Raw genomic sequence first — 57671 nt, forward strand, 5'->3', positions numbered from 1 at the left:
CGGGGCATGAGGCTAGTAATTTGAATAATCTAAGTAACTTACCGCTGCTTGACCAACGATTAAAACGTTTGAAAATAGAGTTTGAATGACCAAAACAAGAAGGAATATCTCGCCACGGACAACCTGTCCTAATTCTATAGAGAATAGCTTCAATAAAATTGCGTAAATTTGAGTTGTGGTGAATGGATAAATTACGCAGAATAACTTTCAACTTTTGCCAGTGTTGATCTGTCAGCATGGTACGAGGCATAGCGAATAGTAAAATTGGGTTTGGCGATTTGATTTTACTACTTCGCTATTTTTTTAAGCTAAAAGTGTCAACACACCCTAATTAAAATGAGTTATTTAAGTCGATCCAATAATTCTGAGGTACTCATATAGCCACCGAGATAAAGTCCTTCAGAACTGTATACACCCGGGGTACCATTAACACCAATATTAAGACCCATTTGATATTGATCTTTCACAGGATTTTTACAAGTCGTTGGTGTGATAGATCCACCGGCAATGGCTTGATCGAAGGCTGCACGACGATCGGAATTACACCAGATGGCTTCCATGGCAGGCATATGCTGCTCGCCACGTGGCCAGGCAATATAGCGTACTTCGATGCCTTTGCTGTTCATTTCATCCATCTGTTCATGGAATTTGTGACAATACGGACAGCTGACATCGGTAAAGACATAGATCACATGCTTGGTTTTGCCTTTGGCTGGATAAATCAGCAGGTCTTCCGCTTTAAGGTTTGCAAAGATTTTCTTGTTGACGTCAGATTGCAAAGTTTCACTGACATTGTGCAGCTCTTTATCTCCAAGGCGAATGACATCGCCCTGAATCAGATATTTGCCATCATTTGTCACATAGACGGGTGCCATACCTTCCAGGCTGACCCATGACATGTTGGGTACTTCAGTGGTTTTAATACCCGTGATTTTTGCGTTAATTCCCGCTTTTTTGAAATGACCTTCGAGCGTTGAAATCAGGCGTTGCTGTGCATTACGTTCGCTAAGGTTAGAGGCTTCACCCGTCGCCGGTGCACTTGCTGTAAGCGTATCTTGCTTTTTATCTGAATTATTGGAATTGGAACATGCGCTCAGTCCCTGACCGGTAGCAAGCAGACAAGCGATAAAAATTTTGGTGCGGGCAAATGTCATAATAACCCTTTTTTTTCTTGGACTAAAAACAGAGCATTAGCATAGCAAAAAAAGATAGAGCTACGTCAAACTTCTCAGTTTATTCTATTCAAATCAGCTTTTAAGCCCGTGGATGATGGGTTGCATGCAGTTGCTGCATTCTAACTTGTGCCACATGGGTATAGATCTGTGTGGTGGATAAATCACTATGACCTAGCAACATTTGTACTACCCGTAAGTCAGCGCCATGATTAAGTAAATGCGTGGCGAAGGCATGGCGCAAAGTATGTGGAGACAGTTCAGCCTGAATTCCGGCTTGTAGTGCGTAGCGTTTAATGGCATACCAGAAATTCTGCCGGCTCATGATCCCACCATGCTGGGTGAGAAACAGATAATCAGTCGCTGTCTTATAAAGTTGCGGACGTGCTTCCTGTAAATATTTTTCTACCCATTCACAGGCCATCTGTCCCATCGGCACTAGACGTTCTTTATTGCCTTTACCGACAATACGCAAATAGCCCTGTTTTAAATTAATCAGATCCAGACGCAGATTAATCAGTTCCGTCACCCGTAAACCGCACGCATAAAGCACTTCAAACATGGCACGATCACGTAAACCAAGGGCAGTATTAATATCAGGTGCATGAATCAGCGCTTCGACATCAGCTTCAGACAGGTCTTTGGGCAGGGCACGGCCCAGTTTTGGTGTTTTATGGGCAGCGACCGGATTGTCACTCCGCAGTTTTTGTTCCCGCAGGAATTTATAAAAAGAACGTAAGGCGGACAAACATCGTGCAATTGAACGTGGACTTTTTTGCTGTTTGGTTAGTTCAATCAGCACATCGGAAATATCATCATGGTTCCATTCTGGTAAAGGTTTAACCAGACATTCAGCACACTGGATCAGATCAGACAAATAGGCATTTCGGGTATGAGGGCTCACTGTCTGGGCAATCAGATAATCACGAAAACCCTGTAAGTAACTGAAAGCTTCAGGAATCTGAACTGGACTAGGAATGCGAGGTTTTTTATTCAGCATGATGTTTAATGAAGATAATTTTTAAAAGCGAGAAGCCTGATTGCTATTCTCCACTCTAGTTTAATTTTACTGACATGTCGATGTGCTATACAGCCAAGAAGAAATGTAATTAATACTTATTTGTTAATTATTCTCATTTGTTTGTATACTGTACAAAAGTCTTAGGAATTTTCACGGTGCGTTTGTCTGATTTGAAAGCAAAACAAACTGCCATCATTCGAAAAGTTAATCGAACTACTGATGGTAAAGGCGCTTCCCACGATGTTGTGGCCAGTCGCTTGGAAACTTTAGGTTTTGTACCAGGGACTCAGGTACAAGTCATTACCAAAGGTATTTTTGGTGGGGATCCGATTCTTATTCAGGTAGGGTTTACGCGTTTTGCTTTACGAAAATCGGAAGCGGCCAAGATTGAAATTGAACAGGGAGCCGCGGCATGAGTGATACCTTACGTATTGCCCTTGTCGGTAACCCAAACTGCGGTAAAACTTCTTTATTTAACCATTTAACCGGATCTCGTCAAAAAGTCGGCAACTATGCCGGGGTTACGGTTGAACGTAAAGTCGGGAATTTTACGCTTCCTTCAGGCAAACCGGTACGCGTACTGGATCTGCCAGGAACTTATAGTCTGGATGCGACCAGCCCGGACGAAGAAATTACCCGTAATGTGGTTCAGGGTAAAATTGCAGAAGAAGGCCAGCAGGATACTTTCCTGTGCGTTGTAGATGCAACCAACCTAAAACTGCATCTGGGACTGGTACTGGAAATGATTCAGCTGGGTCGTCCAATGCTGGTGGTGCTAAACATGATGGATGAAGCGCGCCGTCGCGGGATGCAGATTAATACCCAGAAACTGTCTGAACGTCTGGGTGTGCCAGTGGTTGAGACCGTTGCCGTGCGTACTTCAGGCATTGAAAACCTGAAAAATGCACTGGATAAAAACAAATTTTCTGCCCCGCAAACTGAACTCAGCGGTTTGAGTGGCGATCACCATCATCAGATTGCCAGCATTCTGAAAGATGTGGTGAATTATGCCGATCAGGAAGATAAACGTACTGATTTCCTGGACAAGATATTCCTGCATCCAGTATTGGGCCTGCTTAGCCTAGCCATCATGATGTTTGTGGTGTTTCAGGCGGTCTTTGCCTGGGCTGCGCCATTTATGGACGGAATTGAAACTTTCTTCGGCTGGCTGGGCGAGTATATGGGTGGACTGATCGCTCATCCTTTATTAAACAGCTTGGTAGTTGACGGGATTATTGCCGGTGCGGGTGGGGTCGTGGTCTTCCTGCCGCAGATTCTGATTCTGTTCTTCTTTATTCTGGTACTAGAAGAGTCCGGCTATTTACCACGTGCCGCCTTCCTGCTGGATAAATTGATGTTTAAAGCGGGTCTTTCGGGCCGAGCCTTTATTCCATTATTGTCCAGCTTTGCCTGTGCCGTACCGGGAATTATGGCTTCAAGAACGATTAGTGACCCACGTGACCGTCTGACCACGATTTTTGTGGCGCCACTGATGACCTGTTCGGCACGTCTGCCAGTATATGCTTTGCTGATTGCAGCCTTCATTCCTGAGCAAACCGTGTGGGGCTTCATGAATCTGCAAGGTTTGGTGTTATTTGGTCTGTATATGGCCGGTATTCTAAGTGCACTGATTGTTTCCTTTATCCTGAAATTTTTCCATAAGGACAAGTCACAGCATATGCTGTTGATGGAGCTGCCAAGTTACCGTTTCCCGGATGTGAAAAACGTCTGGATTGGCCTACTGGATCGCGGCAAAATTTTCTTGAAGCGTGTCGGCGGCATCATCTTTGCATTATCTATTCTGCTATGGTTCCTGTGTACGTTCCCGCAGCCACCAGAAGGTGCAACTTTACCGGATATCGATTATTCCTTTGCCGGGATGCTGGGCCATGTGATGCAACCTATTTTTGCACCATTGGGCTTTAACTGGCAGATCTGTATTGCACTGATTCCGGCGATGGCAGCGCGTGAAGTTGTCGTGGCAGCACTAGGTACGGTTTATGCCTTGTCTGCAGTCGATGAAGATGCCATGTCTGAGGGTCTGGCGGCACTGATTAGTGGCGGCGGTGATTTGGGCTGGTCGATCGCGACCGGCTTGTCTCTACTGGTATGGTTTATTTATGCACCACATTGTCTGGCGACCTTAGCCACTGTGAAGCGTGAAACCGGTTCATGGAAAACGGTCAGCTTTATGACCTTCTACCTGTTTGGTTTGGCATATTTCATGTCATTCCTGACTTATCAAATTGCATCACATTATTTGGGTTAAACTGGCTGAAGGGAAACCTTGGCTCGATCTGACTGATCATGTGAATGGGAGATTGAGATGATTGAAATTCTGATTGTAGCGGTACTGGTTGTCTGGAGTGCGCTCGTGGTATTTAAAAAGGTATTTCCGAATACCTCACGCTCAGTCTTCCAGAAGCTGTCTGATACCTGTGCAGCCAAAGGCTGGCATACGCTGGCGAAATGGTTAAAACCGGCTATGGCCAGTGGCTGTGGTGGTAACTGTGCCTGTCCGGCATCGGAACAAAGCTCAAGTACAAAACCTAAAGCTCAGGCAGTGAAATGGAAGTAAACTTTCATTCTGTTTAAGAATAAAAACTGAGCATGCAAATGAGTAGGGAGCTTAGAAATAAGCTCCCTAATTTTTTATTTTTTAAAAACTTATTAATTTATCTAGGTGAAAAGAATCCACTATTTTTCTATATGATGAATGGAAGCGTTATCTGATTTTCCTTTCAAGTTATGGATAGCATAGTCTTAACTTTTATTCCCATGATGGCTCCAATAAAAATTTATTAATTATTAAACCGATTAAAGATGAAGATTTAACGATATTTTTTTACGCCCTGACACAAAAAATGCCAGAGAAAGTCAAAACAGAAAAAGCATTCAAAACAGCAAAGTGCTACCATTTCGTCAGTTTTAAAATAGACCAGAAAATGGGGCGAAAATGTTAATACAACGTGGTGGATTAAAAGTCGTTGCAGGACTCGGGATTTCAGGTGTTGCAGCGGTCAACTTCTTACATGACCAGGGCTACCGCGTTGCAGTAACGGACTCAAGAGCTACCCCACCAGGACATGACCAGATTCCTGCGGAAGTACAGACTAGTTTTGGCAAGTTTGACCAGAATCTGTTGCTCTCTGCCGAAGAAATTATCATCAGCCCGGGACTCGATCCAAAACTGCCTGAAATCCAGGCAGCACTAGATCAAGGTATTCCTGTGGTAAGTGAAATCCAGATTTTACGTCGTGCGACTGATAAGCCGATTGTGGCGATTACCGGTTCCAATGCCAAAAGTACCGTAACTACTTTAATCGGTCTGATGGCAGCGAATGCGGGTAAAAAAGTGGCGGTTGGGGGGAATCTTGGTCGTCCAGCACTGGATCTGACCAAAGATGATCCTGAACTGTATATTTTGGAGTTGTCGAGCTTCCAGTTAGAAACCACATCAAACTTGCAGGCTGAAGTGGCTGTTGTTCTGAATATGAGTGAAGACCATCTGGATCGTCATGGCGACATGATGGGTTATCACACCGCCAAACACCGTATTTTCCAAGGCGTGAAAAAAGTGGTGTTTAACCGTGATGATTCACTGACCCGTCCACTGGTTCCAGATGCAACACCGATGCAGAGCTTTGGTTTGAATGCACCGGACATCAACCAGTACGGTATTCTCAAAGATAAGGATGGCACGATCTGGCTGGCACGTGGTCGTGAACGTCTGCTCAAAAGTTCTGACATGTACATTCAAGGTACCCATAATGTGGCGAATGCCTTGGCTTGTCTGGCTCTAGGTGAAGCAATTGGCCTGCCAATGGACGTTATGCTGGATACGTTAAAAACCTTCAAAGGTTTGGAACATCGCTGCGAATTTGTTAAAGAAGTCAATGGGGTACGTTATTATAATGACTCCAAAGGAACCAATATTGGTGCAACACTGGCAGCACTTGATGGCTTGGGCATGGCAATCGAAGCTCAAGGTGGTAAAGTTGCCATTATTCTTGGCGGTCAGGGTAAAGGTCAGGACTTTACTGCTTTACGTGACTCATTATCTAAGTATGCAAAAATAGCTGTATTAATTGGTGTGGACCGTCCAATTATTGAAAAAGCCATTGCGGGTACAACTGAGCTGGTGCATGCAGAAAGCCTGCAGGAAGCAGTAGAAATTTGTCAGAAGCGCACTCAGGCACATGATGTCGTGTTATTGTCTCCTGCATGTGCAAGTTTTGACATGTTCTCCGGTTATCCGGAACGTGGTCGCAAGTTTGTGGCCTATGTGAATGAACTCAATTAAGAATAACAAGGATTCGTGATATGGCTGAGTTTGCTCAGACTGCGATCAATAAAATTAATCAATTTTATCAGCAGTGGGTACCTAAGTTACCCGCTGAAGTTAATCCGCGTAATGTGCTGATTTTTTGTGTGCTGGCTTTGCTGTGCATCGGTTCGATCATGGTGGCATCGGCTTCGATGCCTTATGCGGAACGGATGCATGAGAATGCTTTCCATTATGTGACCCGACATGCGATCTCGATTCTGGTTGCGGCGGGTGCAGCCTTTTTAGCCTATAAAGTTCCATTAAAAGTCTGGTTCAATAACACTTTCTTTTTATGGATTATTACCATTGTTTTGCTGGTCGCCGTACTCTTTGTCGGGACTGAAGTAAACGGCTCCAAGCGCTGGATTCGGGTAGCCGGTTTTACCTTGCAGGCTTCCGAAGTCGCTAAGGTCATGATGGCGATTTTTACCGCTGACTATGTAGTCCGTCGTGCTGAAGAGGTTCGTAATAATATCAAAGGCTTGGTACGATTAAGTGCCATCATGGGTGCAACCGTTGGCCTGATTATTCTTGAGCCTGACTTAGGGGCAACAGTGGTAATCACCCTGACCATGCTCGGTGTATTCTTCCTGGCTGGTGCACCCTGGATTCAGTTCGGTGTCGCTTTTATTACTTTATTGGGTGCATTTGCTGCTGCGATTGCTCTGGAACCTTATCGTTTACAACGTTTATTGTCTTTCTCGAATCCTTGGGAAGATCCGCTCGGTACCGGTTATCAGCTTTCTAATGCCTTGATGGCGTTTGGTCGTGGTGAATGGACCGGAGTAGGGCTAGGCCATAGTATCCAGAAAATGTCATATCTGCCGGAAGCGCATACTGACTTTATGTTGGCGATCTTAGGGGAAGAATTTGGTTTCTTGGGTATTTCTACCATTCTGATTCTGTCCTTTACCGTGATGGTCTGCTGTATCCGGATTGGACATCGTGCCTTGCAGCATCAATACTTGCGCGCAGGTTATCTGGCTTATGGGATCAGTATCATTTTCCTGTTACAGATTCTGGTAAACGCCGGGATGAATATGGGTCTATTGCCAACCAAAGGTTTGACCCTGCCATTTATTAGTTATGGTGGTTCATCACTCATTGTCTGTGCAGTGATGATCAGTTTGATTCTGAAAATTGACTCAACTACTCAACAAGTTAATCCAAGTCGGGAAGAATCAAGCTTCTAGATTAGACGGACGCTGTGGATCGGGCTGAGCATGGTTAAGCACTGTGCTCGGCATGACAGTTCCACAGTTCAGGCAACGCACAAAAGTACTTTTTGCCTTAGAAAGTGGAACTAGCGGAATAAAAAATAAAGAAAAATAATTACGCTGCTGTTTGAGTTCATACCCAGAACGGGTTCGGCAGACTGGACAAAGAAACTGACTTTTCTCAATGACCTTGGTTTTCGGTCCTACACCAAAAATAAAAAACATTTTTATGACCCTCACTCGCCTGTGTTATTGCTTTTAGCTTAAGTGAAAACCCGTTTTTATAAATAGTGACCTTGTAGCTCAGTTGTATGCGGGATTCGGGAGATATCCCATTGTGCGACGGCTTGTTCGAGCATACGAGCAGGGCGATCCAGTTCTACGGGCGCCTGACAGAGGGCTTGAAGTGCCTGTTGCAAGAGCAGGGGAACTTGATCAAGATCCAGTGCTTGCGCCAGATTTTGCTTGGACAGTTTCTGGCCCTGATCATTCATTGCCAGTGGTAAATGCATATAGCTTAAACGCGGATAACCCAACAATTGACCCAGATAAATCTGACGTTCCGTGTTGTCCAAAAGGTCTGCACCACGGACTACATGGGTCATGCCTTGCAGATAGTCATCGACCACAACTGCCAACTGATAATTCATGATGCCATCACGGCGTTTTAAGACAAAATCGCCCAAGTCCTTTTTCAGTTGTGAGCAGTGTCGGCCTTGCAGACGGTCTTCAAAACAGATTTCAACATCTTCAACCTTGACCCGAATTGCCTGATGTTCAAAAGGCAAACCTAAGTCACGACAGGTGTCCTGATAAATATGATTGGAACCCAGCATTTTACGGGTACATTGACAGGCATAGACCAGACCCTGCTGGCGCAGTTGCTGGATCACATTTTCGTAAATATCCAGACGATCTTTCTGATAAATGATTTCACCATCTGGCTCGAATTCAAAAGCATCCAAGGCACGCAAAATATGTTCTTCGCTGCCGGGATAAATTCGCGGGATGTCGGTATCTTCAATGCGGACTAGCCAGCGCCCCTGATGGGCTTTGGCATCGCAGTAACTAGCGACTGCGGTAATGAGGGAACCAAAATGCAAAGGGCCGGTTGGCGATGGCGCGAACCGGCCCACGTAATTCTCTTCAGCTTTCCCTTCCTTTGATAAAGGGAGGGTCAGGGAGGGATTACTTAAAGACATGCTTAACCGTTATTTTGCTTCTCTTTGATCTCTGCCAAAGTTTTGCAGTCGATACATAAAGTTGCAGTTGGACGTGCTTCTAGACGGCGCAGACCAATTTCGATACCACAAGTTTCACAGAAACCGTAGTCATCGTTTTTAATCGCTTCGATAGATTGCTCGATTTTGCGGATCAGTTTACGTTCACGGTCACGAGTACGAAGTTCGATGGCAAATTCTTCTTCCTGAGTCGCACGGTCGTTTACATCAGGGAGTGCAGTGTTTTCGTCTTGCATCGTATTTAAAGTACGATCAACTTCTGACATCAGTTCAGCTTTCCATGCCATCAAGATTTGGCGGAAGTGTTCAAGCTGCCCTTCAGACATGTATTCTTCATTTTTTTTAGGTTGATAAGGTTCAATACCAAATAAGCTAGCAGTAGAACCACCCTCAGTCGTTTTCGGCTTAGATTTGCGCACACGTTTTGTAGGTTTTTCCTCTACAACATCAGTTTGTTCGTCTAAGACTTGATTTTGGTTGTCATTCGCCATTTAGGGCATTCCTCATCATATGCGTATGTTAATACGCAAAAAATATGGTGATATGCAATTTTTATCCACCCTGTAGAAAGATTATCCTCCTACGGGGGTCGTCATCATATAGACTTTTTATGCTTTTTGATAGTCTTTGATGTCTGGATTATAGATATCACATTTCCTTTGGTTGCAATAAAGTAATTCAAAAAAAATAAAATGCAAAGTTAATAACCTGAAATTTCGGTATTAATATTTTGCTGGCTTAAGGTCACACGTTCGATATGTGTATCGAACTCCCCATTTTGTTTCAAATGTAATACACGATAGCCAGGTGCCGCCTGGTCTAGCGCGAATTCATCACTCTTGGGTTTGAACTGTACGCTGGTCGATGGCGTCGATAAAAACTGGATACCGTGCCATTCATTGCAGGAATCCTGATGCACATGACCAAACAGAACCAGCTTCACATTCTGGTGCCGGGCCAGTACATCTTTTAGATCTTCGGCATTCTTTAGCCGGTGCTGGTCAATCCAGTGCGACTTCATCGCAAAAGGATGATGATGGCAAGCCACAACCACATGCTGATTACGATATTCAAGCAATAATTGGTCTAGCTGTTCCAGTTGAGCCTGCTCTACCCAACCATCTATCCGATCCTGGACTGCACTATTTAGTAAAATCAGGGTCCAGTTGCCAAAATGAATCGCATGAGCCTGATCTCGATCCTGATAAAAAGGAAAGACCTTGATGTCATCATGATTGCCCGGAATCTGGTAATAGGGCACTTGACAGGACTGGATATATTTTAAATAACGCGTATAGGTTTCTGCGATCGGCACCTGTGCCAGATCACCCGTATGTACGAGTGCATCCATTCCTGGAAAATTATACTGAATATGCTGCATGACTTCATGGAAGCTCTGCTCGGGATTCATATTCGCGAATTCCAGATTGGGCTGATCCATCAAGTGGGTATCAGAAATCTGGATAATGGTCCATTCTTGCGGCGATGCAGGACTGAATTGTTCCGATGTCATGTCTGCCCCCTTAAACCTGATGGGACAGCCTGTTGATGCTGTTGTAGCCATTGTAAGGCCATAATCACAGGTGCATTTCTCAAGCGACCATTATTCAGCAGGGTCGGAATATCGGCATAATCCAGAATGTGCAGCTGGATATTTTCCCCTTCATCCGGCATACCAAAAACACCGCCTTCTTCAGGCAGTTCAGTCTGGGCGACATAAAGATGAAACAGTTCCGAGCAGGCACCGGCAGAAGGGTAGAAACTGAAAAGATGCTGTAAGGAATCAACAGTGCAGCCTGACTCTTCGAAAGCTTCGCGGCGAATACAGGTCTCAGGCGTTTCATCGCCATCCAGTACACCGGCAATGACTTCTAGTTGCCATGGCGTATCCTGATCATCCAGCCCGCCAATACGGAACTGTTCAATCAAGCCGAATTTTTGCTGTTGATCGTTATACAGCAGTACCCCAGCGGCTTCAGGACGATGGATGAGCTCACGCTGCAATGCAGGTGTATAAGATTCCTGATGGAAGACACGATGACGTAACGTGACTTTTTCCACCTGAATAAATCCCCGATATAAAAACTCACGGGCCTCTATCCTAAAATCTTTTTTATTATAAGAGGCTTGTTTAATAATATTCATAACTCAGAAAAGGATGAAATAACTTATTTTTTTCATCCTATCTGAGATTTTTATGAAAACAACTGTTTTTTTTACGGTTTTACACCTTGTGGTACAATTTTTGACCAGAGCTGTGGAAATCGTTTTTCATCTGGTTGAGGCCGGCTTCAATCTCTGCCTGCGTTACAGCCGGGGTTTCATCAGCAGATAACTGGCTGGCATAATCCCGCACATTCTGGGTGATTTTCATTGAACAGAACTTTGGTCCGCACATTGAGCAGAAGTGAGCCGATTTATGTGCCGCTTTGGGCATGGTTTCATCATGCATGCTGCGTGCTGTGTCCGGATCTAGACTCAAGTTAAACTGATCTTCCCAACGGAATTCAAAGCGGGCTTTGGACAGGGCATTGTCACGCGCTTGTGCTCCCGGATGGCCTTTGGCCAGATCAGCAGCATGTGCAGCAATCTTGTAGGTAATGATGCCATCTTTGACATCTTTCTTGTTCGGCAAGCCTAAATGTTCTTTCGGTGTCACGTAGCAAAGCATTGCCGTACCGTACCAGCCAATCATCGCGGCACCAATCGCCGAAGTAATGTGGTCATAACCCGGTGCGATATCTGTGGTTAATGGCCCAAGTGTATAGAAAGGTGCTTCCTTACAGACTTCCAGCTGCAGATCCATATTTTCCTTGATCATATGCATCGGTACATGCCCCGGACCTTCGATCATCACCTGAACATCATGTTCCCAGGCACGATGCGTTAGTTCACCCAAAGTGCGCAGTTCAGCAAATTGTGCTTCGTCATTGGCATCCTGAATACAGCCCGGACGTAAGCCATCCCCGAGGCTGAAAGACACATCATAGGCTTTCATGATTTCGCAGATTTCATCGAAATGGGTATAGAGGAAGTTTTCCTGATGATGGGCCAGACACCACTGTGCCATGATCGAACCACCACGTGACACAATACCAGTCAGACGATTCGCGGTCAGCGGTACATAACGCAATAACACACCGGCATGAATCGTGAAGTAATCCACGCCCTGTTCAGCCTGTTCAATTAAAGTATCTTTAAAAATTTCCCAAGTCAGGTCTTCGGCTACACCGTTAACTTTTTCTAGTGCCTGATAAATTGGTACGGTACCAATTGGCACTGGTGAGTTGCGAATAATCCATTCACGAGTTTCATGGATATTTTGACCAGTCGACAGATCCATAATGGTGTCGGCACCCCAGCGGGTGGCCCAGGTCATTTTTGACACTTCTTCTTCAATACTTGAACCTAGTGCGGAGTTCCCGATATTGGCATTGATTTTCACCAGGAAATTGCGCCCGATGATCATTGGTTCCAGTTCAGGGTGATTGATATTGGCAGGAATAATGGCACGGCCTGCAGCGACTTCCTGACGGACAAATTCAGGGGTGATTTCCTGTAAATTTTTGGCACCAAAATTCTGTCCCGGATGCTGGCGCATATCGGTACCTTCCAGCTGACGCAGGTTTTCCCGAATCGCAATATATTCCATTTCCGGCGTAATAATGCCCTGTTTGGCATAGTGCATCTGGGTCACATTCTGGCCAAGTTTAGCCCGGCGTGGTTTCTGGATATGGGCAAAGCGGATATTGGCAGTACGGATATCGCGCAGACGTTGGCGACCAAACTCAGAACTTAAATCATCTAGCATCTCTGTGTCATTACGCTGTTCAATCCAGCCTTCACGCAGATTTGGCAGGCCTTTATTCAGATCAATTTCAACGTTTGGATCGGTATAAACCCCTGAAGTGTCATAGACCATCAACGGTGCATTATATTCACCGCCCAGACCAGTCGGGGTTTCGCTGAGAGAAATTTCCCGCATCGGCACCTGAATATCAGGACGTGAGCCTTGTAGATAGACTTTACGGGAAGCAGGCAGAATGCGGGTCAGATCACGCGCTTCCTGTTCGTGTGGAGTAAGGGGTGTTTCAGAAGAAAGATTCGTTAACTGGCTCATTGCAATGATCCTTATGAATGACATCAACGAATCAAGCACGACCAAAAACGTGGACAGAATTATCTGAGTAGATAAAATAAGGGTAGTCGTTTTTAGATGGCTTGATTCCTACGCAGGTATTAACCTGATCAGGTTCAACGGTACTCACTATCAAATGGCCGATAAGGCTGATTTAAGTGATCTCAGCGAGTTATTACTCGCGCTCCGTCAAGCGAAGTTAAATCTTAGCTTAGTTGGTATTTAAAAAGTAGCTTTAAATTGGGAGGGGTTGCTGATTTTCGGCTATCTCATCGATTTTTAAGAAAAGATTGTTTTAAAGACAGATCGCATCCTTAAAGCAGTCTTTACCATAGTTCTGTGAGGGTGGGGTGACTTGAGCATAATATAAAATCTGTTCAGTGCTGGAACGGTCACGATATTCCGCAGCTAAGGCACGCTGACGCTGTTCAGGATTCATGTCCAGAAACTCTAAAAATAATTGCGCCTGTGTCGATAACTTGGATTTCTGACCACGCGCTAGACCAATAATAGTTTCCAGATGGCTGGTTTCTACTGAATAACGGTCACGATAATCCTCAGAGATTGGCGATTGCTCGCTGCCTCTGAACAGGAAATAAGTATATTGTTTCAGCAGATATTCGGCATCACGCTGATAACTGCTTTTTGGATAGGTTTGCAGATAATCTTCCCAGAATAGAGCGCGAGCGGCAATATTGGCAGCTTCAAGCTGTAAGCGTTTTTCGACCAAGACCGGTTCCATATTCTGCTCAGCCAGATTTTCAATAAATACCTTTTCGGCAGCTGGTAAATACGGCGCAAAGATACGTACCAGATATTCCGGACTACGACGATATTGTAGCGTGCCATTGCCCTGATCCAGCAGTTCTACATAGGCCTGACCTTTATGCTTCAATAAATACTGGTCGCGTGTGGTCAACTGTTCAAAGTGGCTTTGCTGAATAGTAGGATGCTGAGCCATATCTAAGGCATATTGCTCGAAAGCACGCTGCTGAAATTCGGTACGTTCCACATGCAGGAAGCGTTGATACATTTCGGTAGAACGCTGCATCAGGTGTTTCTGCTCGGCCAGTTCCATGAGCGGCAGACACACTTTAAGGTCCTGATTAATCTGTTCCAGCGCAAAAGTGGTGCGCTGTTCATTAATCTGGGACATGTTTTTTTCAATATTTTCACACATGAGGGTGAAATCGTTCGCGGGAGATTGAACGGTTTTAACCTCGGCCTGTTCCATTTCAACTTGCGGTTCTGAGGATTGCTGGCATCCGCCTACGAACAGCAAGCTGCTGAAAACAAAACAAACTTTGAACATCGAATGAATTCGCGTTAACACTATGCTTCAGGACTCTATATAGATGAAATCAGAAATAACTGCCTTACTGGGAGCTATATTGTATAGATCTAATTCAAGTTCTATGTGTAGTATTGTGAATGGCTTTGTTAAGCTAGGATGCGGGATGGGGAAAATAGGAGGAATATTGAATAAAATCGTGGATCTATAAGAGAAAATTAATAAAAGTCATACGTAAAAAATCAAAAGAAATCTTTAGTATTGCTGGGTTTAAAGCGCCTTAATCTGATGATTTAAATGGCTGTAGGGGTGAAAACTATAAAATGAAATTAAAACTCATCGTCAGTGCCTGTTTATTGGGTGTCAGTCCGACACTGTTTGCACTGGATCTGCTTGAAGCTTATCAGCGTGCCCAGCAGAATGATCCGAACTGGCAGGCGAATCTGTTGCAATACCAGTCGGACCAGCTCAATCTGGGCATTGCCAGCGGAAATTTATTGCCGACTGTGACTTTATCTGGAAATGTAACCCGTAAAAACCAGTCTGCTGATAATTCATCGATAGAAGGTTTGCCTGCCGAATTTGGGGAACTACAAGGTTCGAGTACGACCACGCGTCAGATTGCAGTCACTGCACGTCAGCCTTTATTCCGCTGGGATGCCTGGCAGGGTTATAAGCAGGTCAAAACCTCGGTAGAACTCAGCGAAGTTAATCTGCGTCTGCAAAAGCAGCAGCATATTTTACAAGTGGCAGAAGCCTATTTTAATGTTTTACGTCAGCAGTCTTTAACCACAGCTTATTTACAGGAAGAGCAGGCTTTATCAGAACAGTTAAGGATGATGAATGCCAAACTTCGAGAAGGGCTCGTGGCGAGAAGTGATGTCAGTGAAGCCAATGCCCAATACCAAAGTGCACAAGCTAACCGGATTTCTACACAGGTACAACTGGTGCTGGCACAGGAACAATTGGCTCAGTTGATTGGACCCTATCAGGAAAATCTGGCGGTTCTGCGTGAGGATTTCCAGTTTCAGAAACCTGTTCCGAGTAATATCGGTTCCTGGACCGAACTGGCACAAAACCAGAATCTGGAAATTCTACAGGCACGTTTGCAGAAACGCTATTCTGAAGATGCCAAACGGGTGGAGCAGGCTGCTCTCTATCCTCAGGTTGAAGCCGTTGGAACCTATGGCTATTTGAAGCAGACCCCTGAAACAGTGTTATCAACCAATGGGGATTTTGACCAGATTGGTGTCGAAGTTAACTGGAACCTGTTTACCGGGGGCCGAACCCAAAAAAGTATTCGTCAGGCCGGCGTAAATGTGCAGCGAAGTGAAGCCCAACTGGATGCTGCCATTCGCAAAGCCAACACCGATGTCAAACAGTCTTATCTGCAGGTAGAAACGGATGAGGCCAAGCTGAATGCACGTAAAGCAGCGATGCAGTCTTCAGATATCGTTTCTCAAGCTTCCAGAGCTCAATATCAGGAAGGTTTAAAAACCATGGTGGATGTATTACTGGCCCAGCGCAATGCTTTCTCTGCCAAGACCGATTATCTGAATGCCAAATATGATTATTTGCTGCATGTACTACAATTACAGGCTTCGGTAGGACAATTGACAGAAAAGGAACTGGCAGAGATGAATGCCTGGCTCATTGAATATGACCGCTCTTAAAAAAGGCTAACAAGTTGTCATCAAACTTTCATGATGGTCATGCTTTAATCACAGTTCATGATGTATTTTTGCCTTTTCCTGTTCAGGAGTAGATTTCCTTGAGTCCCAATAATCCTGTGCTCAGTCATCACATTTCTTCGCAATTCAATGAAGAATTGCAGGATGTAAATACCAAGTTCATGACCATGGGCGGCATGGTAGAACAGCAGGTGGCTAATGCCATTCATGCGCTGCTGGATACAGATGCTGCAATGGCGGTTGAGGTGCAGTTTCAGGACAACACCGTGAACCGCCTGGAAGGTGAAATTGATGAGGCGCTCACCCTGATTTTGGCTCGCCGTCATCCCGCTGCCATTGATCTGCGTATGGTGCTTGCCATGTCCAAGGCCAATACCGATCTGGAACGGATTGGAGATGAAGCATCGAAAATTGCCCGTATTGCCCAGACTTTGTGTGAAGAGGGTGGTTCACCACGCGGTTATATGGAAACCCGACATATTGGTAACCAGGTTCGAGTGATGATTCATGATGCATTGGATGCCTTTGCTCGTCTGGATATAGACCAAGCGCTGCGCGTGATGCAGGCCGATGCCGATATTGACCGGGAATATCAGTCCGCTACCCGTACCTTAATGACTTATATGATTGAAGATCCACGGCATATTAGCCGAGTGATCAATGTGCTTTGGGTGCTACGCTCACTGGAACGCATTGGAGACCATGCACGTAATATTTCGGAACAGGTCATTTATATGGTCAAGGGCCTGGATGTACGGCATAGCAGTGTCGAAGAAATTGAGCAAAAATTTCAGCGTTAAGCAAACCTAAATAATGATAAAAAGCCTGCATTGTGCAGGCTTTTTTTATTTCAAAAATATATTCTTGATATTGTGAAAGCTAGATAGGATAGGCGTTCCTTAATATTACTATGAGAAAAATCACATAAATAACAATTACTAATAATCGTTATAAATTTAATTAAAAGAAATGTGAACTATTTATCAAAAAACATACAAAAGTTGTATATAATTTAGCAAAATGCGGGTTGATTTATGAAAATGGAATTATTTTCAGAAAGTGAAAAGATTTTTTCATGTGCTCATCAAACCTATAGATAAGAAAGAAAAACGAAGCTCTTTTGTTATCAGTCACATACTTCTGGTCTAAACCTAACCCTGCATTAATTTACTCAGTGAAATTATATATTTAAGAGAAAATTCATGATCATTGATGAAAGTCAAAGAGAAGCTTCCCGAATTTACTTTTCTGTGCAGTTAAAGTTTGTGATCGCGTTAATGGGTGCGTGTTTTTGGACCGTATTTTCTATCTGGATTGCCCAGGACTGGATGCATGATTTGAGCAGCTATATCGGTTATTTTTGGGCTATTTTTCTGATTTATGGTATTGCCATTATTCCAGGATTTATGAACTCATTTGCGGCATTAAGCCTGATGATGGACAGACGCCCTAAACGCCAGCCATTAGCAGTTTATCCAGGGATTACCATGTTGGTGGCTGCTTACAATGAAGCCGCGTCAATTGAAGACACTTTGGTCAGTATTAACCAGCAAAAATATCCGGGAAAATTACAGGTTATTGTGATCAATGATGGCTCTCAGGATGAAACCGCAGAGATTGTTCGCAAAGCAGAATCAAGATTTCCCTAGCTGACTTTACTGGATTTAAAGCAAAATGCAGGGAAGGCGCACGCCTTAAACGAAGGTCTGAAACTTGCGGAACATGATCTAGTAATTACCGTCGATGCGGATTCCTATCTCCATCGTGTTGCCCTCATCAATATTGTTGAGCGCTATGTGGCAGATCCTCCAAATACACGTGCGGTTGCGGGTAAAATTCTGGTACGTAACTCACGTACCAATCTGCTGACCAAAACTCAGGAATGGGACTATTTTTTGGGGATCTCGGCGACCAAACGCCTGCAATCTCTCTATCAGGGAACTCTGGTAGCACAAGGTGCTTTTTCTATTTATGACCGTAATGCCCTGATTGAAGTCGGTGGCTGGCCTAAATGTGTAGGTGAAGATATTGTGCTGACCTGGGCTTTATTAAATGCAGGTTATCGGATTGGACATTGTGAGGATACCTGCCTGTTTACCAATGCACCGACGACGCTTAAAGTGTTTGTTAAACAGCGTCAGCGTTGGGCTCGTGGCATGATTGAGGCATTCATTAAACATCCCAGTATTTTAATGTGGGTAGAGAGTACTTCAACCCAGAAGATTATCAAGAATCGATGCTCGCTCTCGGTTGGCGTCAGCGTTTTGCTGGCTGGTCCGCAGGCTTAACGGCAGGCTTTGGCCGAGAAAAAATCAATCAGGATCCGAGCCAGTCTACCCGGCTATTTGAGCTTAATGTACAAAGTTCTGTTCGTGGCTCGCAATTTCTGCGGATGAATGCCGGCTATAACCGCAGTGCTTCTTTCTATGGCCCGAATTACGATTATCGTTATATCAAAGGTGAATGGATTATGCGTTTTTAATACTGGACGATAAATCTTGATTTTAAGCGGTCTTTAAAGACCGCTTTTATTTTTTAGGGATAGTCTAATGAAGAGCTAACTATGCGTTTCTTCCTCTGCATCATCTTCAAAAGTCTTGGCAATTTTTTCAATATTCAGGCTCTTGGCCATTGCATCGAAAATTTCCTTATATACGCCGTCCTGATGATAAAGCGCGTCATGTTCACCGTGTTCGGCAATACAACCTTCTTTCATCACATAGGTATAGTCCGCATCAATAATTTGAGACAGGCTATGTGAAATGATAATCACGGTACGGCCTTGCTTGATCTGATCCAGACTTTGTTTGATCTGTTCTGTCGCAATGGCATCCAGACTCGCCGTCGGCTCGTCCAGAAAAATAATCGGCGGGTTTTTCAGGAACATCCGTGCGATGGCAATTCGCTGTTGCTGACCGCCGGACAGTTGCAGGGCATCGGAATCATAACCATCCGGTAGCTGTAAAATCTGTTCATGAATTGAGGCTTTTTGAGCAGCTGCAATCACCTCATCCATACTGGCATTGGTTTTGCCATAACGGATATTGTCAAAAATTGTGCCCTGGAAAATATGGTTTTTCTGTAGTACCAATCCGATATGATCACGTAAATATTGAGTGTCATAATCTTTTAAATCAATCCCATCCAGCTTGATCTGGCCTTCCTGTGGTTCATAAAATTTATCTAGCAGACTGATCAAGGTTGATTTTCCGGCTCCCGATAATCCTACCAGTGCGGTAATGGTATTGGGGCGGATTTCCATATTGATATCTTTTAAAGCATGATGCCCATTCGGATAATAAAAATTCACGCCACTTAGCTCAAATCGGCCTTGGACAGGTGGTTTTTGCTGGCCACTCTGTTCAATTTCAGCATCCGCTTCCAGAATATTAAAGAAGCTTTCTGAATAGATCATGGCATCATTCACTTCATCATAAATCCGGTGCAACGAGCGAATCGGGGCAGAGACGTTATTAAAGAGCAGCACATGGTACATGATCATGCCGATACTCATCTGGCCATCCAGTACAAAATAGGAGGTCAGAATAATAATCAGGACTATGCCGATCTGTTCAATAAAGGTTTTTAAGCCATCAAACAGGAAGCTGGTTTGCCGGGTTTTCATCTGGTTATCGGTCAGTTCACGCTGCAAGCTCAGCTGCTTGTCTGATTCAATTGATTCCCGGTTAAAGGATTTGATGACTGTAATTGAATTGATGATACTGAGAATCCCTTGGCTCTTTTTTTCCCGGCCATCTCTCAGACTACGGCGCCATCCACCAAGTTTTTGTGCCTGTTTATAGGTGAGCCAGAAGTAGATCGGTACAATCGCTGTGGCGACCAGCCCGACATAAAAATTGGCATAGTACATCAATCCGAGCGCGACAATTGCACTGGTAAATAGAGGAAAAATATCAATGAAAAAGATCTGGACCAGTCGGGTGAGGGAGCCAATTCCGCGGTCGATCCGGGTCTGCAATTTTCCGGCCTGATTATTATCCTGATTAAAAAATGCCAGCCGATACTTTAAAAACTTTTCAATAATGCCTTGAGCCAGATCTTGGGAAATAAAAATCCGCAGCTTTTCTCCATAAAACTTCTGCCCAAACTGTACCAGCGCATTCACCACTTCCTTACCGAGTAAAATGGCAGAGATAGTGATCAGGATATGCCAGCCTTCATCTAGCCCTTGTCCTTGTTCCAGCAAAGCATTGATACTGTCGACTGCATATTGCAGGGTCAGTGCATTGACCTGAGCAGTAAAGGAACCGATCAGGGTCAGAATGAGGGTCGCAATCACCAGGAGCCGATAAGGGCTGACAAAGGGACGAAGTTTTAAAAACAGCTGCCATAAATTCATAAGCAATTATTTTTATTGTCAAAGTTGAATTTAGTCTAGGCAGGAATAGAGGTACTCACAAGAGTAAATGTTGTATTTATTTGTGAAATTAGATTGTAATTTTTCCGGTTAAGTCTCAATCTTTTCAGCAAGATATCGTAAATTTTAGACTGATTTTAAAATGACTTTGGACCTGTTTGCGCCAGAATCTCAAGTGAATTTATTACCCTTTGATGGGGTGGTAGAGGATTATGGCCAGATTTTAAATGAGCAGCAGAGCCAGCAATATTTACAGCATTTTCTAGCTCATCTGGCCTGGCAAGCGGATGAAGTCACTTTATTTGGCAAGCATTATATTACTGGACGAAAAGTCGTCTGGTATGGTGATGAACACTATCAATATCATTATTCCGGAAGTTTTAAACAAGCTCATATCTGGACACCAAGACTATTTCGGTTAAAGCAGCATATTGAAAAATTGGTCGGTCATTCCTTTAATTCCTGTCTGGCGAATCTATATGAAGATGGTTCACAAGGTCTGGGCTGGCATAGTGATGATGAAGCTGCTCTATATCAAGGAACATCTCAAGAAAATGTGATTGCGTCCCTCAGTCTGGGTGCAACCCGCAAGATGAGTTTTAAACATAAAACGGAAAATAAAACAGTAGATCTGCTTTTACAAAGTGGACAGTTGATTGTGATGCGTGGACAGACTCAACACTACTGGAAACATTGTATCCGGAAAACGACTCGGGTTCTGGAGCCTAGAATTAACCTGACTTTTCGTTATTTTTTTCCTTAATTAAATTATCTTTGATAAAACAAAAAATACTAGTTCATTAGTATTTAAAATTCCTTCTCTCAGGGAGAAAGTGAGGATGAGGGAGTTCCTTTGCTCATTGTTGAATGATTAAAAAATGATTGATGAAGGCACTCTATTGTTTTTAGATTGAAAGTATCCCAATGAGCTAAAAAAGGGATTCTTTAATTCAAAAAAATAGCATCTCGAAAGATGCTATTACTGATATTTAAAAAATTTAAGGTTGCAGTCCAGCCGGATACCTATACCAGCTTTCAATCAAGAGGGCAGCAGCAATACTGTCCGCAGACAATTTTTTGCCACGACCTTGAGCCTGATAATGATCCAGTTCATCCCGTGCTTCACGAGTGGTCAGGCGTTCATCCACCATCAAGGTTTCAATATTGGTCTGATGACGTAAACGGCGGGCAAATTTTCGTGCCCGTGTCGACAGTTCAGATTCACTATCATCCATATTCAGTGGAAGTCCCACTAAAAATAGGCTTGGCTGATGGTTTTTTACAATTTTCAGTAATTCGTCCCAGTTCGGAATCCCGTCTTTCATAGGAAATAAAGGGAGGGGGGTGGCACTTTCAATCAGGGATTGGCCGACTGCCATTCCCATTTTCTGTGTACCAAAATCAAACGCCATAATAGTGTTTGGCGCGTTTACATCAGGCATGTCCAATCTCGGAAGATAACCAGGTTCGGTCTACGCCCATTTTTTTATAGGCAGCATCCCAGCGGTCGTTATAAGGTAAGTTAAAAATCAGGTCCATATCGGATTCACAGATTAGCCAGTCACCCCGGGCAATCTCTTCTTCAAGCTGATGTTTGCCCCAGCTCGCATAACCCAATGCGATCTGATAGCGGCCTACACCTTCATTATGCGCAATCGCATCCAGAATATCTTTAGATGTGGTAATACAAACATTTTCACCCACAGCAATAGAGGAATGCCAGGTCGGCTGACCGGTATGCAGGACAAAACCAGCCTCTGGTCGCAAAGGTCCACCTTGCAACACTTCATGGGGATTGACATTATCCGCCTCAATATCCAGATCATTCAGCAATTCTTTAATTTGAATGCCAGCAGGGCGGTTAATAATGATCCCTTGAGCGCCATCTTCATCATGACGGGCCAGATAAATGACCGTATGCGCAAAAAAATCGTCACTTGCATGGGGTGGCGCAATCAGACAACGATGAGTCAGATATTGTTTAGTCACCTGAGCGGCTCTCCAAAAGTCTATATCGTTTATGATTGTGGTAAATGATTTATCAGGGCAAAAGACTGGATTTTCAATTCTGCAAATTGTCTATTCCTTTATTTACTTATCCCACAAAAATGCACCACTGACAACTTAGCTTTGTAGATACTGAGTATAAAAAAACTACAAATAGGCATTTTTTTTATTTTTTCAATAAATTAATAAAATCAGTTTTATTTTATTGAATGGTAAATTCTAGAGCTCATTTATTATTGACTAAGAATATAAAATAAATTCAATGAGGAATAAGTTTATATATTTTTAATTGTTTAATAATCAAACTAAATAATTAAATAGAAGAAAATATTAAATTTTATATTTTAAGCGAAGTGCTTTATTTTTTATTAATTTTTTATAAGTTATTTTATTAATGAATAGATGTAATTAATTAAACTTATATAGCAATAATAGAAAAGATTTTTCATACTTAAAAACGATCATAATTTGTAAAGTTTATTTAATATTGTTTAATTTAGGTAAATATAATGCGTTTGTTTAGAGTTAAATTTTACGTAATATATACATAAACTACATATTGAAACAATCAGGCTTTGTTTGTAAGATGCGCCGATTTTTAATCTTCTATTATTTTAACGGATCGTTATGCATCATTTTTTTAAAGGGACTTTAATTTCTACTCTATGTTCAGCATCTATTATTTCCCATGCGGAAGTATTCAAAACATATAATGAAGAAGGTAATTTTTTTCTTAGTCATTTAAATGCAGAACTGTCTGAAAATTTAATTACAGATTTCAAGAATAAAACTAATTCAAAAGATGGAGTTTTATATCTGTTAGAACAAGCCCGTTTATTACAGGTTAATCATCAATATGATCAAAGCCAAGAATATTATAAACAGGCTTTTACTTTGCTGGATAAACAGCAAAATCGTGCGAAAGTCAGTGTATCCCGTGTGGGCTTTAAAGCTCTGGCTTTGATGAGTAATGATTCAATCGTTCCTTATCTGGTGCCACCACATGAACAGGTACTGGCACATATTTCTCAGGCAAAAAACTATATTTTTCTCAAAGATTTAGAAGCTGCATCCGTAGAAATGCGGGTCGCGCAAGGCCTACAGCGTGAAATTGAACTGGCTCACCAGAAAGAGCTGGAAAGAAAAAAAGATAAAGTTAAAAAACCGGCTACTGAAGGAAATCCGCTTAGCGCACTGGATGAAGCGTTTATAGGTTTGGACCCTATTGCCGGCAAGATTAAAAACAGCTACCAGAATGCGTATGCGTTCTACATGGCTGCCAATTTATGGGAAACCTTGGGTGAATATAATGATGCCTTGGTAGATTATAAAAAGGCCTATGAATTACAACCAGATGCGCAGATTGCCCAAGATGTAAAACGCCTGAATCAGTTAGTAGCAAAACCAAAAAGTGGCAGTGTGCCGGTGATTGTCTTTATCGAGCAAGGCATTGTGCCACAAAAGGTTGAAAACAAGATTGATGTGCCAACACCAGGCGGTCTGGTCAATATCGCTTTTGCGACTTATGAACCAAGCACCTATGTGGCACCGAAAAGCTTAAAAGTCAAAGTTAACAATAAGCCTATGCAAGACAGCTACGTGATTAGTGATATTGGCGCTCTGGCAGTTAAAGATCTGAAAGAAAAAGTAGTAGGCAATCTGACCAGTCAAATCATGCGTGCAAGCGCCAAATATGCGGCACAAAAACAGTTGGGCAATCAGCTGGGTATTTTGGGTCAGGTGGCCGGCAATGTGCTTAATATGTCAACTGAACGTGCCGACTTGCGTGGCTGGAGTACCTTACCAAGTAATGCTCAGATTGCTCGTTTAAATCTCGCCCCAGGCAATCATAAATTACAGCTCTCTAGCGGCAGCCTTTCCAGTTCGGCTGTCAATCTGGATGTTAAAGCCAATCAAACTGTCTTTGTCTATGCACATCACGTCAATGACAAGATTACTGCCAGCGTAAGCACCATCCCACATTAATAAAACCTAAGAGAACGATATGAAACATCAATTCAGCTTTGCAGTACTTGGTTTAGGGGCACTGTTAATGGTGGGGTGTACTGCACCGAATGCCTTGTCGACCCAGACCAACTCAACTAATGAAATCAGCATCCGTACGATCACCAATAACCCGATCCTGAGTACGGAAGTATTTGTAGAACGCGTAAATATGAGTGCGGCAGGGGATTTGAAGCGCGCATCAATTGCAATCAAAAACCGTCGTTTTAATAACAAAGATTTTAGCTACAAGATCGTGTGGGTAGATGCGCAAGGTGCGGAAGTGAATCCTGAAGGTGCCATCTGGAAGCCGATTCAGTTAACTGGCCGTGAAACCAAAGGCGTGCAATCCCTGGCGCCAAATCCATCTGCTGTCGATGTTGTTGTGTACTTGAAAAAATAAGAGAGATTAAACATGAATGCAAAATTGATTTTCGCTGTATTGGCAGCAACGACTCTGGTTAGTGGCTGTGCGTCTACTGGTGCAGTGAGTTATGGCGATGCGCAAGCAGTTGAAACTTTGACGACTGACTTCGGTTCGACTGACCTGCAAATGATCGCAGCGAAAATGGTGGATGACATGCTGATGTTCCCGCCGATCGTGCAGATGACACAAAACCGTCGCCCGGTGATTGTAGTAGATCGTATTCACAATAAAACTCAGGAACATATTGATACTGAATCCATTACTGACAGCATTCAGAACAAGCTGATCAACTCTGGAAAATTCCGGTTTGTGGATATGAAGTCTGTGAATGCGATGGCGCAACAACTGGCCTATCAAAAACAGAGTGGCATGGTGAATCAGGCAACCGCTGTACGGAGCGGTGGTCATATCGGTGCTGAATATATGCTAAATGGCAACTTGTCGAGCATTGTAAAAAATGCGGGCAGCAAGAGCGATGTGTATTACAAGTTCACCTTTAAATTGCAAAACCTGCAGACTGGAATTGTCGAGTGGACTGGCGAGAAAGAAATCCGTAAAGCAGGCAAGCGTTCGACTTTCGGCCTGTAATTTAAATTAAGGTTGCTGTGCTTTGGCACAGTGACCGCAGAAGAATTCATTATGAAAAAAATATTACTTGCAGGCTTATTGTCCGGATTGCTCAGTTCACCTGCTTTTGCAGCAATTAAGGAAGTGATCAAAGAAGCCAGCGGCAGTGGTTCTACACAGCATCAGGCCATTTCTGAAGCGTTATTGGTAGCGGTACAGTCAGTAAATGGTGCTTCGGTTTCTTCGCAGATGGATTATGAAGAAACCGTTTCTTTATCAGTGAACCATCAAGGCTGGACCTATACCGGCAAGGTATCTCCGGTCTTTAGCGTAGCTAATCAGGGTTCGGGTTCAGTCACTAAATTCCAGGTACTTAGTGTTTCTGGAGCGAAGAATAATTATCGGGCCAAAGTCCGTGCTCATGTGGTCAAGTTTGAATCTGCTGTGCAGGATCAGCATTTACACCGGATCGCTGTTTTACCATTCCAGATGGCGGAAAAAAATAATCGACTGGCTGGAAGGGGATCTGCCCGTCAATTTAGTCAGGAATTATCCGATACACTGGGCACTTATCTAACCCAAAGCGGACAATTAAGTGTGGTTGATCGTCACTATATTGAGGAAATGCAGTCTGAAACCGGTTTCCTGTATTGGGATGGCGCACCACAGGAACTGGCACGTATCGGTCAGAAAGTTGGCGCAGATTATTTGCTGGTTGGTCAGATTAAAGATTTATCTAGCGCCAGTGATCGGCAGATGTATGGTCTGAATGCTGGTGCGGCTCAGGTGCGTCTGAGCTGGCGCGTGATTGAAGCTGCGACCAGTAAAGTCGTTGCAGCTGGAATCTTTAACCGTACCTTGTCTAATTTAATGACGCAGAATATTTTGACGAACAGTTTAAATGACAGTACTGCAGACAAAATTGCTCAAGGTCTTAATTCAGAGATTTTACAAGGTTTGAAATTGCAGCCTGTACAAACTCGTCAAGCTTATGACCAGTCACCCGGTTATGGAATGACGCCAGGTTCTAGTGATCAACCAGTCAAATGGTAATTTTTGGCTTTAACTAAGAGCTGTTCATAAAAAAATCCCTGCAATAGTCAGGGATTTTTATTAAGCATGATTTATGCTTGCTGAAACTTTAACTGTCTTAACTGACGTGCATGCTGCAAGGTGGTTTCATTAATTTCCACGCCACCCGTCATACGTGCAAGTTCCTGTACAATTTCACTTTCTTCCAAATTAATAATGGTACTGCTGGCCGGATCAGTCTGGCGTTTTTTCACTAATAAATGCTGGTCGGACTGTGCAGCCACCTGCGCCTGATGGGTAATACAAAGAATTTGTACATGCTGTGCCAGATCAGCCAATAAGCGACCCACGATTTCCGCAGTTCCGCCACTGATCCCGACGTCGATTTCATCAAAGACCAATACTTCAGCTTCGGTTTTTTCTGCATTCATCACCTGCATCACCAAGGCGATACGGGATAATTCACCGCCTGAAGCCACGCGTGCCAGAGGTTGTGCTGGTATGCCCTTGTTGGCAGTAAACAGAAGCTGAATAAAACTCAAACCTTCACTTGATGGATGTTCCAAAGGCTCAAATTTAAATTCAAAATGCGCTTCAGGTAGGGCAAGCTGTTTCACCTGTTCGGTCAGTTTTTTCGCCAGCGGTTCGGCTGCATCACGGCGAATCTGGTCCAGATGTTGAGCTTTGCTTAGAAACTCCTGATAAGAGACCTCGACCTGTTCAGCCAGAGTTTCCGGGTCTTCTAGCTGATGCAATTGTTCAAGTTCAGTCTGCCAGGCCTCATATTCTTCTTTCAGCAATTCTGGCTGGGTGCGGTATTTGCGTGCTAAACGGTGAAACACTTCCAGTTTGGAATTCAGTTCTTCCATACGTTCCGGATCAAAGCTTTGCCGATCCATAAACTGACGTAAGGTTGCCGTTGCATCTTCGAGTTCGCTTTGGGCATTCAGTAAAGAGGTATAAATCTGGGAAAGCTGTTCGCTACGACCGGCATGCGATTCCATGCGGCGCAAGATTGAAGCCAGTTCCTGCGAAATATTCTGTTCACCTTCATCCAGGCCATTCAGGCTATAAACACAATCCTGCATGATGGCTTCATGATGTGAAAGGCGGTCAAATTCCTGCTCAATTTCCTGATAATCCGTCTGGACGACTTCTTCCAGTTCTTCAAGTTGCAGCTCCAGAGTTTCCATACGTTGCTTACGGGTTGCTTGTGCATCCAGCGCGGCCTGATGCTGGCGAATATTTTTATGCCAGGTGCTATAAGCGTCACGTACTTCCTGAGCTGGTGCATAAAAATTGCTATAGCGATCCAGCCAGTGTTTGGGATAAGGTGGTTCTAGAAGTTGCTGCTGACTATGCTGGCTATAAAGCTGAACCAGTAGTCGGCCAATTTCTTTCAGTTCAGACAGACTACTGGGACGACCATTGATCCAGGCCTTACTGCGGCCAGTGGCAAAGATCACCCGGCGTAAATGAATCTCCCCCGACTCATCATCCAGTTCATGCTCTTTTAACCAGCTCGCTTCAGGGCTGTCTTCCTGATAACTAAAGGTTGCTGTTACATCCGCTTTTTCGGTGCCATAACGCACATAATTGGTATCGGTTCGCTCCCCCAGACAGGCAGACAGAGCATCCAGTAACAGGGATTTACCTGCACCGGTTTCACCAGTAAGAACGTTAAAACCTTTATCAATATCAATAGCAAGATGCTCGGCCAAAGCAAAATTGATCAGAGTTAAATGTGTCAGCATAAACGCATCCGGGCTGCGAAAAGTTTGAATGAAATAGCATGTCAGTTGCTTCAGTCTAGCAACGCGGCTGTTATTATAAATCAGGATAAATCGATTTCATTCTATCTTAAATTTCATGGATTAATACACGCTTATTTGAATGTTGTGTCACAGGAACCAAGATCAGGCCACTGAAGTTACAAAAGATATTTTCATTTTTCTGACATGCTTGAAAGTTAAATTAAATCAGGTCGGAATATATTTTGCTTATAAATGGCGGGAAAAATCACGGCATTTTCCAGGATCTGCCGAAATCATTCAAACAGGCTGGAATCAAGGCAAGCAGGGGGCACCAATAATTTCATTCAAGTCCGATAAACTTCGATTGATTAGTTGCGGGTGCACATTTAAACTACAGCAATCAAAATATTACAAAATGCTTTATCTGGAGAAATGGCATGTCAGCTCAGTTTGATCATGTATCAGTACTTAAAAAATCGAATGTGTATTTTGGCGGGTTATGCATCAGCCATGTGGTGCAATTTGAAGATGGCACTAAAAAAACCTTAGGGGTAATTTTACCTTCAGAAAATGCATTAACTTTTGAAACACATGTGCCTGAGCGTATGGAAATCATCTCAGGTGAATGCCGTGTACAAATCGCTGACAGCGAAGAGAAAGAACTGTTCCGTGCGGGTCAGTCGTTCTATGTGCCAGGCAATAGCCGTTTCAAAATTGAAACTGATGACGTGCTGGACTATGTTTGCCATTTTGAAGGCTAAACAGACCTACAGATGAGCTGTAACCGATCAAGAAATTTTGTTCTGAATCGGTTAAACTAAGCTTGATACAGAATCCTGTGAAGTTGGCTTTGCAGGATTTTTCTTTTGCTGCCTATTTCCCCATTTATTTTCGAGGTCGTTCATGGCTAAACCTGAGTATTATTATGGCGTCCATTCAGTAGAATCACTGCTGGAGCTTGAGCCTGAACGTGTCTTGACTCTTTTTACCCTGAAAGGTCGTGATGATCAGCGCCTGAAACGTGTGTTGGAACTGGCTGAGCCTTTCGGCATTAGTGTCCAGCAGGCTAGTCGTGACAAGTTAGAAAAACTGGCCGGTTTGCCTTTTCACCAAGGCGTTGTGGCGGCAGTTCGTCCGCATCCAACCTTAAATGAAAAGGATCTGGAAGATCTATTGAAACAAGATTCTCAAGTACTTCTATTAGCACTCGATCAGGTAACGGATCCACATAACCTGGGTGCTTGTATTCGTACTGCCGCAGCGATGGGTGTAGCGGCTGTGATTGTACCGCGTGACCGTTCAGCATGCCTGACGCCGACTGCACGTAAAGTGGCAGCAGGTGGTGCAGAAAAAGTGAAGTTTATTCAGGTGACCAATCTGGCGCGTACTTTGGGTCAAATCAAAGATGAATTTAATGTACGTGTGGTTGGTACGATGCTGGATGAAAAAGCTTTACCTATCCAGAAATTTGATTTTACTGGTACAGGTGTATGCGTGGTGATGGGTGCGGAAGATACCGGTTTGCGTCCAATTACCCAAAGCCAATGTGATCAGACGGTTTATATTCCGATGGCAGGAAATCTGCAAAGTCTGAATGTGAGCGTGGCAACAGGGATGGCTCTTTATGAAGCCTGTCGTCAGCGTCAAGCTTAAGTCCTTTTTATTATTTACCTAAATACTGTTAAAGAAGAAGTCTATGTCTCCCCGAACGCAAGGTTATGCCTTTGTCTTAATTACCATGTGTATTTGGGGAGGTTTTACCTTAAGCACGCGCTTAAGTGCCCAGTGGGGGATTAGTGCCTGGGATCTGGTGGGATTACGTTTTCTATTGGCTTTTCTGATTCTGATGCCAGTCCTGATTTATAAAAAGGACACAGCCTTTTTGTGGAGTAAGGAATCCTTTCTCTTAGCCATGATTGGCGGGGTAGGGTATTGTCTGACTGCTTATACTGCTTTCCATTATGCACCTGCAGCTCATGCTGCCGTATTTCTAAATGGCTGTATTCCACTTTGTACCGCAGTGGCTGCTTTTGTGTTATTTAAACAGGGATTTGACCGACATACTTGGATCAGTATGGCGATTATGCTGCTTGCGATTGGCAGTATGAGTTGGCTGATGTTCCGGGAGTCCGGTGTGGCCTTGGGATTAGGCGATCTGCTATTTTTCATCAGTGCAATGTGGTGGGGTGTATTCACTGTACTGCTACGTCAATGGAAGCTATCTGCCTGGCATTCTATGGCCAGTGTAGCGATCTGGTCAGCCATCGTTTATGTGCCAATTTATCTGCTATTCTTCCCCAAACATCTGGATGCTGCTGAACCTTGGCAAATGGCTTCCCAGGTACTCTTTCACGGTGTTTTTGTGGTGATTGTAGCGACACTAACTTATGTGGGAGCGATTAAGCGTTTAGGTGCATTTAAAGCGGGCAGTATCGTGACTCTCGCACCATTTATTGCTGCCATACTGGCTGTGCCGCTTCTAGATGAACCTTTAAGTCTCGCGATTGTTTCTGGTTTGGTAGGTATGGCAATTGGTGCCATACAACCTTGGCGCTGGCTGATGCATCAAGATAGCCTGAGTCAGAAACTGGAACAACAAAAAAAGCAGTCCTAAAAGGACTGCTTTTTATTTGGAGACTGACTGAGTTCGGGTTAATGATTTTGAGCAGCCATCTGAAGATACTTTTCATGTAATGGTGTGAGATGAGCATAGAGATGTTCTAGCTCACCATCATTCAGTACAATATCATCAGCCATGGCACACTTTTGTTCACGCGGCATTTGTGCGGCAATGATCTTCTGAATTTGCTCTACATTTTGTCCATCGCGCTGTGAAGCCCGTTGAATTTGCAGTTCAATAGCAGCATCAATTAATAACGTATGTTGTGTTAGTTCATGCTGATTTGTTTCAAACAATAAAGGAGAAACTAAAATCGCATAAGGACTTTGTGCTGCATGTAACTGTTGAATAATTGAATTGCGAATAGCAGGGTGGGTGATATTTTCCAGCATTTTTCGTGCTTCTGGAGACTGGAAAATATGTTCGCGCAAAACACGGCGATTCAATGAACCATCCTTGAGTAAAACCCAATCGCCGAAAGCTTCCCGAATTTGCTGTAGGGCTGGTTGACCGATATCAACGACTTCACGGGCGACAATATCCGCATCTACGACAGCAATCCCTTGAGCTTCAAACCATTGGCTGGCAGCAGACTTGCCACTACCAATTCCACCAGTTAAACCGAGTACAAATTTCACTTTACTGACCTAAATAGATTTTCATGATCTGCTCACCCCATAAAAAGGCAATCCAGCCGGCAATGGCAATATAAGGGCCAAAGGCAAAGGGCTGATTTTCTTTACGGACTTTAAGCAGGATAATCCCAATAATCGCGCCCACCAATGATGACAATAATACAATGAGTGGTAGGAGCATAGGCCCCATCCAGGCACCTAAGGCAGCTAGTAATTTGAAATCTCCATAGCCCATACCTTCCTTGCCGGTCACCAGCTTAAACAGATAGTACACCACCCACAAGCATAAGAAGCCAATGATATAGCCCCAGATGGCAGAATCAGGGGTAGTATAAATCGCATAACTATTAATGCCCAGGCCGAGTGCAGCCAGCGGCAGGGTATAGCGATCGGGTAATAACTGGGTATCGAAATCAATAAAGGTGAGGGCAATCAGGACATAGGTAAAAACCAGACCAAACAGCATCTGTATGGTAGGCCCGAATACTGCCACCACTATCAGTGCACAAGCAGCTGTCAAAAGCTCAATAAATGGATAGCGGATACTTATAGGATTTTGACAGTTACCACATTTACCACGTAATAAGATCCAGCTAATCACCGGAATGTTCTGATACCAGCGAATAGGAGTCTGACATTTCGGGCAGGTGGAAACTGGTTTGCTTAAAGTAATTTTGTTCTCATCAATGATGGGCTGGTCTGGATGCAAAAACAGCTGGCAATCTGTACGCCATTCCTGTTCCATCATTTTAGGGGTACGGTAAATGACAACGTTTAAAAAGCTACCAATACAAAGACTAAAAAGCCCAACTGCGAGATAAAGCGCAGTTGGGTTTTGACTGAAATATGAAATAAAATCTTGCATTAAACCACGGAGCCCATTTGGAAGATTGGAAGGTACATGGCCACCACCAGGCCACCGACAAGGACACCGAGAATTGCCATAATCAAGGGTTCCATCATCGAGGTTAAACCGTCGACCGCATTGTCGACTTCGTTTTCATAATGGGTTGCAACTTTATCCAGCATGGCATCCAATGCACCTGATTCTTCACCAATTGCAACCATTTGTACGGCCATAGAGGGGAATTTATCGGTGACACGCATGGCAAATTGAAGCTGTTGACCTGTCGCAACATCTTCCTTGATTTTTAATACCGCCTCCTCATAGACCACGTTATTGGTTGCACCAGCAGTCGATTCAAGCGCATCAATTAATGGCACACCGGCAGCAAAAGTGGTGGCGAGAGTGCGGCTATAACGGGCAATGATCGCTTTATAGACCAGATCACCAAAGATGGGTGCTTTGAGCGCGGCCTTATCCAGTAAATCACGGAATTTTTTGCTACGTTTTTTTGCTTCAAGAAAGGCTGTAATCACTACGCCAATTCCAATAATCAAAAGGAACCAATATTTTTGCATCCATTCGGACATATTGACTACCATTTTAGTAAATGCAGGTAAGTCTGCACCGAATGAAGAGAATAAGTCCTGGAATACAGGAACTACTTTCACCATCAGGATAATTGTGACGATCACAGCTACTACAATTACTGTAGCTGGGTATTTCATGGCTTTTTTAATTTTTTGCTTTAACAGCTCACTTTTTTCTTTATAAATCGCGACACGATCCAGCATGGTTTCCAGAGCACCAGATTGCTCGCCAGATTCGACCAAAGAACAGAATAGGTTGTCAAAATATTGTGGGTATTTTCGTAATGCTCCCGCAAAAGTATTCCCCCCTTCAACTTCACCTTTGATTCCCAGTACAACCTCGCGCATAGATGGATTTTCTAAACCTTCTGCAACGATTTCAAAGCCTTGTACTAAAGGCACCCCCGCTTTCATCATGGTGGCTAACTGACGGGTGAAGATGGTGATATCCAAGGTGGAAACTTTTTTCTTCATCAAACCTTCGAGAATATTTTTTTTCTTTTCCCGGATGGTTTTGATCGTAATGCCTTGTTTGCGCAAGTTCACTTTTGCCAAGGCCATATTTCGTGCCGGCAATTCCCCCTTGATCTTGGCGCCTTTGCGATCAACCCCTTCATAACTGAAGATCGGTGTCATCTGGCCTTTTTTTACTGCTGCCATAGCTTTATCCTTATTTTATATTCAGCACGATCATTCGCTGGTTACACGATTGACTTCCTGTAAAGAAGTCACCCCCTGCATAACCTTCACTAACCCTGATCGGCGTAAATTGTTAAATCCTGCACGTGCGGAAGCTTCAGCAATTTCAATGGCATTGCCATCTTCCATAATAATTCTTGAAATCTCAGGTGTTACCTTCATAACTTCATAAATACCGACCCGGCCCTTATAACCTTCACGACATTCATTACAGCCGACTGGCTCATAAATCTGAAATTCAGGGCTTTGTAAATCTGCTTCGGTAAAGCCCATCTCCAGTAAGCTTTGCTTTGGAATGTCAGCCGGTTTTTTACATTGTGAACACAAGCGACGGGCCAGACGCTGCGCAATCACCAGATTGACTGAAGTCGCGATATTGAAAGAAGGTACGCCCATATTACGTAAACGGGTCAAAGTTTCCGGAGCACTGTTGGTGTGCAGAGTTGACATCACCATATGACCTGTTTGCGCTGCTTTGATTGCAATTTCAGCTGTTTCCAGATCACGGATCTCACCGACCATGACAATATCAGGATCCTGACGCAGAAAGGATTTTAAAGCAGCTGCAAACGTCAGGCCAACTTTATTATTGACGTTCACCTGATTAATCCCTTGCAGGTTAATCTCGACTGGGTCTTCCGCAGTAGAAATATTGGTATCTTCACGATTTAAGATGTTTAAGCCCGTATAAAGGGATACGGTTTTACCGGAACCGGTAGGACCGGTAATCAGTAACATCCCTTGCGGTTTATCTAAGGCTTCCATGAATAACTCTTTCTGCTCAGGTTCATAACCTAAAGCATCAATTCCCAGCATGGCACTAGACGGATCTAAAATACGTAGAACCAGTTTTTCGCCAAACAGGGTAGGGAGCGAGTTAACACGGAAGTCGATGGCTTTGTTTTTTGAGAGCTTTAATTTAATACGGCCGTCTTGAGGCACGCGTTTCTCAGAAATGTCCATCTGCGACATGACTTTCAAACGCGACGCCAAACGGTTTGCCAGTTGTAGGGGCGGGGTTGCAATCTGACGTAAAACCCCATCGACACGATAGCGCACCCGATACATTTTTTCATAAGGTTCAAAATGGAGATCCGAAGCGCCCATACGAATGGCATCAATCAGTAACTTATTAATATATTTAACAATAGGGGCTTCTTCACCCTTGTCTTTTTCGTCTTCTTCTTGAGTCGGATCGGCTGTATCGACATTTACATCCAGATCGAAATCATCATCAAAATCGAAAGTACTTTCTTCAGTAAAGTTTTGCTCAATCAGTTTTTCGAGTTTATTGTGTTCAACAATAACAGTTTCAATATTCAGTTTGGTTGCAAAGCGGATGGCATCCGTTGCTTCGATATTGGTCGGATTGCTCGTGGCGACATAAAGAATATTGGCGTTTTTATAAATTGGCAGAATTCGATGCTTGGTGATCAGCTTTTCATCAATATCTTCACGCAGGATTTGTCCCGGATCATAAGCACCAATATCAAATAGAGGCTCACCAAATTCTACTGAGATCGTTTCAGCAATGGTAGTAGGGGAAAGATTATGATGACTGACCAAATAGGCCACGATATCTGTTTTTTCCTGTTTGGCATTGGCTAAAGCAGTCCGCATATCTTCAGCTGATAATACCCCTTCATCGACCAGGCGACGAATAAACCCCGTAAATCTTGGTGACCCCTGCAATGCTGTCATGCTTCAAATGCCTATCAATTCAATTTTTTTAATTTGCTATTCTAAAATTATACGTTTGTTATACAAAAATACCATAGCTGAGAATGCTGCAATCTTCGTGATATTCAGTAAAAGCTTGAACTGGTCGGAAGAACCGGGCATTTTTTTCAGTGATAACAAAAAATAACCATTTTGAATAGTCTAAACTGAGAAATAGGATGAATAAAACTATTCTTTAAATTTTACAATTCCGTGTAGAATGTGCCCAATTCAAGATATGTCAGTGAAATAGGTTATTTATGTCGGTTTCGACGATTACCCCTTGGGTGGTGGGCAACTGGAAAATGAATCCAATGCAGGCAGATGCCCAAGCTTTGGTTCAGAATTTAAAAGACTTGCTTGAGTCTGCACCAGTTTCAACAGAGAAATGTCATTTGGGTGTGGCGCCGACAACCCTTGCCTTAACTCAAATTCAAACTGCATTTGCTTCTGCTAATCGCCCTGTATATACCGTAGCACAAGATGTATCACGTATTGCAGGGACAGGCGCTTATACTGGGGAAGTGAGTGCTGAATTATTGGCTGATAGCCAGATTCACTATGTATTGATTGGGCACTCTGAACGTCGTGAAATTTTTGCTGAAAGTTCACAGATTTTAAATACTAAAATCAAGAATGCCTTAAATGCCGGTTTAACCGTAATTTACTGTGTGGGCGAAAGTCTGGAACAGCGTGAAGCAGGGCAGGCAGAAGCGGTGGTTCTCCAACAGATTTGCGATATCGCGACTGTGGTAGAAGATGAACAGTGGAAAAATATTGTGATTGCTTATGAGCCAATCTGGGCCATTGGTACCGGTAAAACAGCTTCTCCAGAAGATGCGCAGGCCATGCATGCCCAGATCCGTCAGGGTTTGAGCCAGATTACAGGTTATGCTGCGACTATGGCGATTTTATATGGTGGTAGTGTAAAACCGGAAAATGCAGTAGAGTTAGCAGCCTGCCCTGACATTAACGGGGCATTGGTGGGTGGTGCATCACTCAATGCTGAGTCGTTCCATCAAATTGCTCAAGCATTTGCAAATACACAATAATTAGGAGTTCAGCATGCAAACTTTTGTGCTGGTAGTACATATTATCTTAGCGATTTTGATGATTGTCTTGATTTTAGTTCAGCATGGTAAAGGTGCGGATGCAGGTGCATCATTTGGCGGCGGCGGTGCGGCAACGATCTTTGGTGCCTCAGGTTCGGGTAATTTCATGACCCGTTTGACGGCAGTTTTTACCGCATTGTTCTTTGTGACCAGTATTACTTTGGCGATTCTTGCCAAGAAACAAACCACGAATGCGTACAGTTTATCGTCAATTCAATCAGCACCAACTGCGCCTGCGCAACCGGTTGAAACTTCACCAACTGCACCACAAACGACCGAATAATTTTAATTAAACCTTTCTTTTTTTCAGTGATGCGACTAGAATGCGTCACAGCTGCGGTGGTGGTGGAATTGGTAGACACGCTACCTTGAGGTGGTAGTGCTTTCGGGCGTGGGGGTTCAAGTCCCCCCTTCCGCACCAACTTATAATCCAGAATATAAGTTGGTGTATCCAGCTAAAAAAACTTCTGTTGATGCGGGATGGAGCAGTCTGGTAGCTCGTCGGGCTCATAACCCGAAGGTCGTTGGTTCAAATCCAGCTCCCGCTACCAATCAATCCTTTTTTAAAGACGCAAACTTTTAAAAGGCAGCTTAAATCTGATTTAAGTTGAGAAGAATTATTTGCATGTTGTTGCGGGGTGGAGCAGTCTGGTAGCTCGTCGGGCTCATAACCCGAAGGTCGTTGGTTCAAATCCAGCCCCCGCTACCAATCCTTTAAAGCTGCAAACTTTAAAGGCAGTTTAGTGTAAAATATTAAGCTGAATGTTATTTGTATGCTGATGCGGGATGGAGCAGTCTGGTAGCTCGTCGGGCTCATAACCCGAAGGTCGTTGGTTCAAATCCAGCTCCCGCTACCAATTTTTCAGTAACAGATAACAAATATGCAGAATGATGTGGTTGTGATTGAAAAGTTCGCATCTTTTGTATATAATTTTTGCACGTTGATGCGGGATGGAGCAGTCTGGTAGCTCGTCGGGCTCATAACCCGAAGGTCGTTGGTTCAAATCCAGCTCCCGCTACCAAGTTTCTTAAAAGAGGCTCACAACTATGGTGGGCCTTTTTGCACAGTGGGATTTGAAAAAAGTTCAAATTGTGCATTAATTGGGGCGATTTACGCCCTTTTTTATTGGCTATCGTGTAGTGTCGACAATATTTGGTCAAATCTCCATGTTTCACTACTACTATAGTTTGTATTGGTTTGTAGTGGTCAAATAGATCATAAAATCGCACCAGATGACGAGAGTAAATGAAGCTATCAAATAAAACTCAAGCACTTCAGGACTTGATTGCACCAGCAGTTGAAGCCTGTGATGTAAATCTGTGGGGGATTGAATTCCTGCCACAAGGCAAACGTTCATTATTACGGATCTATATCGACAAACCGGTCGATGAAAATGCAGCACCTGTTGTCAATGAAGATGGCGAAGAAGAGCAGGGTCGTGGTATTGGGGTTCAGGACTGTGTACGTGTCACACAGCAAGTCGGCGCGATCCTGGATGTACATGATCCAATCTCAGGTGAATATTCGCTTGAAGTGTCTTCACCAGGTTGGGATCGTCCATTCTTCCAGCTGGAGCAGATGGCTCATTATATCGGACAAACGGTTGCGCTGCGTTTGATCAGTGCCGTCGATAACCGTCGTAAATTCCAGGCAAAACTGGTTGCAGTCGACCTTGAAAATGAAATGATTCAAGTTGAAGTAGAAAAGCAACAGATTTTGGATATCGACAGTCACAATATCGATAAAGCAAACTTGGTCTATCAAGATTAATTCAATTAATAAGAATCTGAACGAATAGGTGACTTATGGCACGTGAAATTCTTACCGTCGTTGAAACGGTTAGTAACGAAAAAGGTGTAAGTCGTGAAGCAATTTTTGAAGCGCTAGAACAAGCTTTGGTTGCAGCGACTAAGAAGAAATTCTACGAGGGGACTCACTCGGAAGAAGCTCGTCTTCGTGTAGAAATTGACCGTAAAACTGGTGATTATCGTACTTTCCGTCAATGGGAAGTAGTGGCTGATGAAGATCATGAAATGCCTGCTTGTCAGGATGCGATCTCTGATGTTGATCCGGCACAATGGTCGATTGGCGATATCCGTGAACTGGAAGTAGAATCAATCGATTTCGGTCGTATTGCTGCCCAGATCGCGAAACAGGTGATTGTACAGAAGATCCGTGAAGCAGAACGTGCACTGGTTGCTGATGCTTATGAATCTAAAGTCGGTGAGCTGATCTATGGTGAAGTGAAAAAACAAACCAAAGATGGCTTTATCATTGACTTGGGTGACAACGCAGAAGCGTATCTGGCACGTGAAGAGATGATTCCGAAGGAAATCCTTCGTCCGAAACAACGCGTAAATGCGATTCTATATAGCGTTAACCGTGAAGGCCGTGGTGCACAGTTATTGTTGTCACGTGCTAAACCGGAAATGCTGATTGCATTGATGAAAAAAGAAATTCCTGAAATTTCTGAAGAAATCATTGAAATTAAGGCCGCAGCTCGTCAACCGGGTGTTCGTGCTAAAATTGCAGTGAAAACCAACGACCACCGTATTGACCCGGTGGGTGCTTGTATTGGTATGCGTGGTACACGTATCCAGGCTGTACAGCAAGAGCTCAATGGCGAGCGTATTGATGTGGTGGTTTGGTCGGATGATCCTGCGCAATATATCGCAAGTGCATTAGAACCAGCAGATGTATCTAGTATTGTCATCGATGAAGATGCACGTACTGCAGACATCATTTTCGCGACTAGTGATCAGCTAGCTCGCGCAATTGGTTCACAAGGTCAAAACGTTCGTCTGGCATCTGAACTGACTGGCTATAAGCTGGACATGATGCTGGAAGAAGAGTACTACGCACGTCAGCAAAGCGAAGCACAAAAATATCTGGACATGTTTGTTACACGTCTGGATATTGCTGAAGATTTGGCGATGGCGTTAGTAGAAATGGGCTTCACCTCGCTTGAAGAAATTGCTTACGTACCGCCAGAAACGTTTGATGAAATCGAACTGGATGCGGAACTGGTTGAACTACTGCAAAGCCGTGCGAAAGAAATTGCACTTGCTGATGCATTACAACAGCAAGAAAACGTACAAGCGCCAAGTGAAGAACTTGTTGCAATGGAAGGCATGACAGCAGAGATCGCGCAAGCTCTCGCAGCTCGTGGTGTGGTAACCGTAGATGACTTAGCTGACCAAGCGACTGATGATATCGAAGATATCGAAGGTCTCGGTGCTGAGAAGGCCGGTCAACTTATTATGAAAGCGCGCGAATCATGGTTTAACTAGGAGGTAGTATATGACGGACAAGTCGATTAAAGAGTTAGCACTCAGCGTGGGTCGCCATGTTGATAAGCTCCTAGAGCAGGTTCGTGAGGCAGGTTTACCACAGCGTAAAGCTGACGATATTATTACCACCGAACAACAAGATCGCTTAATGAATCATGTGAAAAAGACACAAGGTTCTGATGGCCATGCAGGACAAATCACGTTGAAACGTAAAACGACCAGTACTGCTAAAGTGGCAAGTACTTCAGGTAAGGCGAAAACGATTAATGTAGAAGTTCGCAAGAAACATACATTCGTTAAGCCAGACCCGGAACAAATTAAAGCAGAAGCTTTAGCGAAGGCTCAAGCTGAACAGCAAGCGAAAGCAGAAGCTGAACAGAAGTCAGCACCAGCTAAAAAACCTGCTGATGCACCTAAATCAGGTACAAACAATGCAAGCAAAGCGCTAGAAGCAATGCGTGCAGCTCAGAAACAAGAAACTGAGAAACAGGAAACACCTAAAGCAGCTGTTGTGGTAAAACGCAAATCAACTAATAAACCGATTGTGAAAGCAGCGGTTAAACAAGTTGAAACAGCAGAACAGAAAAAAGCGCGTGAAGCTCAAGCCGCTCAATTAAAAGCAGCTGAAGAAGCAGCACGTCGTAAGGCAGCTGAAGAAGCACAACAACGTACCCTTGAGCAAATGCGCAAGATGGCATCGAAGTATTCTTCTGAAGATACCACTGCAACCATTCGTGTGATTGATGATTCTCCACTTGCTGCTGGTCTGGTTGGCCAGGCATATGAAGACTCATTTGCGAAAGAAGACCGCGAAATTAAACGTGGTACTAACACTTCAAATACACGTTCACCGAAAAAAGGTGGTCGTCGTGGTGAAGAGCAGTCTTTCCGTGATAACTCACACAAACGTGGTTTGAAATCTAGCCAAGCGAATAAGCATGGTTTTGAAAAGCCAGTGAAAAAACAGGTTTATGACGTTGAAATCGGTGAAACGATTGTCGTTGCTGACCTGGCTGCGAAAATGGCAGTTAAGGTTCGTGAAGTCATCAAGTCACTGATGAAAATGGGTGAACTGGTTACTCAAAACCAGGCAATCGATCAGGAAATCGCGGCACTTGTGGTTGAAGAAATGGGCCATAACCCGGTACTGGTTTCTGAAACTGCAGTCGAAGATAACCTGCTTGAACAGGCTGAAGAAGCACGTGGTGCGCAAACTACTCGTGCGCCAGTTGTTACGATCATGGGTCACGTTGACCATGGTAAAACATCGCTTCTTGACCGTATCCGTCGTGCCAAAGTGGCGCAAGGCGAAGCAGGGGGTATTACCCAGCATATCGGTGCTTACCATGTAACCACGGATAAAGGTATTATCACATTCCTTGATACTCCGGGACACGCAGCGTTTACTGCAATGCGTTCACGTGGTGCCAAAGCGACTGATATCGTAGTTCTGGTTGTTGCAGCAGATGATGGCGTGATGCCACAAACTGCAGAAGCAATCGATCACGCACGTGCAGCGGGTACACCGATCATTGTTGCAATCAACAAGATGGATAAAGACTCAGCTGATCCAGATCGTGTATTGAACGAATTGACCACCAAAGAAATCGTACCTGAAGAATGGGGCGGCGACGTTCCTGTAGCGAAAGTATCTGCACATACTGGTGCCGGTATTGATGAACTTCTTGACCTGATTTTAATTCAGTCTGAATTGCTTGAATTGAAAGCGTCTGAAGAAGGTGCGGCACAAGGTGTTGTGATTGAAGCGCGTGTGGATAAAGGCCGCGGTGCAGTGACTTCTATTCTTGTACAAAACGGTACGCTGAAAGTGGGTGACCTGGTACTTGCTGGTTCATCTTATGGCCGCGTTCGTGCCATGACCGATGAAAACGGTAAGCGTATCAAGTCTGCAGGTCCTTCGATTCCAGTCGAAATTCTGGGTCTTCCAGAAGCACCGATGGCAGGTGACGAAGTTCTTGTTGTGAATGACGAGAAGAAAGCACGTGAAGTTGCCGATGCGCGTATGGATCGTGAACGTCAAAAACGTCTTGAACGTCAATCTGCAATGCGTCTTGAAAACATCATGGCGTCTATGGGCAAAAAAGATGTGCCAATCGTCAATGTGGTATTGAAAACTGATGTACGCGGTACATTGGAAGCACTGCATGTTGCATTGGCTGAGCTTTCAACGGATGAAGTAAAAGTACGTATCATCGGTTCGGGTGTAGGTGCGATTACTGAATCTGACGTCACACTTGCTGAATCTTCAGAAGCGGTTCTTCTTGGCTTTAACGTACGTGCCGACAATACTGCACGTCAGAAAGCAGATGCAGACAGTATCGACATTCGTTACTACTCAGTGATCTATCAATTGATTGATGACGTGAAAGCAGCGATGAGCGGTAAGCTTGCTCCTGAACACCGTGAAACAATCTTGGGTGTTGCTCAAGTGCGTGAAGTGTTCCACTCAAGCAAATTCGGTGCTGCAGCAGGCTGTATGGTGCTTGAAGGCGTATTACACCGTAACAAACCGATTCGCGTATTACGTGATGACGTGGTGATCTTCCAAGGCGAGCTAGAATCTCTTCGTCGCTATAAAGAAGTGGTGGAAGAAGTTCGTGCCGGTATGGAATGTGGTCTTGCGGTGAAAGGCTATAAAGACATCAAACCTCTCGATAAAATCGAAGTGTATGATGTGCAATTGATTAAACGGAGTCTTTAATGGCGGGTAGTCAACGTCTGAAGCGTATGGCGGATACGGTACAACGCGAGTTGTCTGAACTGATTCGTCAGGAGCTGAAAGATCCACGTCTGGGTGGTCTGGTGACCATCTCAGCCGTGAAGGTGAGCCCAGACTTAGGATATGCAGAAGTTTATGTCACAGTAATGGGTCGTGAACTTGGTGATGAGCAAAGTGAAGCGGCAAATAAAGAAACACTCGATGTCCTGAATAAGGCATCCGGGTTCTTGCGTCATGAACTGAGCCGTCGGATCAAGACACGTATTACACCTCGTCTACGTTTCCATTACGACAAAACCAATGCATATGGTAACTATATGTTTGGTCTGATTGCTGAAGCAGTGAAGGATTTACCTCCTGCTGAAGACAAGAAAGATGAAGAATAAGCTTTTATAAAGCGCAATAAAAAAGCCACCTTAGGGTGGCTTTTTTATTGTTGAACTTTTAAGTAGAACTGGCTAACTATTACTTTGAATCCTGGTCATTCATTTTCTTTTCATAAAATGCACGACGGCGGGTTTTCTGCCAAGGCAATGGACGTTCTAGTGTTTCTGGCACTTCACCACTCATCGAGCGCAAACGTAAATGCAAGGCCGCTTGCGCCATCAGGTTGGCAGATACCGGTGCAGTAATGAAGGCAAACAGGGTAATCAGTACTTCAGCAAAACCTAAACGACCATAGATAGCCGAAAAAATAATAGAAGCGATCAGAAAGCTTCCCAGGCCTAAGGTACTGGATTTGGTCGGTGCATGCAGACGCATAAAAAGGTCGGGTAGACGTATCATCCCAATGCCACCCACCAGCATAAAAAACGCGCCAATCAATAAAAAAATCGAAACTAGTATTTCTAAAATTAAAGGCATTTAAAAACTCCTAGTCGATGACATGTCCAGTGGTGAAATAGCGGGCAAGGGCAGCGGTAGAAACAAAGCCCAGCATGGCCACCAGTAGGGCACCTTCAAACATGAAAGTGCTGCTCCAGTAGATTCCCAGAATCACCACCAGACAGGTTGCATTTAAAAATAGGGTGTCCAGTGCCAGCAAACGGTCGACGATTGATGGGCCCATAACCAGCCGGATCAGACACAACAACATGGAGATCGTGACAGCACCCAGACAAATCAGCAATGCATATGGCAGAATGGTCATGCTTCAGCTCCTGATTGTGCGCTAAAAATTTTAATCAAAGGTTGTTCATAGCGCTGTTTGATGGTTTCAATTTCAGCCTCTTCATCATCCGTGCTTAAGGCATGGACCAGAATATCGCCCCGGTCCTGATCAATCCCCGCAGAGACTGTACCTGGTGTCGTGGTAATAATCATTGCCAGCAACGTATTCACTTCTTCATGTTCGGTATCCAGAGGAACACGAAACCATTTGGGATGCAGATTTTTGGTCGGTCCCAGTACTAAAATCGCGACTTTAATATTAGCGACAATGATGTCCCAAACAACGACCCAAAACAGGCGCATCGCTGGCACCCACCGGATATTCGGTGTGTAATCAATAAAAGGGGCGACCATTCTCGGAATCAAGATCGCCAGAAATATTGACATAAGGAGTGTGCCGGCTTCCATATTATGGGCCAGCATGATCCAGCTCATCGCCACAATGACCGAAACGAAAGGATGAGGGAACCAGCGTTGAAGTAATGATTTAGCCATTAAAGTCCCTCCGCCGGTTTAAGTTGATTGTCGTCGTATTTGTTCTGTTCAATATACTGCTTATCAATCTGACGCTGTTTAAATTCAGAAATATGATCGCCATTTAAGGTATTTTCTGAAATGACATAAGGAATCAGGTGCGCATTTGGATCAGGCGTTTCACCACCGTATTTGGTTTCTGGTAAATAACCCGGATCAAATGGCTGAACACTGATGAACTTGCCTTCAGCATCACGTTTTAACAGTGCTGCTTCATAAATCGGATTGGTTTTAATCTGTACTGCGGTCTGATAATTATATTGATAAATCGGTGCAGCAAAAACAACGTAGGCTGTCAGACTGAGCAATAATAGATAAATAACCCGGTCATTCCGTGCTGGTGCCTTGCTGGGCAAGGATTCATATTTGCTGAATTCTTCAGAATTTTCATCCTGTTCTGGTCGGCTTGAACGCCAGAACAGAATAAAACCAACCCGGGTAAAAGCCAGAATACTTAGTAAGCTGACCAGTAGAACCGTAAAGATAATCAGCATTTGATGTTCAGACTGTCCTGAAGCTTGCAGGATAAACACTTTACCGAAGAAGCCACTGAAAGGTGGCAAGCCGGCCATCATCAAGGCAATGATGAAATACACAATAGAAACCAGCTTATTCTGTTTCATCTGTGGGGCAATTTTAAAGTGATCTTTAAATTCACCGCGTTGTGAGGTAATCCAGCCACACAGGATATAAAACGCTGCGCCAATCAGGGTACTGTGCACCATATAGTACAAGGCACCTGCCCAGGCTTGGGTACTGTTCATGGCAATCGCAATCAGAATGGTGCCGACTGAAGACAGGATCATAAAGCCGACAAAACGGCGTAGACGTTCAGTCCCAATGGCACCGAATGCACCATAGAGTGATGTAATCACACCAATGGCCAGCAGACAGTTCATCAGGATCTGATGGCTGTATTCATCATCAAATACGGTGCCATTGACGCGGATAATCGCGTAGATCCCGACTTTGGTCATGATGGTAAACAGGGCAGCCACTGGAGTAGTGGCAACAGCATACGTTTTAGGAAGCCACAGGCCTACCGGTAACATGGCTGCCTTGATCCCGAACACCACAAATAGCATCAATCCGCCTGCAACGGCCAGCTTATGTTCATCGTCTGCCAAAGTTGGCATCAGACGAGCAACATCAGCCATATTCAGGCTGCCGACACTGCCATAAATCATCCCGAGTCCGATCAGGAACATGGCAGAAGCAAGCAGGTTAATAGCCACATAATGCACACCGAGCTGAAAGCGTGCCTTGCCTTGCCCATGCAAAAGCAGGACATAGGATGCCATTAACAGGATCTCGAAGAACACGAACAGGTTAAACAAGTCACCGGTCAGGAAGGCACCACTAAGCCCCATTAATAGAAAATGGACCATGGCATGGAAATAACGCCCGCGAATATCCCATTCTTTGCTGGCATACCAAACGATTGGCAAAGCGAGTGTATAGGTCAGTACCAGCATCAAGGCAGAGAGCTGGTCCAGGACCAGCACAATACCAAAAGGGGCGGCCCATTCACTTAAAGTGTAGACACTAATTTGCCCTTGGCTGCTATTGATCAGATAGCCAATCGCCATAATCAAACCCAATAGGGTCGAAATATGACTCACGCCACGACGCCAAGGCTGACGCCAGTCGGTAATCAGAGAACCAGAACCTGGGTTACCCAACAGTACTAGAATAAAGGCAGTAAAAGCCGGTAAAAGAATACTGAAAATAGGGGTGTGTTGATTCAAGAAGTTGAGAAGATCAGTCATTACGGCTCATCCTCACGTGGGTCATGTTGCGGTATCTCTTCTTTGGAATCAACGTGATCTGTTCCTGATTCATAACGGCTACGTAAGGCCAGCTGTACAATAAAGGCGGTGGTGGCAAAACCGATTACAATTGCGGTTAAAACCAAGGCCTGAGGTAAAGGATCGGTGACCTGCGTGGTTTCGGTGAGTACTGCAGGTGAATTCATCTGAATACGGCCCATGGCAAATAAAAACAGGTTCACTGCATAACCAATCATGGCCAGTCCGAGGACCACCGGAAAGGTACGTGCCCGCAGAATCAGATAGATCCCGGTGGCAGTGAGTAGGCCAATTGCTGAGGCTAATAAAAGTTCTAAACTAATCATTCTATTATCCTCTTGGTACTGGGCCAGTCATACTTGAGTGACGGGAGTCACCCAGAACGGAAATCATCAGCATGGTCGCACCGACTACGGTGACATAGACACCGACATCAAATAGTGCAGCAGAAGCCAGATGCATATCGCCAAGTAATGGCGGATGGACATGAATATGGGCACTGGTCAGGAAAGGACGTGACCAGAACCAGGCTGCGATGCCAGTCAGGCCAGCAATAGTCAGGCCGACGCCAATCCAGATTTCATAGAGACGTCCAGATTTAGCTCCCAGCATTTTTTCTGCATGATCCTGACCAATGGCAACGTATTGAATGATCAAAGCCAATGAGGTGACCAGACCGGCAATAAAACCGCCACCCGGAAGATTATGGCCGCGCATAAAGATATACAGACTAACCACCAGTGCTACCGGCAAAATCCATGATGCAGTAATTCTTAGCATCAAAGGGGAGGGGTTAAAACGGTAAGTCAGGCCTTGGGTAATGGTGGTGCCATGAGCACGCATACCATCCATCAGACTTAGTACCCCAATGGCGGCAATCCCGAGTACGGTAATCTCGCCAAAGGTATCTAAACCACGGAAATCGACCAGAATTACATTGACGACGTTTGTACCGCCACCAAGCGGAATCGATTGTTGGATGAAGAACCAGGAAATTGAATTATGGTCACGTGTCATAACTAGCCAGGCAACTGTTGCAATTCCTAGACCTCCGCAGACTGCAATCACTGCATCTCGCCAGCGTCGGGTCGGGCTGGATTCATAAGGCGTTAATTGTGGCAGGAGTGACAGGCTCATTAGTAGCAGAACCGTCGTTACTACATCGACTGTAATCTGGGTCAAAGCCAGATCGGGTGCTGAAAAACCAATGAAAACCATGGTGACGACCAGACCGACCGCACCGCTGATCAGGATGGCTTTAATCCGTTCATGATGGAACCACAGCATCATCCAGCAGGCTGAGAACAGCAGTAACCATAGAACGATGGCCAGAACTGGTGCATGGGTCAGTTCGCGGCTACCGGTGTCGATCCCATTGACGACGAGTGGATAGCCCACCAGACCAATGGTAAACAGCACCGTCCACAAAATATAACTTTGCAGTTTGCCATTTTCAGTCGCACGGCGGAAACGTCTTGAATTCAGTAACAGATTTTTCAGGAACAGATCAAACAGTACACGACCTTGCAGTTTGCCCAGTTTCGGATCCAGATCAATTTCCCGAATTGCGCCGCCTTTGGCCAGTGCAAAATAGAAAATTGCACCGCCGAATATCGCGATGATACTCATCACCAAAGGCAGATTAATACCGTGCCAAAGGGCGAGGTGAGTGCCTTCAAAGGCGAAATTCTGGGTTGACGCTTGTGTGGTGCTATTTACAATCTTTTCGACCAGTAATCCTGGTAGCAGACCAACTGCAATACACAGAAAAGCCAGTAAGATAGCCGGTGCACGCATACCAAATGGCGGCTCATGCGCAGCTTTATTTGGGACTTGCTGGCCTAACGGACCATCAAAAAACACGCCATGTACCAGGCGAATCGAATAGGCGACAGCGAAAATCCCGGCCAGTGTTCCTGCAATAGCAGCACCGACCATGACTGGGCCACTTAAGTTTGCGACCAGTTCGGTAAAGAACATTTCCTTGGACAAGAAACCATTGGTTAATGGAATACCAGCCATGGAGGCGGCGGTGATCATGGTCAGTGTTGCGGTAAAAGGCAGCATTTGCCAAAGACCAGACAATTTTCGCAGATCACGAGTACCGGATTCATGGTCAATGATCCCGGCAATCATGAATAGGGCAGCTTTAAAGGTTGCATGGTTAATGATATGGAAAATTGCTGCTGCCACGGCCAGTGGTGAGCCAATACCCAGCAAACACATGATCAGGCCCAAGTGGCTAATAGTTGAATAGGCCAACAGACCTTTCAGATCTTCTTTAAAGATGGCAAAGAACGCTGCCACACACAGGGTAAATAACCCGATAAAAGTAACAATATTATGGAACAGTGCCGCGCCTGCAAAAATCGGCAATAAACGTGCGACTAAAAACAGGCCCGCTTTGACCATGGTGGCAGAGTGCAGATAGGCAGACACCGGCGTCGGTGCTGCCATGGCATTTGGTAACCAGAAGTGAAACGGGAACTGCGCACTTTTGGTAAAAGCACCGAGTAAAATTAATAATAATGTCGGTACAAATAGGGCATGTGCCTGAATCTGTTCGCCCATCATCAGGATCTGGTCAATCTGATAGGTACCCGTCATCTGTCCGAGCAGAATAAAACCACCCAGCATAGATAAGCCGCCCATGCCGGTAATGGTTAGAGCCATGCGTGAGCCGCGTTGGGCCGCTTCGTAATTGCTCCAGTAACCAACTAGCAGGAAGGAAGAAATACTGGTGAGTTCCCAGAAAATCAGGAGAATCAGAAGATTATTAGACAATGAAATACCGAGCATCGCTGCCATAAACAGCATCAGCAGGAAATAGAGTTTACTCAGGGAGTTTTTAGGACTGAGATAGTAATAGGCATAGATATAAATCAGGGTACCAATTCCACTAATCAGCAGAGCAAACAGCATGCCCAAAGCATCCAGCCGGAAACTGAAGTCGATTCCAAGCTGGGGTAGCCAGGACCAGGTCTGGGTAATTACCGTTCCATTAAATACAGCAGGCGCCTGACTCAACAGTAATAAGAAACTGCTGAGGCTGACGGCAATTGCTCCTAAAGCCGTTACCCCGCGTGAAAATTGCTTCAGCCACGAGACAAGGGTTGTGCCTAATACTAACGGTAACAATATAATAATTGGCAGCACACTCGTATCCATTGTCGTGATATAGGTTAAGGTCAACCTAGGGTGAATCTTTATCTTTCAAGGATTACAGGACCGCAAAGAGCGACCCAAAACTTCTCGATCTTGAAAGCCAGAATGATATTCAAACAGAATAAAACAGTTGTATTGCGCAACTTATAAACGATAGCAAATTCCGATTTTACAACGAAAATTGCAAGTAAAACCGATCATATTACAGGATAACCACAACATCAATGTTTTTATGTAGAACTTGTAGATTATACGTAAGCTTGGTTTTGATATGGGGTGCATGCTTGAACATCTCGTACAAATTTGACCGAAAATAAAGATCAAACTCCCTGCATTTATTGATAAAAATTTATAACTTCTTGATCAGGAATGCAGAAAATCAAAACCTATTCTTGCATCCTGATTTTAATTTTTAAATTGCATTATCGTTTCAGCACTAGTTAAGAAGATTGAGGCAGGCTTTGTGAATTATCCTGACTCAACAGTTGTAAAAGTTCTTGCTGCTGTTCTGTGCTTAGCTGTTCCTGAATCAGTTGCAAAACAGACTGAGCCGTCAAGTTGACTATTTCTGGTTCCTGAAGTGCATCTTCAACTTTTTCTATATCTGAATGATTTTGGCTCATCTCAAGCGGCAACTCTGCATAAAAATGATCATACTGAACCTGCATTGGATTTAGATGGATGGGATGCACCTGTTTATTTTCCAGTTTTAGACACTGAAAATCCTGAGCCTGCTCCAGCAATTCCGGCCGGTTTCCAGTCACAATAATCTGCAAGTTAGGAAACGCCTGATGCAGACGCGGTAAAATGACGGCGGCCATGTCCTGATCCAGTTGATGATCAATTTCATCAATCAGTAAAATGCCAGTACCTTCCTGACAGGGAAATAAGCTGTGCGGATTAAGCAGACAAAGGCGCCGTACAACATCTCCCACCAGTGCAATCCAGTTCCGGATACTGCTCGACAACTGCTGAAAGCTAAAGGTGTGATCCTGATAACGCACCATCAATTGCAGCTTGGGCTGGTAGTCCAGATAAATCTGGCTAAGTTCTGGTAGTACAATGGATAAAGCTTCACGCAAGGCAGTCAGGCTCGGTGTATGCATATGTGCTTTAGCTTTTTCAATTTGCTGGACCAGCTGATCTGCCTGTATATCATCCGATTGCTGTAGCGCCTGATCTAGAATCTGGTCAATGATCTTGGCACTTTGTGCATTTTCGATATCACTGATTTCACGAAACCATTCAAAGAAACGTGCAAAAGTCGTAAAAGGGATAGCAGTAATTTCATAGGCATGCGCAGTCTGAAAAATGGCCTGATTATTTTTGCTGAGTAAATTGATTTCATTGACGAAGCGTTCAGCCGGATAATAGGCGACCATAGGCAGGCCGAGCAAAGGGTCATGTTGTCTTGCCTTCTGATAAAGATTCACCATGGTATCGAGTTGCTGGGTTTCCGCTTTGGCAAAGCCAATGCCCTGACTATTTAAAGTTTTGTATAACTGCCAGGAACAGGATTGGGCAGGAGCTGCTTCTCCCTGTGCTGATTCAGGTAATGGTCCCAAATCATCAGGAAAACGCACCTGGATATCAATTTTGGATTGCAGACGATTTTGCAGGATATCCTGATCCAGCATACTTAAACCTGCGGTACGCAAGTCGCGAAAACGTGCAGAAAACCAGGTCAAAGCCTGATAACTCAAGCGCAGCAAGGTGGTTTTACCCGAACCCTGATCACCCAGAATTAAAGTCACAGGTGATTTTTGCAAATCAAAATCGAGCTGGATATTGGAAAAGTGCAGAGCATGTTTGAGTTGTATTTTTTCGATGTGCATGGATCACCTGTAGCGTGATTTTTACATCTATGTTTTACCTTAGCCGACGGCTTGGCGCAGTGACTGTGGCATCCTGATTTTCAGTTGTTGAATGAGGTCATAAATGTGATGAATATTTAAGCTTACTTTAGCACGAGTACAGGCCACGTAAAGCAGACGTAACTCTTCGTCACTAATTTTATGGTCTTTCTCATTCAGCTTGAACTGGTAGTCATCTTCAATATGCACACGATCCCATTCCAGACCTTTGGCCTTATGCGCGGTAGAGATGATGTAGTCCGCTTGTCCGATTGGGGTGATTTTGGCGAGGGCAGTTTTCAGGGGATCAGTGCCATGTTCATCGACCAGTTTGACTAAAGGCTTGATATCACTGCCTTCATTGGTCTCACAGTATTCGTGTACATCATGCCAGGAATTAAACCAGGCCAGTTCAGGTACATCAACCACACGTTTGCCCTGTTTCAGCATCGCAGCGGCATCAACAAAACGGTTTAATTTGACATGATCGGCTTGCAGGCTGACTTTATCGCCACGTACTAAACCGGCAAGTAATAGTTCCATAGCACGCGCATTGGTCCGGCATAGAATCGCATCGCGTAATTTAGTGTGCGGTTTATTGACGACTTTGGAGTTTAAGTGCGGATTACCGAGTAGGGGCACGGTTTCATTCAATGCTCCCAAAATCGCATTGGCATTTAACGCAATTTCAGGCCCGAAACGGAATGAAGTGGTCAGACGAGATTCGGGTAGCGGCAGCTGCTGCATGGCATTCACTGCGCCACGCCAGGCATAAATCTGCTGATGCGCATCGCCGACATAGATGACCTGAGTGCTACGCTGTTTCAGCAAAATTCCCAGCATCAGTGGGTCGGCATCCTGTGCTTCATCAAACAGCACATAGTCGGCAGGAATATTGGGCTCAGACAATGCCCAAAGTTTCAGGTAAATATCATGCCCAATCCCGGCCTGATGATTGGGATCAATTGACTCTAACCAACGCCGTTCAACTGCTGGATAAAGTTTCTTTTGCAATGCTTCAATATCATCTGGGTGTAGCCAGCTCGGTGCCTGAATATGTCGCGGGGCGGGATATTGCGAACTGGTCGAGCAGAAATAGCCGACTGCGTTCGCAACCAGACTGGCCAGACGCGAAGGCATCAGCACATATTTTTCATAACGTCCGCCCATCATCCGGCGCAAGGTCATGGGCTCAAGGCGATATTCTTTGGCAATAAAGCTTGGACTTAAACGCGGTAGGCGTAGTTTATCCGTGACTCCACGTGGAACACTGCGAAAAGCCAGGGAGTGGAAAGTACGGCAGTCGACACCACGATGAAACTTGTTTTGTGCTTCTGAGGCAATGGATTTATTAAACGCCAGATACATGCCGCGCCGTTCCGGCATGGCATCACTGATCATTTGCAGGGTCGTAGTTTTACCTGTGCCCGCATAGGCAATGACTTTAAAAGATTTTCCCAGACGTGCGTTATCAATAGCAGTTGCCTGCTCATAGGTCGCTTTGGGTTTTTGCAGATCATACACAGGTAGATTCATTCACGATTTAATGTTGGCGATTGGCTTTTTCAACCAGACCGGATAGACCCTGACGGCGTGCCAGTTCATTCAGGACCAGTTGCGGATCCAGGTCGAAGTAACCGAGCATCACAATGGTATGGAACCATAGATCAGCCACTTCATAGATCAGGTCATTCTTGTTGTCTTCAGAGGCTTCAGTTTTGAAATCTTTAGCCGCGATCACGGTCTCAAAGCTTTCTTCACCGACTTTTTCCAGAATCTTGTTGAGGCCTTTATGGTACAGCTTGGCCACATAAGAGGATTCCGGATCGGCTTTCTTACGCTCTGCCATCATCTCGCCCAAGTATGACAATACTTCAACCTGTTCAGACTGAGCGGTTGAGGCATTCATAGCAAGGGTATGTGGATTTGTTGATTTTTCACCATAGATTGCTGCTGGATCTTTGATTTGTACATCCACAATTTCCCAGCCATTTGGGGTTAATTTACGGTAGAAACATGATTCACGGCCGGTATGGCAGGCAATACCACCATGCTGTTCAATCTGTAAAATAATTACGTCCGCATCACAGTCCAGACGGATTTCATGCACAGTTTGGAAATGGCCAGATTCTTCGCCCTTATGCCATAACTTGTTACGTGAGCGGGAGAAATATACTGCCTGATTTTTTTCGGCAGTTAAAGCCAGCGCTTCACGGTTCATCCAGGCGACCATCAATACACGACCAGTTTGATGGTGCTGGGCAATGGCAGGGATCAGACCTTGTTCGTTAAATTTTACTTCATCGAGCCATTGCACGTTGTTCATAAGGGTTTCCATTAATTGAATCAGAATATAAAAAGATGGATAGGAAATATCCGTCCATAGTGTACGTGATCTCGTCGCATTTGCGGCAAAAATCTGTGCCTGAAAAGACAGGATGTGTCGTTGGGCGCATTCAGATTATAAACCTGAGCGGCTGAATCGCTAAAGTACAGAAATAAAATAGCCGCCAGTAGGCGGCCGGAATATTCTTGAAGAAATTACCAGTGCTCGCCCGGGAAGATCCGTGCATAGGCCTTTTGCACCCAGTTCAGTTTTTGTGGCTGACCCACTGATGCTGAAGAGCTTGGGAACAGGTTATAACCGATCGACATCAGGACATTGTTGATGTCTGGTGCAATCGCATAGGTAATCGAAGCCAGACGTCCCAGATTGGTCGCCACTTTCTTCGGACGTTTCACAATCGCATAAGCAACCAGTTCGGCTGCCTGTTCCGGAGACAGGGTAGGCACATATTTATAAATCTTGGTCGGTGCGATCATTGGTGTACGAACCAAAGGCATATAAATTGAAGTGATTGCAACTTTATGTGAATGGACTTCTGCAGACAGACAGCGGCTGAAAGCATCCAGTGCCGCTTTAGATGCGACATAAGCCGAGAAGCGGGTGGCGTTCGCCAATACACCAATCGAGCTGATATTGATGATATGACCTGCACGGCGAATCATCATTTGCGGCAGGATATTCATCACCAGGCGCACTGCACCAAAATAATTTAGCTGCATGGTACGTTCAAAATCATGAAAACGATCTACTGATTCATGCACCGCACGGCGAATCGAGCGGCCCGCATTGTTAATCAGGATATCGATATGGTCGACTGAAGCAATAATCTGTTTGGACACTTCATCAATGGATTCCATATTGTTGAGATCACATGGAAATACTGAAGCTTTACCGCCTTTGGATTCAATTTCTTTTTTTACTTGTTCTAGGGTGTCTTTGGTACGCGCGACCAGTAAAACATGTGCGCCAGCATCTGCCAGCTGATGTGCCGTCGTTAAACCTATACCACTGGATGCGCCTGTAATGAGAACAGTTTTACCTGCAATACGTTTTTCCAATTGTTTCTGTAGTCTAGTTTTCACGTTTGTTATCCCTAATTTGAAGACTGCGTTCAAATTATTTTTATTAAAAAATCAAAGATGGCTCTAAAGAGATAAGAGCGAAGATGAGTACTAATATAATAACTAATTATTTAAGAAAATCTATACATTAAACTATTGAAAATAAAATAAAAATTAGAGTAATTGCTCTAATTGTGTTCGCCGTTTCAATTGATTTTTATCATGAAAATAAATCACAAAGCAAGTGATTGTATTCAAAAAATAAATAAAAAAACTCCAGCATTTTTGCTGGAGTTTTCTGCTTTAAAATGGCGCTTAAACTGCTGCAAGAGATTGTTCCAGATCCGCAATCAGGTCATCAATGTGTTCAATTCCAATCGATAAGCGAACCATATCTTCACTCACACCTGCTGATTTGAGCTCTTCAGGATTGAGCTGGCGGTGGGTGGTGGTTGCAGGATGACAGGCGAGACTCTTAGCATCCCCAATATTGACCAGACGGGTGAACAGTTGCAGGGCATCGATAAAACGGGCACCGCCTTCACGGCCACCTTCTACACCAAAAGTCAGAATGGCAGACGGTTTACCTTTCACATATTTTTGTGCCAAAGCATGCTGCGGGTGATCTTTCAGACCGGCATAATTGACCCATTTTACTTTTGGATGTTGTTGCAAATATTCTGCAACCTTCAGCGCATTTTCGGTATGACGTTCCATACGCAGGCTCAAAGTTTCCAAGCCTTGCAGAATTAAAAATACATTTTGCGGGCTGATCGCTGCCCCGGTATTACGCAGAGGTACGACACGAGCACGCGCGATATAGGCAGCTTCACCTAAAGCTTCGACATAATTGACACCGTGATAGCTTGGATCAGGTGTATTCAGAGCAGGGAAACGCTCGGCATGTTGCCCCCATGGGAACTTGCCACTATCCACGATAATACCGCCGATCGAATTACCATGACCGCCAATGTATTTGGTGAGTGAATGCACCACGATGTCGGCACCGAAATCAAAAGATTTTTGTAGGACTGGGGTGGCAACCGTATTATCAACGATGACTGGTACGCCATATTCATGCGCAATCTTGGAAATCGCTTCGAGGTCAATAATATTGCCCAGTGGGTTTCCAATTGATTCCACAAAAACCAGTTTGGTCTTGTCATCAATTAGGCCACGTAATGCTTCCGGGTCTTGATAATCAAAGAAGCGAACTTCGATCCCTTGTTTAGGCAGCGTATGCGCAAACAGGTTATAGGTGCCACCATATAAAGTGGACACCGAAGCAATATTGTCACCCGCTTCAGCAATGGTCTGAATCGCATAGGTAATCGCAGCCATACCCGAAGCTAAAGCCAGCGCACCAATACCACCTTCCAGAGCTGCAATACGTTGTTCTAGCACCGCTGTGGTAGGGTTCATAATGCGGGTATAAATATTGCCCTGAACTTTCAGGTCAAACAGATCGGCACCGTGCTGAGTATTGTCAAAGGCATATGAGGTGGTTTGATAAATTGGCACTGCCACAGCTTTAGTAGTAGGTTCCGGGCTATAGCCTGCGTGAATCGCTAAAGTTTCTGCTTTATGAGTCATGATCGTTGGTCTTCTTGTGTTTTTAGCTGTAATGAAACTGCTCAAATATTAGCACTTGAAATATGAAGAAAAGTGCATATTTATTCAAATGAATATCTTAATTAACGATATAGCATCAATAAAATAATGCAAGTTTAGGTGTCAGAAATGCTGTTTGAAAAATAAACAGGATTAAACTTGTAACAAGGCATTAACTTCACGTGAATGGCTTATGTTTTGAAGACTTTCTGCGTATAATAGCCGATTATTTTTTCGCTCATGATTGAGCAGGGGGAGTTTGTTTCTTCCCCCATTTGGTTTTTCAATTGAGGAGTCCTACGTGGCCCAATATATTTATACGATGAACCGAGTGTCCAAGATGGTTCCGCCAAAGCGCGAAATCCTCAAGGATATCTCCTTATCATTTTTCCCAGGCGCAAAAATTGGTGTGCTTGGTCTGAACGGTGCAGGTAAATCTACTTTGCTTCGTATTATGGCGGGCGTAGATAAAGATTTCTCTGGTGAAGCACGTGCGCAACCGGGTATCAAAATTGGTTACCTCGAGCAAGAACCACCACTTGATCCAACCAAAGACGTTCGTGGCAACGTTGAAGACGGCGTACGTGAAGCACTTGATGCATTAGAGCGCCTTGATCAGGTATTTGCAGACTATGCAGATCCAGATGCAGACTTCGATGCACTAGCAAAAGAGCAGGAAAAACTGGAAGCAATTATCCAGACTTGGGATGCGCATAACCTGAATAACCAGCTGGAACAGGCTGCAGCAGCATTAAATCTGCCTGCATGGGATGCAGATGTAACCATGCTTTCAGGTGGTGAACGCCGTCGTGTTGCATTGTGCCGTTTACTGCTGTCTAAACCAGACATGCTGCTTCTCGACGAACCAACTAACCACTTGGATGCAGAGTCTGTATCTTGGCTGGAACGCTTCCTGAAAGACTTCCCGGGCACCATCGTAGCGATTACGCACGACCGTTACTTCCTTGATAACGTGGCCGAGTGGATTCTGGAGCTTGACCGTGGACATGGTATTCCTTACCAAGGTAACTATTCTTCTTGGCTGGAACAGAAAAATGCGCGTTTAGAACAAGAGAACAAGCAGGAAGAATCGTTTGCTAAAGCATTGAAAAAAGAACTTGAATGGGTTCGTTCAAATGCGAAAGGCCAGCAGAAGAAAAACAAAGCACGTATGGAGCGTTTCGAAGAGCTTAACTCTCGTGAATTCCAGCAACGTAACGAAACATCTGAAATCTATATTCCACCTGGTCCGCGTCTGGGCAACAAGGTGGTTGAAGTTGAAGGGATTAGCAAATCGTTTGGTGACAAACTGCTGTATAAAGACTTGTCTTTCACAGTACCACCAACAGCGATTGTCGGTATCGTAGGTCCAAACGGTGCAGGTAAAACTACATTGTTCCGTATGATGACGGGCGAACAGCAACCCGATACTGGTACAGTGACTTTGGGTGATTCTGTAAAAGTTGCTTATGTGGGTCAGATTCGTGACACCCTGGATGACAATAAAACCGTTTGGGAAGAAGTGTCTGGCGGTCTGGATATCCTGAAAGTGGGTGATTACGAAATTGCATCTCGTGCTTATATTGGGCGCTTTAACTTTAAAGG

At 44.3% G+C, this 57671-nt stretch carries 52 protein-coding genes, 5 tRNA genes, 1 pseudogene and 1 riboswitch (1 of these 59 running past the window's edge); of the genes and pseudogenes, 29 read left to right on the top strand and 29 right to left on the bottom strand.

What is annotated here, in order from left to right:
- The 3 genes from FTU72_RS02180 to xerD all read right to left on the bottom strand — a co-directional run.
- Positions 1-250, bottom strand: a 250-nt coding sequence (locus FTU72_RS02180) for a transposase (protein WP_148100813.1), incomplete at its 3' end; no start/stop codon positions are given.
- 91 nt (positions 251-341) lie between these two features.
- Positions 342-1154, bottom strand: coding sequence for a DsbC family protein (locus FTU72_RS02185; protein ID WP_180052430.1), 813 nt, complete (start codon positions 1152-1154; stop codon positions 342-344).
- 100 nt (positions 1155-1254) lie between these two features.
- Positions 1255-2172: a site-specific tyrosine recombinase XerD gene (gene xerD / locus FTU72_RS02190; protein ID WP_159124366.1), complete on the bottom strand. Its 918-nt coding sequence runs from the start codon at positions 2170-2172 to the stop codon at positions 1255-1257.
- A 176-nt stretch (positions 2173-2348) separates the two neighbouring features.
- Here xerD and FTU72_RS02195 point away from each other — a divergent pair, with 176 nt between their 5' ends.
- The 5 genes from FTU72_RS02195 (at position 2349) to ftsW (ending at position 7713) form a co-directional block, all read left to right on the top strand.
- Positions 2349-2609 carry a FeoA family protein gene (locus FTU72_RS02195; protein ID WP_004787267.1) on the top strand — a complete coding sequence of 87 codons (261 nt, stop codon included), beginning with the start codon at positions 2349-2351 and terminating at the stop codon, positions 2607-2609.
- Positions 2606-4462, top strand: a complete 1857-nt coding sequence (locus FTU72_RS02200; protein WP_004787264.1) for a ferrous iron transporter B — start codon at positions 2606-2608, stop codon at positions 4460-4462. Before FTU72_RS02195 ends, FTU72_RS02200 begins: the two co-directional genes overlap by 4 nt.
- A gap of 57 nt (positions 4463-4519) precedes the next feature.
- The gene (locus FTU72_RS02205; RefSeq protein ID WP_034703404.1) at positions 4520-4771 is read left to right on the top strand and encodes a DUF6587 family protein; all 252 of its coding nucleotides are present in this window, start codon (positions 4520-4522) and stop codon (positions 4769-4771) included.
- Positions 4772-5149: 378 nt separating this feature from the next.
- Positions 5150-6496 carry a UDP-N-acetylmuramoyl-L-alanine--D-glutamate ligase gene (murD, locus tag FTU72_RS02210; RefSeq protein WP_180016627.1) on the top strand — a complete coding sequence of 449 codons (1347 nt, stop codon included), beginning with the start codon at positions 5150-5152 and terminating at the stop codon, positions 6494-6496.
- Between the two features lie 20 nt (positions 6497-6516).
- Entirely contained in the window at positions 6517-7713 is a 1197-nt protein-coding gene (ftsW, locus tag FTU72_RS02215; RefSeq protein ID WP_004787257.1) for a putative lipid II flippase FtsW, read from the top strand.
- On the opposite strand, the gene FTU72_RS02220 is transcribed toward ftsW, so the two are convergent.
- From FTU72_RS02220 to FTU72_RS02250, 7 genes are all read right to left on the bottom strand, one after another.
- Positions 7702-7962 carry a zinc ribbon domain-containing protein gene (locus FTU72_RS02220; protein WP_034705366.1) on the bottom strand — a complete coding sequence of 87 codons (261 nt, stop codon included), beginning with the start codon at positions 7960-7962 and terminating at the stop codon, positions 7702-7704. The genes ftsW and FTU72_RS02220 overlap by 12 nt on opposite strands.
- A 56-nt stretch (positions 7963-8018) precedes the next feature.
- A complete protein-coding gene (gluQRS, locus tag FTU72_RS02225; protein WP_180052429.1) occupies positions 8019-8939 on the bottom strand; it encodes a tRNA glutamyl-Q(34) synthetase GluQRS in 921 nt (306 codons plus the stop codon).
- Between the two features lie 2 nt (positions 8940-8941).
- A complete protein-coding gene (gene dksA, locus FTU72_RS02230; RefSeq protein WP_004787252.1) occupies positions 8942-9469 on the bottom strand; it encodes an RNA polymerase-binding protein DksA in 528 nt (175 codons plus the stop codon).
- Positions 9470-9678: 209 nt separating this feature from the next.
- Positions 9679-10491: a metallophosphoesterase gene (locus FTU72_RS02235; protein ID WP_180052428.1), complete on the bottom strand. Its 813-nt coding sequence runs from the start codon at positions 10489-10491 to the stop codon at positions 9679-9681.
- Positions 10488-11123, bottom strand: coding sequence for an NUDIX domain-containing protein (locus tag FTU72_RS02240; protein ID WP_180016624.1), 636 nt, complete (start codon positions 11121-11123; stop codon positions 10488-10490). Before FTU72_RS02240 ends, FTU72_RS02235 begins: the two co-directional genes overlap by 4 nt.
- Positions 11124-11202: 79 nt before the next feature.
- Entirely contained in the window at positions 11203-13098 is a 1896-nt protein-coding gene (gene thiC / locus FTU72_RS02245; RefSeq protein ID WP_179992201.1) for a phosphomethylpyrimidine synthase ThiC, read from the bottom strand.
- 88 nt (positions 13099-13186) lie between these two features.
- Positions 13187-13315: riboswitch (TPP riboswitch) on the bottom strand.
- A gap of 96 nt (positions 13316-13411) precedes the next feature.
- A complete protein-coding gene (locus tag FTU72_RS02250) occupies positions 13412-14428 on the bottom strand; it encodes a hypothetical protein (RefSeq protein ID WP_180048011.1) in 1017 nt (338 codons plus the stop codon).
- A gap of 302 nt (positions 14429-14730) precedes the next feature.
- Between FTU72_RS02250 and FTU72_RS02255 the strand changes: the two genes are divergently transcribed.
- From FTU72_RS02255 to FTU72_RS02275, 4 genes and pseudogenes are all read left to right on the top strand, one after another.
- Positions 14731-16080, top strand: a complete 1350-nt coding sequence (locus FTU72_RS02255; RefSeq protein ID WP_034705354.1) for a TolC family outer membrane protein — start codon at positions 14731-14733, stop codon at positions 16078-16080.
- A gap of 98 nt (positions 16081-16178) precedes the next feature.
- Positions 16179-16898 carry a phosphate signaling complex protein PhoU gene (phoU, locus tag FTU72_RS02260; protein ID WP_180016622.1) on the top strand — a complete coding sequence of 240 codons (720 nt, stop codon included), beginning with the start codon at positions 16179-16181 and terminating at the stop codon, positions 16896-16898.
- A 687-nt stretch (positions 16899-17585) separates the two neighbouring features.
- Positions 17586-18386, top strand: a pseudogene (locus FTU72_RS02270) (glycosyltransferase family 2 protein).
- Positions 18335-18580 (top strand): hypothetical protein, encoded by a 246-nt coding sequence (locus FTU72_RS02275; protein ID WP_257218559.1) that lies wholly within the window; start codon positions 18335-18337, stop codon positions 18578-18580. The pseudogene FTU72_RS02270 and the gene FTU72_RS02275 overlap by 52 nt, the downstream one beginning before the upstream one ends.
- A 75-nt stretch (positions 18581-18655) precedes the next feature.
- Here the strand turns inward: FTU72_RS02275 and FTU72_RS02280 are convergent, their stop codons facing one another.
- Positions 18656-20458 (bottom strand): ABC transporter ATP-binding protein, encoded by a 1803-nt coding sequence (locus FTU72_RS02280; protein ID WP_159124355.1) that lies wholly within the window; start codon positions 20456-20458, stop codon positions 18656-18658.
- Positions 20459-20618: 160 nt separating this feature from the next.
- Here FTU72_RS02280 and FTU72_RS02285 point away from each other — a divergent pair, with 160 nt between their 5' ends.
- Entirely contained in the window at positions 20619-21239 is a 621-nt protein-coding gene (locus tag FTU72_RS02285; protein WP_180052427.1) for an alpha-ketoglutarate-dependent dioxygenase AlkB, read from the top strand.
- Between the two features lie 235 nt (positions 21240-21474).
- On the opposite strand, the gene ruvX is transcribed toward FTU72_RS02285, so the two are convergent.
- Entirely contained in the window at positions 21475-21918 is a 444-nt protein-coding gene (gene ruvX, locus FTU72_RS02290; protein WP_180016618.1) for a Holliday junction resolvase RuvX, read from the bottom strand.
- Positions 21911-22465 carry a YqgE/AlgH family protein gene (locus tag FTU72_RS02295; RefSeq protein ID WP_004787233.1) on the bottom strand — a complete coding sequence of 185 codons (555 nt, stop codon included), beginning with the start codon at positions 22463-22465 and terminating at the stop codon, positions 21911-21913. The genes ruvX and FTU72_RS02295 overlap by 8 nt, the downstream gene beginning before the upstream one ends.
- A 645-nt stretch (positions 22466-23110) precedes the next feature.
- Between FTU72_RS02295 and FTU72_RS02300 the strand changes: the two genes are divergently transcribed.
- From FTU72_RS02300 to FTU72_RS02315, 4 genes are read left to right on the top strand one after another with little or no spacing between them, the layout of a single operon-like run.
- The gene (locus tag FTU72_RS02300; protein ID WP_180052426.1) at positions 23111-24469 is read left to right on the top strand and encodes a COG3014 family protein; all 1359 of its coding nucleotides are present in this window, start codon (positions 23111-23113) and stop codon (positions 24467-24469) included.
- Positions 24470-24488: 19 nt separating this feature from the next.
- Positions 24489-24890 (top strand): YcfL family protein, encoded by a 402-nt coding sequence (locus FTU72_RS02305; protein WP_180016616.1) that lies wholly within the window; start codon positions 24489-24491, stop codon positions 24888-24890.
- A gap of 12 nt (positions 24891-24902) precedes the next feature.
- Positions 24903-25502, top strand: coding sequence for a penicillin-binding protein activator LpoB (gene lpoB / locus FTU72_RS02310; RefSeq protein WP_180016615.1), 600 nt, complete (start codon positions 24903-24905; stop codon positions 25500-25502).
- Positions 25503-25553: 51 nt separating this feature from the next.
- Positions 25554-26534: a CsgG/HfaB family protein gene (locus tag FTU72_RS02315; protein ID WP_180016614.1), complete on the top strand. Its 981-nt coding sequence runs from the start codon at positions 25554-25556 to the stop codon at positions 26532-26534.
- Positions 26535-26605: 71 nt separating this feature from the next.
- Here the strand turns inward: FTU72_RS02315 and recN are convergent, their stop codons facing one another.
- Positions 26606-28267, bottom strand: coding sequence for a DNA repair protein RecN (gene recN, locus FTU72_RS02320; RefSeq protein ID WP_180002783.1), 1662 nt, complete (start codon positions 28265-28267; stop codon positions 26606-26608).
- A 437-nt stretch (positions 28268-28704) separates the two neighbouring features.
- On the opposite strand from recN, the gene FTU72_RS02325 reads away from it, so the two are divergent.
- From FTU72_RS02325 to FTU72_RS02335, 3 genes are all read left to right on the top strand, one after another.
- Positions 28705-29028 (top strand): pyrimidine/purine nucleoside phosphorylase, encoded by a 324-nt coding sequence (locus FTU72_RS02325; RefSeq protein ID WP_004787221.1) that lies wholly within the window; start codon positions 28705-28707, stop codon positions 29026-29028.
- Between the two features lie 142 nt (positions 29029-29170).
- The gene (gene rlmB / locus FTU72_RS02330; RefSeq protein WP_180048017.1) at positions 29171-29920 is read left to right on the top strand and encodes a 23S rRNA (guanosine(2251)-2'-O)-methyltransferase RlmB; all 750 of its coding nucleotides are present in this window, start codon (positions 29171-29173) and stop codon (positions 29918-29920) included.
- A 43-nt stretch (positions 29921-29963) separates the two neighbouring features.
- Entirely contained in the window at positions 29964-30881 is a 918-nt protein-coding gene (locus FTU72_RS02335) for a DMT family transporter (protein WP_180052425.1), read from the top strand.
- A gap of 38 nt (positions 30882-30919) precedes the next feature.
- On the opposite strand, the gene coaE is transcribed toward FTU72_RS02335, so the two are convergent.
- From coaE to pilB, 4 genes are read right to left on the bottom strand one after another with little or no spacing between them, the layout of a single operon-like run.
- The gene (coaE, locus tag FTU72_RS02340; protein ID WP_159122717.1) at positions 30920-31525 is read right to left on the bottom strand and encodes a dephospho-CoA kinase; all 606 of its coding nucleotides are present in this window, start codon (positions 31523-31525) and stop codon (positions 30920-30922) included.
- Between the two features lies 1 nt (position 31526).
- Positions 31527-32387, bottom strand: coding sequence for an A24 family peptidase (locus tag FTU72_RS02345; RefSeq protein ID WP_180052424.1), 861 nt, complete (start codon positions 32385-32387; stop codon positions 31527-31529).
- On the bottom strand, positions 32387-33616 hold the full coding sequence (locus tag FTU72_RS02350) for a type II secretion system F family protein (protein WP_180031288.1): 1230 nt from the start codon (positions 33614-33616) through the stop codon (positions 32387-32389). The genes FTU72_RS02345 and FTU72_RS02350 overlap by 1 nt, the downstream gene beginning before the upstream one ends.
- A 30-nt stretch (positions 33617-33646) precedes the next feature.
- On the bottom strand, positions 33647-35356 hold the full coding sequence (gene pilB, locus FTU72_RS02355; protein ID WP_159122714.1) for a type IV-A pilus assembly ATPase PilB: 1710 nt from the start codon (positions 35354-35356) through the stop codon (positions 33647-33649).
- A 278-nt stretch (positions 35357-35634) separates the two neighbouring features.
- On the opposite strand from pilB, the gene tpiA reads away from it, so the two are divergent.
- The 11 genes from tpiA (at position 35635) to FTU72_RS02410 (ending at position 42903) form a co-directional block, all read left to right on the top strand.
- Positions 35635-36426 carry a triose-phosphate isomerase gene (tpiA, locus tag FTU72_RS02360; protein WP_159122713.1) on the top strand — a complete coding sequence of 264 codons (792 nt, stop codon included), beginning with the start codon at positions 35635-35637 and terminating at the stop codon, positions 36424-36426.
- A gap of 13 nt (positions 36427-36439) precedes the next feature.
- Positions 36440-36769: a preprotein translocase subunit SecG gene (secG, locus tag FTU72_RS02365; RefSeq protein WP_159122712.1), complete on the top strand. Its 330-nt coding sequence runs from the start codon at positions 36440-36442 to the stop codon at positions 36767-36769.
- A 53-nt stretch (positions 36770-36822) separates the two neighbouring features.
- Positions 36823-36907, top strand: a tRNA-Leu gene (locus FTU72_RS02370).
- Positions 36908-36960: 53 nt separating this feature from the next.
- Positions 36961-37037 (top strand) — tRNA-Met (locus tag FTU72_RS02375).
- 81 nt (positions 37038-37118) lie between these two features.
- Positions 37119-37195, top strand: a tRNA-Met gene (locus tag FTU72_RS02380).
- 71 nt (positions 37196-37266) lie between these two features.
- Positions 37267-37343: transfer RNA gene (locus FTU72_RS02385), tRNA-Met, on the top strand.
- Positions 37344-37431: 88 nt separating this feature from the next.
- Positions 37432-37508, top strand: a tRNA-Met gene (locus tag FTU72_RS02390).
- Between the two features lie 224 nt (positions 37509-37732).
- Positions 37733-38257, top strand: coding sequence for a ribosome maturation factor RimP (gene rimP / locus FTU72_RS02395; protein WP_179992192.1), 525 nt, complete (start codon positions 37733-37735; stop codon positions 38255-38257).
- Positions 38258-38292: 35 nt separating this feature from the next.
- Positions 38293-39777, top strand: coding sequence for a transcription termination factor NusA (nusA, locus tag FTU72_RS02400; RefSeq protein WP_004787201.1), 1485 nt, complete (start codon positions 38293-38295; stop codon positions 39775-39777).
- Between the two features lie 10 nt (positions 39778-39787).
- Complete coding sequence (gene infB / locus FTU72_RS02405) at positions 39788-42499, top strand: translation initiation factor IF-2 (RefSeq protein WP_180011351.1); 2712 nt, start codon at positions 39788-39790, stop codon at positions 42497-42499.
- On the top strand, positions 42499-42903 hold the full coding sequence (locus FTU72_RS02410) for a ribosome-binding factor A (protein ID WP_004810065.1): 405 nt from the start codon (positions 42499-42501) through the stop codon (positions 42901-42903). The genes infB and FTU72_RS02410 overlap by 1 nt, the downstream gene beginning before the upstream one ends.
- 79 nt (positions 42904-42982) lie before the next feature.
- Here FTU72_RS02410 and FTU72_RS02415 read toward each other — a convergent pair whose 3' ends face one another.
- The 11 genes from FTU72_RS02415 to FTU72_RS02465 form a co-directional block, all read right to left on the bottom strand.
- Positions 42983-43381 (bottom strand): Na+/H+ antiporter subunit G, encoded by a 399-nt coding sequence (locus FTU72_RS02415; protein WP_005233541.1) that lies wholly within the window; start codon positions 43379-43381, stop codon positions 42983-42985.
- A 10-nt stretch (positions 43382-43391) separates the two neighbouring features.
- On the bottom strand, positions 43392-43667 hold the full coding sequence (locus tag FTU72_RS02420; protein ID WP_004787192.1) for a monovalent cation/H+ antiporter subunit F: 276 nt from the start codon (positions 43665-43667) through the stop codon (positions 43392-43394).
- Positions 43664-44182: a Na+/H+ antiporter subunit E gene (locus FTU72_RS02425; protein ID WP_180052423.1), complete on the bottom strand. Its 519-nt coding sequence runs from the start codon at positions 44180-44182 to the stop codon at positions 43664-43666. Before FTU72_RS02425 ends, FTU72_RS02420 begins: the two co-directional genes overlap by 4 nt.
- Positions 44182-45990, bottom strand: coding sequence for a monovalent cation/H+ antiporter subunit D (locus tag FTU72_RS02430; RefSeq protein WP_180016610.1), 1809 nt, complete (start codon positions 45988-45990; stop codon positions 44182-44184). Before FTU72_RS02430 ends, FTU72_RS02425 begins: the two co-directional genes overlap by 1 nt.
- A complete protein-coding gene (locus FTU72_RS02435; protein ID WP_034169749.1) occupies positions 45990-46355 on the bottom strand; it encodes a Na+/H+ antiporter subunit C in 366 nt (121 codons plus the stop codon). The genes FTU72_RS02430 and FTU72_RS02435 overlap by 1 nt, the downstream gene beginning before the upstream one ends.
- 4 nt (positions 46356-46359) lie before the next feature.
- Positions 46360-49197 carry a monovalent cation/H+ antiporter subunit A gene (locus tag FTU72_RS02440; RefSeq protein WP_180052422.1) on the bottom strand — a complete coding sequence of 946 codons (2838 nt, stop codon included), beginning with the start codon at positions 49195-49197 and terminating at the stop codon, positions 46360-46362.
- Between the two features lie 437 nt (positions 49198-49634).
- Positions 49635-51029 carry an AAA family ATPase gene (locus FTU72_RS02445; RefSeq protein WP_180016609.1) on the bottom strand — a complete coding sequence of 465 codons (1395 nt, stop codon included), beginning with the start codon at positions 51027-51029 and terminating at the stop codon, positions 49635-49637.
- 39 nt (positions 51030-51068) lie between these two features.
- On the bottom strand, positions 51069-52583 hold the full coding sequence (locus FTU72_RS02450; RefSeq protein ID WP_218947495.1) for an AAA family ATPase: 1515 nt from the start codon (positions 52581-52583) through the stop codon (positions 51069-51071).
- Between the two features lie 7 nt (positions 52584-52590).
- Entirely contained in the window at positions 52591-53373 is a 783-nt protein-coding gene (hisIE, locus tag FTU72_RS02455; protein WP_166136369.1) for a bifunctional phosphoribosyl-AMP cyclohydrolase/phosphoribosyl-ATP diphosphatase HisIE, read from the bottom strand.
- Between the two features lie 215 nt (positions 53374-53588).
- Positions 53589-54476: an SDR family NAD(P)-dependent oxidoreductase gene (locus FTU72_RS02460; RefSeq protein WP_034169744.1), complete on the bottom strand. Its 888-nt coding sequence runs from the start codon at positions 54474-54476 to the stop codon at positions 53589-53591.
- A gap of 294 nt (positions 54477-54770) precedes the next feature.
- On the bottom strand, positions 54771-56048 hold the full coding sequence (locus FTU72_RS02465) for a bifunctional O-acetylhomoserine aminocarboxypropyltransferase/cysteine synthase (RefSeq protein ID WP_180016608.1): 1278 nt from the start codon (positions 56046-56048) through the stop codon (positions 54771-54773).
- A gap of 319 nt (positions 56049-56367) precedes the next feature.
- On the opposite strand from FTU72_RS02465, the gene ettA reads away from it, so the two are divergent.
- A protein-coding gene (gene ettA / locus FTU72_RS02470; RefSeq protein WP_005233568.1) for an energy-dependent translational throttle protein EttA crosses the window boundary here: on the top strand, positions 56368-57671 show its 5' portion. Its footprint extends 358 nt past the window's final position; the window shows 1304 of its 1662 coding nt (coding positions 1-1304); its start codon is at positions 56368-56370; its stop codon lies off the right edge, out of view.

This window comes from Acinetobacter sp. YH12137 (assembly GCF_013418535.1).
Lineage (GTDB): Bacteria > Pseudomonadota > Gammaproteobacteria > Pseudomonadales > Moraxellaceae > Acinetobacter.

What these genes read in the sequence shown, in the direction of transcription:
- FTU72_RS02255 (WP_034705354.1), top strand. Translation starts at nt 14,731, where the DNA reads ATGAAATTAAAACTCATCGTCAGTGCCTGTTTATTGGGTGTCAGTCCG.
- FTU72_RS02235 (WP_180052428.1), bottom strand. Translation starts at nt 10,491, where the DNA reads ATGACATCGGAACAATTCAGTCCTGCATCGCCGCAAGAATGGACCATT.
- ruvX (WP_180016618.1), bottom strand. Translation starts at nt 21,918, where the DNA reads ATGCCTGATGTAAACGCGCCAAACACTATTATGGCGTTTGATTTTGGT.
- rlmB (WP_180048017.1), top strand. Translation starts at nt 29,171, where the DNA reads ATGGCTAAACCTGAGTATTATTATGGCGTCCATTCAGTAGAATCACTG.
- FTU72_RS02465 (WP_180016608.1), bottom strand. Translation starts at nt 56,048, where the DNA reads ATGACTCATAAAGCAGAAACTTTAGCGATTCACGCAGGCTATAGCCCG.
- FTU72_RS02250 (WP_180048011.1), bottom strand. Translation starts at nt 14,428, where the DNA reads ATGTTCAAAGTTTGTTTTGTTTTCAGCAGCTTGCTGTTCGTAGGCGGA.
- FTU72_RS02345 (WP_180052424.1), bottom strand. Translation starts at nt 32,387, where the DNA reads ATGCAAGATTTTATTTCATATTTCAGTCAAAACCCAACTGCGCTTTAT.
- FTU72_RS02285 (WP_180052427.1), top strand. Translation starts at nt 20,619, where the DNA reads ATGACTTTGGACCTGTTTGCGCCAGAATCTCAAGTGAATTTATTACCC.
- FTU72_RS02280 (WP_159124355.1), bottom strand. Translation starts at nt 20,458, where the DNA reads ATGAATTTATGGCAGCTGTTTTTAAAACTTCGTCCCTTTGTCAGCCCT.
- FTU72_RS02220 (WP_034705366.1), bottom strand. Translation starts at nt 7,962, where the DNA reads ATGTTTTTTATTTTTGGTGTAGGACCGAAAACCAAGGTCATTGAGAAA.
- FTU72_RS02415 (WP_005233541.1), bottom strand. Translation starts at nt 43,381, where the DNA reads ATGCCTTTAATTTTAGAAATACTAGTTTCGATTTTTTTATTGATTGGC.
- FTU72_RS02185 (WP_180052430.1), bottom strand. Translation starts at nt 1,154, where the DNA reads ATGACATTTGCCCGCACCAAAATTTTTATCGCTTGTCTGCTTGCTACC.
- FTU72_RS02410 (WP_004810065.1), top strand. Translation starts at nt 42,499, where the DNA reads ATGGCGGGTAGTCAACGTCTGAAGCGTATGGCGGATACGGTACAACGC.
- FTU72_RS02305 (WP_180016616.1), top strand. Translation starts at nt 24,489, where the DNA reads ATGAAACATCAATTCAGCTTTGCAGTACTTGGTTTAGGGGCACTGTTA.
- rimP (WP_179992192.1), top strand. Translation starts at nt 37,733, where the DNA reads ATGAAGCTATCAAATAAAACTCAAGCACTTCAGGACTTGATTGCACCA.
- FTU72_RS02200 (WP_004787264.1), top strand. Translation starts at nt 2,606, where the DNA reads ATGAGTGATACCTTACGTATTGCCCTTGTCGGTAACCCAAACTGCGGT.
- FTU72_RS02425 (WP_180052423.1), bottom strand. Translation starts at nt 44,182, where the DNA reads ATGGCTAAATCATTACTTCAACGCTGGTTCCCTCATCCTTTCGTTTCG.
- FTU72_RS02300 (WP_180052426.1), top strand. Translation starts at nt 23,111, where the DNA reads ATGCATCATTTTTTTAAAGGGACTTTAATTTCTACTCTATGTTCAGCA.
- thiC (WP_179992201.1), bottom strand. Translation starts at nt 13,098, where the DNA reads ATGAGCCAGTTAACGAATCTTTCTTCTGAAACACCCCTTACTCCACAC.
- FTU72_RS02275 (WP_257218559.1), top strand. Translation starts at nt 18,335, where the DNA reads ATGCTCGCTCTCGGTTGGCGTCAGCGTTTTGCTGGCTGGTCCGCAGGC.
- FTU72_RS02325 (WP_004787221.1), top strand. Translation starts at nt 28,705, where the DNA reads ATGTCAGCTCAGTTTGATCATGTATCAGTACTTAAAAAATCGAATGTG.
- murD (WP_180016627.1), top strand. Translation starts at nt 5,150, where the DNA reads ATGTTAATACAACGTGGTGGATTAAAAGTCGTTGCAGGACTCGGGATT.
- FTU72_RS02450 (WP_218947495.1), bottom strand. Translation starts at nt 52,583, where the DNA reads ATGAATCTACCTGTGTATGATCTGCAAAAACCCAAAGCGACCTATGAG.
- lpoB (WP_180016615.1), top strand. Translation starts at nt 24,903, where the DNA reads ATGAATGCAAAATTGATTTTCGCTGTATTGGCAGCAACGACTCTGGTT.
- FTU72_RS02315 (WP_180016614.1), top strand. Translation starts at nt 25,554, where the DNA reads ATGAAAAAAATATTACTTGCAGGCTTATTGTCCGGATTGCTCAGTTCA.
- tpiA (WP_159122713.1), top strand. Translation starts at nt 35,635, where the DNA reads ATGTCGGTTTCGACGATTACCCCTTGGGTGGTGGGCAACTGGAAAATG.
- pilB (WP_159122714.1), bottom strand. Translation starts at nt 35,356, where the DNA reads ATGACAGCATTGCAGGGGTCACCAAGATTTACGGGGTTTATTCGTCGC.
- FTU72_RS02445 (WP_180016609.1), bottom strand. Translation starts at nt 51,029, where the DNA reads ATGCACATCGAAAAAATACAACTCAAACATGCTCTGCACTTTTCCAAT.
- FTU72_RS02440 (WP_180052422.1), bottom strand. Translation starts at nt 49,197, where the DNA reads ATGGATACGAGTGTGCTGCCAATTATTATATTGTTACCGTTAGTATTA.
- ftsW (WP_004787257.1), top strand. Translation starts at nt 6,517, where the DNA reads ATGGCTGAGTTTGCTCAGACTGCGATCAATAAAATTAATCAATTTTAT.
- secG (WP_159122712.1), top strand. Translation starts at nt 36,440, where the DNA reads ATGCAAACTTTTGTGCTGGTAGTACATATTATCTTAGCGATTTTGATG.
- FTU72_RS02420 (WP_004787192.1), bottom strand. Translation starts at nt 43,667, where the DNA reads ATGACCATTCTGCCATATGCATTGCTGATTTGTCTGGGTGCTGTCACG.
- FTU72_RS02435 (WP_034169749.1), bottom strand. Translation starts at nt 46,355, where the DNA reads ATGATTAGTTTAGAACTTTTATTAGCCTCAGCAATTGGCCTACTCACT.
- nusA (WP_004787201.1), top strand. Translation starts at nt 38,293, where the DNA reads ATGGCACGTGAAATTCTTACCGTCGTTGAAACGGTTAGTAACGAAAAA.
- dksA (WP_004787252.1), bottom strand. Translation starts at nt 9,469, where the DNA reads ATGGCGAATGACAACCAAAATCAAGTCTTAGACGAACAAACTGATGTT.
- xerD (WP_159124366.1), bottom strand. Translation starts at nt 2,172, where the DNA reads ATGCTGAATAAAAAACCTCGCATTCCTAGTCCAGTTCAGATTCCTGAA.
- FTU72_RS02335 (WP_180052425.1), top strand. Translation starts at nt 29,964, where the DNA reads ATGTCTCCCCGAACGCAAGGTTATGCCTTTGTCTTAATTACCATGTGT.
- gluQRS (WP_180052429.1), bottom strand. Translation starts at nt 8,939, where the DNA reads ATGTCTTTAAGTAATCCCTCCCTGACCCTCCCTTTATCAAAGGAAGGG.
- FTU72_RS02205 (WP_034703404.1), top strand. Translation starts at nt 4,520, where the DNA reads ATGATTGAAATTCTGATTGTAGCGGTACTGGTTGTCTGGAGTGCGCTC.
- hisIE (WP_166136369.1), bottom strand. Translation starts at nt 53,373, where the DNA reads ATGAACAACGTGCAATGGCTCGATGAAGTAAAATTTAACGAACAAGGT.
- FTU72_RS02240 (WP_180016624.1), bottom strand. Translation starts at nt 11,123, where the DNA reads ATGAATATTATTAAACAAGCCTCTTATAATAAAAAAGATTTTAGGATA.
- recN (WP_180002783.1), bottom strand. Translation starts at nt 28,267, where the DNA reads ATGCTGACACATTTAACTCTGATCAATTTTGCTTTGGCCGAGCATCTT.
- FTU72_RS02430 (WP_180016610.1), bottom strand. Translation starts at nt 45,990, where the DNA reads ATGACTGATCTTCTCAACTTCTTGAATCAACACACCCCTATTTTCAGT.
- infB (WP_180011351.1), top strand. Translation starts at nt 39,788, where the DNA reads ATGACGGACAAGTCGATTAAAGAGTTAGCACTCAGCGTGGGTCGCCAT.
- FTU72_RS02350 (WP_180031288.1), bottom strand. Translation starts at nt 33,616, where the DNA reads ATGGCAGCAGTAAAAAAAGGCCAGATGACACCGATCTTCAGTTATGAA.